Source organism: Streptomyces sp. NPDC047043 (assembly GCF_040644055.1).
In the GTDB taxonomy this organism is placed as follows: Bacteria; Actinomycetota; Actinomycetes; order Streptomycetales; family Streptomycetaceae; genus Streptomyces.
On sequence record NZ_JBEYVO010000048.1, the window covers coordinates 1 to 55082 of the forward strand.

A 55082-nucleotide genomic window follows, 5' to 3' on the forward strand; every position below is an offset into this window, starting at 1 on the left:
ACCTGGTCGACTACGGCGTGGTCGGCGACCTCTTCGACGTCGTCCCCCAGCTCACCGAGGAGATCAACACCCGCAAGGGCTGATCACCCCGCACCGGACCGAGGCCCCCGCGACTGCACGAACAGTCACGGGGGCCTCAACTGTGTGTCGCCCGGCGCCGGAATGCCGTGCCGCAGCGTGCTGTTGCCCCAGACGGATCACGAGCCGCCGGGACAGCCTCGGCACGGTGAGGGGGCGGGGTCGCGTGCTGCATCTGACGATCGAGGTTCCGACGCGGGCCGGTTTCCCGCTGCGCGGGTTGCACTGGGCTCCCGAGCCGGAGCGTGCGGCCCCGGTGGTGCTCGTGGTCACCCCGTACGGTGCCGATCGCTACCACCCGGACGGCACCGCCTTCGCTTCGGCCGGATTCCACTTCGTCAGCCTGGACTCGCGGGGCCGCGGTGACTCGGAAGGGCGCTTCCACCCCTTCGTCCACGACGGCGACGACGGGTACGACGCGGTGCAGTGGCTGGCCGCGCAGGAATGGTGCAGCGGCGAGGTCGTGACGTACGGCGGCTCCTACAGCGGCTTCGTGCAGTGGGCCACCGCCGCGACCCGTCCGCCCGGGCTGCGGGCCATCGCCCCGGTCGCCTCGGTGTACCCGGGTGTCGACTTCCCCATGGCCCACAACATTCCCACGTCGTACGCCGCCCGCTGGCTGGCGTTCGTGGAGGGGCGCAGGATGAATAACGGCCCTTTCGATGACGCCGAGTTGTGGGCGTCCGCGGGCAGCGACCTGATCGGCAGCGGGCGGCCGTTCCGGGACCTGGACGTCACGACGGTCGGCAAGCGGCTTCCCGCCTTCCAGGAATGGCTCGACCACCCCTCGCTCGACGAGTACTGGGCGCGGCTGACCCCCAGCCGCCACCAGTACGAGCAGATCACCCTGCCGGTGCTCACCATCACCGGCCAGTACGACGACGACCAGCTCGGCGCGCTCACCTACCACGAACGCCACACCGAGGCGGCATCGGCCGAAGTCGCCGCCCGCCACCTGCTGGTGGTCGGCCCGTGGGATCACGGCGGCACCCGGTCGGCTGCCCGCAGCTTCGGCGGTCTGACGTTCGCCGAGAGCAGCGCGATCGATCTCAGGGCACTGCATGTGGCCTGGTACCGCTGGGTGTTGGGGCTGGGCGGCAGGCCGGACTTCCTGCGCGAGCGTGTGACGTACTTCCATGTCGGCGAGGATCGCTGGCACGGTGCGGCACATCTGCCTCGCGCCGATCGAGAACTGCGCTTCCATCCGATGGCTGACGCCATATCAACAGGGCGGGCTGATCGGCGACTTGATGTGAAGCCCGCTGCGGTGGACCAGTTCGTCTCCCTCTTCCTGGACCCGGGCGCGGCCGGCGGGCCGGAGCGCGACGAACCGTCCGACGACCGCACCTTCACCGACGACCGCCCATTGACCGGCGTCGACCCGGGAACGGCCGTCCACGTCAGCGAGCCGCTCACCGAGTCCCTGGACCTGTCAGGCCGACCGCATGCCACGTTGACCCTTTCCAGCGAACTGCCGGACTTCGACCTGCTGTTGGGGATCTATCTGCTGCCCGGCGACGGCACGCCGCGCCTGCTCGGCGAGAGAGCCGTGCGGGCCCGCTACCACGCCGACCTGCACCGACCCGAGCCCTGGCCGCCCGGCCGCGCGGTTCCCGTCGAGCTGAACGGGTTCCCCTTCGTCTCGCTGCGCGTCGGCCCGGGCGATCGCTTCGCCCTGGTGATCCGGCCTCCGCACCGGCGCTGGCAGCCCAACCACCAGGCAGGCGGCCCGACCGCCGACGAGACGTCCCGGGACGCGGTCGGCGGTGTCGTCCGCCTGCACCAGGGACCGGCCCACTCTTTCGCCCTCGTCCTGCCGGTCGCCGTATCGATCGAGTCAGTAGGACCTGGGCAGCCCCAGCACGTGCTGGGAGACGTAGTTGAGGACCATCTCCTGGCTGATCGGAGCGAGCCGCAGCAGCCGTGACTCCCGGAAGTACCGCTCCACGTGGTACTCGCGGGCGTACCCCATGCCGCCGAGTGTCTGCACCGCCCGGTCCGCGGCCTGGAAGCCAGCGTCGGCGCACAGGAACTTGGCCATGTTGGCCTCGCGGCCGCACTCCAGGCCGTTGTCGTAGCGCCAGGCCGCGTTGCGGGCCATGAGGCGGGCGGCGTCGAGGCGGGTCAGGGCCTCGGCGAGGGGGAAGGCGATGCCCTGGTTCTGGCCGATGGGGCGGCCGAAGACGACGCGGTCGCGGGCGTAGCGGGTGGCCGCGTCGAGGGCGGCCCGGCCCAGGCCGAGGGCTTCGTGGGCGAGCAGGATGCGTTCGGGGTTGAGGCCGTCGAGGAGGTAGCGGAAGCCCTCGCCCTCCTCGCCGATGCGGGCGCTCGCCGGGACGCGCAGGCCGTCGATGAAGATCTCGTTGGAGGCGACGGCGTTGCGGCCCATCTTGGGGATCGGCCGGATGTCCATCGCCGTGCGGTCGACGTCGACGAGGAAGACCGAGATGCCCTTGGTGGGCTTGTCGACGTCGTCGCGCGGGGTCGTGCGCGCCAGGAGAACCATCTTCTGCGAGTCGCCCGCCTTCGTGATCCAGATCTTGCGGCCGTCGATCACATAGTGGTCGCCGTCGCGGCGGGCGAAGGTGGAGATGCTGGTGGTGTCGGTGCCGGCGTCGGGTTCGGTGACGCCGAAGCAGACGTGCAGGTCGCCGGAGGCGGCGTGCGGGAGGATCTCGCGGCGCAGTTGTTCGCTGCCGTGCCGGGCAAGGACGTTGAGGCCGAAGATGGTCAGGTGCATGGTGCTGCAGCCGTTCATGCCGGCCCCCGAGGCGGCCACCTCCTCCAGCAGGAGTGAGGCCTCCAGGACGCCGAGTCCTCCGCCGCCGTACTCCTCGGGGACGGCGATGCCCAGCCAGCCGGCCTTGGCGAAGGCGTCGTAGAAGCTCCAGGGGAACTCGGCCTTCTCGTCCTGCTCGGCCCAGTACTCGGGGCCGAAGGAGGCCGCCAGCTCGCGGACGCCTGCGCGGATGTCCTCCTGCTGCTCGGTCAGCTCGAAATCCACGAAGCCTCCTGGAACCCGACTATGGAGAATGAAGTTTCCCTATACGTAGAATATCGTTCGCGCTCGACGGGTGGAAGGAACCCACCGGACGGAAGGAAGGGGCCGGCGTGAACATCGCGATGCTGCTCGACATGGCCACGGCGGGCAATCCCGACCGGGTGGCGATCGGGTCCCGGGCCTCCGGTACGACCTCTGCGCAGCTTCGTCGCACCGCCGGGGGCGTAGCGGCCGTCGTCCATCGCGCCGGGGCGCGGGAGTTGGTGTTCGCCGGTGTCAACGGGTCGGCGTTTCCGGTCCTGCTCTTCGGTGCGGCTCTAGCGGGCGTGCCGCTGGTTCCGGTCAACTACCGCCTTTCGGCCGAGGCGTTGACCGGACTGCTGGGGCACACGGAGAAGCCTCTGGTGGTCGCGGACGAGGCGTTCGCGGGTGTCTTCGCCGACGCCGGGCTCGATGTCCGCACTCCTACGTCACTGCTGGCGGAGGCCCACGCCGCAACGCCGGCCGAGGGTCTTGAGGGGTCCGCGGACGACCCGGCGGTGCTGCTGTTCACCAGTGGCACGACCGCGGCGCCGAAGGCCGCCGTCCTGCGCCACCGGCACCTGACCAGCTACGTCCTGCAGACAGTGGAGTTCGCCTCCGCCGCACCGGACGACACCGTCCTGGCCAGTGTTCCGCCGTACCACATCGCGGGCGTGGGCTCGGTGCTGAGCAACCTCTACGCGGGGCGCCGCATGGTGCACCTGGGCGCGTTCGAGCCGGGGAGCTGGCTGCGGCTGGTGCGCTCCGAGGGCGTCACCTCGGCGATGGTCGTGCCGACCATGCTGGCCCGCATCGTGGAGCACCTCGACGGCCGCCCGGCCGAGGTGCCGACGCTGCGTTCGCTGGCGTACGGCGGGGCCCGTATGCCGCACACGGTGTTGGAGGCGGCCCTGCGCGCCTTCCCCGGTACCGGTTTCACCAACGCCTACGGGCTCACCGAGACCAGCTCGACCATCGCCCTGCTGGGGCCCGACGACCACCGCGCGGCCCTCGCCTCCGACGATCCGGCGGTGCGCGCCCGGCTGGGCTCGGCCGGGCGGATGGTGCCGGGCGTGGAGGCGCAGATCCGGGATGCTTCCGGCAACGTCCAACTCCCGGGAGTTCCAGGTGAGTTGTGGGTACGGGGGCCGCAGGTGTCCGGCGAGTACAAGGGGGCCGCGGCACAGCTCGACGCGGACGGCTGGTTCCACACCCGCGACCTCGCCCACTTCGACGAGGACGGCTATCTGTTCATCGCGGGGCGCGCCGACGACACCATCATCCGCGGCGGCGAGAACATCGCTCCCGCCGAGGTGGAGGACGTTCTGCTGCGCCACCCCGCCGTGCGTGAGGCGGCCGTGGTGGGGGTGCCGGACGAGGAGTGGGGCGAGCGCATAGCCGCCTTCGTCGTCACTCACGAGGGCAGCGCCGTCGACGCCGAGTCGCTGCGGGCCTGGGTTCGCAACCGTCTGCGCGGCTCCAAGACCCCCGACGTGGTCGTCTTCCGCGAGGAACTCCCCTACACACCCACGGGCAAGTTGCTACGGCGGCGGCTGGTGGCGGCGGCGCAGGACGACTGACGGGTGCTGCGATCGACGTACCCGCCGAGGAGGCTCCGGTACCGGGAACTGCCGCACCCGAGAACTGCCGTATCCAAGAATTGCCGTATCCGAGAAGGAGATTCCGGTGACGTCCTTCGCAGAGCTTCACGACCTGACGGGCAAGGTGGCCGTGGTCACCGGCGGATCGCGCGGTATCGGCAGGGCCATCGTGCAGACGCTGGCGGAGGCCGGTGCCGATGTCGTCGTCGCCTCGCGCAAGGTCGAGGCGTGCCGGGCGGCGGCCGAGGAGGTACGGGCGTCGACCGGGCGCCGGGCGGTCGGCATCGCCTGCCATGTGGGCCGCTGGGACGACTGCGACCGGCTGGTCGCCGAGACGGTACGGCAGCTCGGCGGGCTCGATGTGCTGGTCAACAACGCCGGTATGTCGCCCCCTTACGAGAGTCTGGACGCGGTCGGCGAGGAGCTCTACGACAAGACCCTTGCGGTGAATCTGAAGGGGCCGTTCCGCCTGGCGGTCCTCGCCGCGACGCACATGGCGGACCACGTGGGCGGGTCCGTCATCAACATCGGTACGGCGGGGTCGCTGATGGCGAGCGTGCATGAACTGCCGTACGCCTGCGCCAAGGCGGGTCTCAACGCGCTGACCGTCGGCCTGGCGGAGGCGTACGCCCCGAAGGTGCGCGTCAACGCGATTCTGCCGGGGCCGGTCCTCACCGATGCGCACCGGGCGTGGGCGGCGGAGGACTTCGACACGTCGTTCGTGCCGCTGGGCCGGCTGGGACAGCCGGACGACGTGGCACCGCTGGCCCTGCACTTCGCCAGTGCCGCGTCCAGCTTCACGACCGGGGCGATCGTGCGGGTGGATGGGGGAATCACGCGGAAGGTGTAGCGGGGCCGACAGATGTCGCGGCGCCCGCCGGTTCGAGTGCCTCCAGCCCGGCCTCCTCCCCTGCCTCGGGCGTCGCGGCCAGCTCCCACAGGTACTCCTCCGGGCCTCGCGGTCGGGCGTCGGGAGAGCGGGACAGCATCCGGCCGAGCAGAGCACGCAGTTCCTCGGACACCCCCAGGGCGTCCACGGGTACGTCACTGTGGACGATCTCGTAGATGACCTGGTAGTCCGAGGAGGCGTGCCAGGGCAACGACCCGGTCAGGCACTGGTACATGAGGATGCCCAGTGTGTAGAGGTCGGTCCTGATGTCCGAGGGGTTGCCCAGCGCCTGTTCGGGAGCCATGTATCCCGGTGTCCCGATCACCATCCCCGTGACCGTCAGTTCGTCGTCCGAGGCCGAGGGACGAGCGATGCCCAGGTCGATGATGACCGCGCCTCGCTCCGGGTGGAGCAGGACGTTGCTCGGCTTCAGATCGATGCGCGAGACACCCATGGTGTCGATGAACGCGAGCGCTTCACCGAGTTGTCGCCCGATGCGCGCGACCAGGCCCTTGGGCAGCGGGCCGTGATCGTCCAGCACCTCGCGCAGCGAGGGGCCCTCCACCAGTTCCATGATCAGCGCGGGTTCCGTGTCCGGTCCGTCCAGGGCATCGAGGGTCCGGACGATCTGCGGATGGTTCAGCTGTCGGCAGACCTCGACCTCTCGGCGGAACCGGCTGAGCATCCGCTCGTCCTCGCGCAGCCGGTGGTGCAGCACCTTGACGGCGATCTGTTGGCCGGTGAGCAGGTCCCGTCCCCGGTAGACCGCGCCCATCCCGCCCTGCCCGAGCAGGCTGCTCATCTCGTACCGTTCGGCCAGTACGGCGACTGCGGGCGTGTCCGCCGCCACGGCCGGGGCGGGTGCACCGTCAGCCATGGGTGGTGGTTCGGCGGGCGTGCTCCTGGCGCCGACCATGGTGGAGCCGTACAGATCGGGGCCCGGTGGCGGGGCGACGATCCCCAGGTCCGCTCGTTCGCTCTCACTGCTGCGGACGAAACCGGCCAACTGCCGCTTGTAGGCGTCGGACAGCTTGTAGTAGGCCAGTGCGGACTCGGCGCCGCCGTATCGGGTGGCGTCCGGCCGGCCGGGCTCGCTGACCAGGTCCAGGACGCCGGCCCGCACCAGGTGCCGAAGCAGCCGCTCCACCGCGGGCGGGGTCATGCGCAGCAGCGGATCGAGCCCCTGAGCGCCCGTCACATCGGTGGACGTGAACGGTCTGCCCTCGCTGCGCAGGGTCCAGTCCACTACGTGGTAGCCGCCAAGGAGTCGCCGGTCGTCGTCGATCAGCACGCCCGCGGATCCGTCGGGCGTGTTCGCCCCCATCGTCTCGGACACCACCTCTTCCAGGCGTGCGTAGAAGTCGATGCGTGCCCACGCCTCCTCGGTCACGCTCAACGAGGGCAGCCCGTCCTCCCACACCACGAGGGAGTTGAACTCCTGCAGCAGCCGTCGCGGAACGCCACGCGCCTTGAAACGGAGGTAGGCGATGAACCGGGCCAGCCGCAGCTGGTCCGGGGACGACCGGGGGATGAGGTATGTGGATTCGGGCGTGTAGGTGATGTACGTGCCGGGTCCGAGGGCGTTCGTGCCGTACGGTCCGGGCGTTCCGTACGGGGTGGCAGGTGGGCCCCAGCCGGGTGGTGGCGTGTGCGGCTGCGGCCGGCCGGTCTCCACGAGCCCGTGCACCAGGCGACCGGGCGCGTCCCACAGGCACGGCACGTACATCCGCCAGCCGAAGACGCTTTCGTACACGCCGTTGCCCCGGTCGGAGTCCTGGAGCGCGCGGTCGTACAGATCGGGGCCGGCGACGACGATGAAGTGGGCGCCACGCGCGGTGAGCACGTTCTTGATCCGGCCCAGCAGCGCCTCGAAGAGGGCGATCGCCTCTGCCTTGTTGTCCGTGAGCTTGTCGACCTCGTCGAGGACGATCACCGGATGCACCCGGATCCGTGCGGCGTCCCGCCGGTGCCGCCTGCGCAGGAGCCGGCGGGAACGCCGTACCGGTTCGGGGCGGCCTTCGCTGCCGTTGAGCAGATGGACGATGCGCACCAGGTCGTGCTCGACGTCCGTCTCGGAGTACGCGAGGAATGCCGCCTCGGTGGCCTGCGAGCGGGTTCTGCGACCGCTGAAGCTCATGGTGGGCGACAGCCGGTGCTGCGGGGCGAGCCCCAGCGTGGTTCCCCGCTCGGTGCTCTCGGACTGGGTCTGGGTGAACGACAGCGACGTCCGCGAGTAGGCCAGCAGCAGCGCACGCTGCACCTCGCGCGGCAGACGCGCCAGCAGGTCACGGTCGTCGAGGCTCTCGAAAATCCGCCGGACCACGGCGAACAGCAGCTGATCCGTCGTCATGGAGCGGGCCACGTTCAGATGCACGACCAGCATGACGTCCCGGTCCCCCCACAGGGCGGATGTCTCGGCCAACGCCCGCAGCACCAGTGTCGACTTGCCCACCCCGCGAAAGCCGCTCACCAGGAAGGCCCCGCCGTGGGAGTACGTCAGCCGCTCCTTGAGCGTGTCGACCAGCGCTTCGTGACCGAGCACCGGAATGGCCCTGTCACCGGCCGGCAAGGGTTCGTGGATATACCGGAACTGCCGGTGAAGCGGCATGTGCAGCACGACATCGTCCCCCAACGGCTCTGTGCCCGTGCTGCCAGCGTACGGCTGCGCCGCAGCCCGGAGGCATACTCGGGCCGACTCGCCGCGCGCGGGGTGCCGTCGACGAACTCCCGGAGCGGCTCGTCAGTTGCCGGCGCCCTCGTGCCGGATCACCCGCCCGCCCTTCATCACGAACCGCACGTCCTCGGTCACCCCGATGTCCGTGAGCGGGTCGCCGGGTACGGCGATGACGTCGGCGAGCAGGCCGGGCTCCAGGCGGCCGCGGTCGTCGGCGTCGACGAGTTCGGCGGCGACCGTCGTGGCGGCGCGCAGGGCGGCGAGCGGGGCCATGCCGCGGTCGACGAGGGCGAGGAGTTCGCGGGCGTTGCGGCCGTGCGGGATGGCGGGGGCGTCGGTGCCGCAGGCGACCCGGACGCCGCGCTCGATGGCCCGTCTGGTCGTCGCCTTGGCCCGGGGGAACACGTCGGCGGCCTTGGCTTGCAGTTCGGGGGCCGCCTTCGACACGTCCATGCCGTCGGCGATGTAGGTGGTGGCCACCAGGAACGTGCCGCGCTCGATCATCAGGTCGAGGGTCTCGTCGCTCGCCAGGAAGCCGTGTTCGATGCAGTCGATGCCCGCGCCGAGCGCGGCCCGGATCGCCCGGTCGCCCATGCAGTGGGCGGCCACCTTGAGGCCGGCTCGGTGCGCCTCGTCGGCGATCGCGCGCAGCTCCTCGTCGGAGTACTGCTGGGCGCCGGCCGGTCCGGTATGTGACATCACACCGTTCGACGCGCACACCTTGATGACCCGCGCGCCGTGCTTGATCTGGTGGCGGACCGCCTTGCGCACCTCGTCGACGCCGTTGGCGATCCCCTCCTCGACGGTCAGGGGCATGATGTGCGGGGCGAACGCCTGGAACATGGTCGGGTCGAGATGCCCGCCGGTGGGTGTGATGGCGTGTCCGGCCGGGACAACCCTCGGCCCGTCGATCCAGCCGAGGTCGATGGCCTTCTTCAGTGCCACGTCGAGGAGCAGTCCGCCGGTCTGCACGAAGAGACCGAGGTTGCGCACGGTGGTGAATCCGGCTCTCAGCGTGCGGCGGGCGTTGGCGACGGCGCGCAGGGTGCGTACGGCGGGGTCGTCCTGCACGGGGTTGAGGGGGCTGCGGTGGTCGGGCCCGCCGAGCAGCAGGTTGACCTCCATGTCCATCAGGCCGGGCAGGAGGGTGAGGTCGCCGAGGTCGATGACGACGGCGTCCGGCGGGACGGAGGCCGGAGCGACGGCGGTGATGTGCTCGCCCTCGATCAACAGGTCGCCCGGCTCGACCAGTTCGCCCTTGTCGATGTCGAGCATGCGGGCGGCGCGCAGGTGGACGGGCGGCTGCGGGGTGCGCGGGCGCGGCATCAGATGGCCCCTACGGCGGCAGGGGCTTCCACGCCGCTCACACCGCCGGTTCCACGACGGCGTCGATGCTGGCCGCCCCGGTGTCGGGGACCTTCGGCTGGCGCCAGGCCTCCACCGAGAAGGCGACCGTCACCAGCGCGCAGAACAGCCACAGCAGGTGCTTCTCCTCTTCGGAGATGTCCTGCATGGAGACCTGCTGGAGGTACTCCGTGCCGGACTGGAGGAAGGGGAACGCCGCGTTGTAGAAGGCGTCCAGCTCGTCCATCGTGCTGGCGATGCGCTTGGCGTAACGGGCCTTTTCGGTCGGCAGCGCCCAGTCGGCGAAGGGCTCCAGCGCGGCGTACTCGGGCGGAAAGACGAATGCCATGGGTGCTGTCTCCTCGGATCCTCGGGTCAGGACGCGGCCGGGGCGCCGGAGGTGCGCTGCTGGTGATCGCGCACGTACTGACGGGCGGTGCCGTGCAGATGACGCAGGAGAACCTCCTGGTCGTTGAGCGGGAACTCCCCTACCGCGCGCGACTCGAGCATGGTCTGCGTCGCCTCGAGGGTGTTGCCGTCCTGGAGGCCGTACTCCTTGAAGGACACGACGGCCAGCTCCTGCTGCAGACGCTGGAAGGCGTTCTCCGGCGGGACGAAGTAGCAGGTCGCCTCGAAGATGTGGGTGTTGTACGAGGTCGGCCAGTAGTGGTACGTCAGCACCCAGTTGGGCCGCCAGATCAGCAGCATGAAGTTGGGGAAGAAGACGAACGAGTCCATGCCCCAGCGCGGGTCCCGGGTGGGGTTGACGGCCGGCGGCAGCTCCTCGGTCGCAAGGCCGATGTCGGGCGCCTCCCAGGGGCCGAACAGGCCGCTGCGCAGGGCCCCTTCGATGGGTTTGACCATCTTGCGGTCGTGCGGCGGGGCGATGCCGCCCCAGGAGGACACCATGCTGTGCGGGCCGTCGATGTCGTAGTGCAGCGCCTCGTAGCCGTACTTCTGGATCTTGCGGGCCTCGTCGGAGACGTACTGGCCGGCGTGCAGGATCGGGGCGTGGTAGAACTCGGCGAACGCGTCGATGAACAGCTTCCAGTTGGAGCCGATCTCGGCGCGGTACTTGTGCGCCTGGGTCATCTTGTGGAACGGGTAGCCCTCGATGCCCTGGGCGAACTCGCCGAGGAACTCCCTCAGCGGCGTGGTGTTTTCGGGGTCGAGGTTGACGAAGACGAACCCCTCCCACACGTCGGTCTGGACGCCCTTGAGTCCGTACTGGGACTTGTCGAGGTCGAAGAACTCCTGTTCCTGCTGGACGAAGGTGAGCTTGCCCTCGAGGTCGTAGCGCCAGGCGTGGTACTTGCAGGTGAACTGGCGGCAGACCCCGCCGGTCTCCTCGCGCGGGAAGTCGTTCCACACGAGCTTGTTGCCGCGGTGCCGGCACACGTTGTGGAAGGCGCGCACCTCGTCGTCCATGCCCCGCACGACGACGACCGACGCGCCCGCCGCGTCCAGCTCCTTGGTGAAGTAGCTGCCCCGCTTGGGGAGTTGCTCGATGCGGCCGACGTTCAGCCAGGTGCGCTTGAAGATGGCGTCCCGTTCGAGCTCGTAGTGCTCGGGCGAGATGGAGTCCTCGTACGACACCGGCTCCGTGTCGATCTTGAGATGTGCGGTCCAGCTGCCCTCATCGGGCTTCTTGAAGTGCGCCATGGGGTCTGGTCCTCCAGTCGCGGTACGGAGGGGACTCACGATAATCTCAGTCTCTCCGAATGAGAATGCTATTCTCGCATCCGAACGACCGTCAAGTCAGCCGTTCGTCAGGAAGCGGAAGGCCGGGGCGGGCGAGCGGCCGCGGAGGACAGGTGGGGGAAGATCCGCGTGAAGTCCGCCCCGGGCTCGGCCACGGCGAAGCGCCGCCACACGGCCGCGATCGCCTCCCCGACCGACACCGGCCCGCCCTGCCCGGCCGCGGCGTCCAGGTACAGCCGTACGTCCTTGTCCATCAGGGAGTTGGCGAAGCCGGCGGCGTAGCGGCCGGTCAGGACGTGCCGGGGGAACTTGTCGTCGCTCGCCGCGCTGCGGCCGCTGGAGGCGTTGAGCACGTCGAGCATCGTGGCCATGTCGAGTCCGGCGGCGAGCCCGAAGGCGACGGCCTCGCTGGTGGCGGCAAGCGTGGTCGCGGACAGGAAGTTGTTGGCGAGCTTGAGGGCCTGGGCCATGCCGGGGCGGTCGCCGACCCGCCGGCGGCGGTCGCTCAGCCCGGCCAGTAGGGGCTCGACGCGGGAGCATGCCCCGTCGTCCCCGGCGTACATGACGGTGAGGGTGCGGGCGCGGGCCCCGGCGACACCGCCGGACACGGGCGCGTCGACGTAGCCGATCTTCTCCTCGGCGAGCAGTGCGGCGACGGCACGGGCGGCGCCCACGCCGATGGTCGAGGTGTCGACGATGCAGCGGGCGCGGCGGCCGGAGGCGTCCAGGACGGCGCGGGCCACCTGCTCGGACGCCGTACCGTCGGGGAGGCTGAGCACCAACACCTCGGCCCTGTGGGCGACTTCGGCCACGGAGGGGACGTGTGCGGCGCCCTCGGGTGATCGCTGCGGGCCGAGGGCGTCATGTGCGACGACCGCATGCCCGGCCTCCACGAGGTTCGCGGCCAGGACGCTGCCCATGTTGCCGAGCCCGATGAAGCCGACGACTTCCCGGCTCACTCCCCCGCCTCCCGCTTCTCCCGTACGTCCGTCACGATGCGTCGGGCGGCGCTGCCGGCGGGCACGCCGCAGTAGGCGGCGATCTGGAAGAGCAGTTCGTCGACCTCGGCGTCGGTGACACCGGTGCGGGGTGTGGTGCCGGCGTGGATGCGGAACTCCTCCATGCGGCCGAGTGCGGCGGTCATCGCCAGCACCAGGAGGCTGCGGTCCCGCGGGCTGAGGGGGCCGCCGCGGCTCCACACGCCCCAGGCCGTCGCGGTGAGGTAGTCCTGGAACTCGACGGCGGCGCGGGCGGGTTCGGCGGTCGCCGCGTCGACGTAGGCGTCTCCGAGGATCTTTCGGCGCATGCCGCGTGCGGCGCGCAGTTCGTCCGTCTCTTCCATGGCTTTCCTTCCGCGGAATACCGGCGAGAATGAGCCTCTCCAATACGAGCAATAACAATTCCACCAGATGGAGAATTGTGCTACCGTCCCTCGTCGTCGAGGTGCTGGCCGTGACCGAGAGGGAGCCGAGCTGACCGTGGACGACTTCGAGGCGATCGACTTCTTCCGGGACGAGGCGCTCGTCGCGGACCCCTATCCCTACTTCGACGCCCTGCGCGGACGGTGCCCGGTGCACCGCGAGAACCACCACGACGTGATGATGGTGACGGGCTACGACGAGGCGGTGCAGGTCTACAACGACACCGACACCTTCTCGTCGTGCATCTCGGTCACCGGCCCCTTCCCCGGCTTCCCGGTCCCACTGGAGGGCCTTGCGGGCGAGGACGTCGGCGAGCTCATCGAGCGGCACCGGAGCGAGCTGCCGATGAGCGACCAGTTGCCGACCATGGATCCGCCGGTGCACACGGATCACCGCGCACTGCTGATGCGGCTGATCACGCCGAAGCGGCTCAAGGAGAACGAGGCGTCGATGTGGCACCTCGCCGACGGGCTGCTGGACGCCTATCTCGCCCCGGGCGAAGGGGAGTTCATCGGCGGGTTCGCCGGGCCGTTCACTCTCCTCGTCATCGCCGACCTGCTCGGCGTGCCCGAGGAGGACCGCGAGGAGTTCATGCACGCGCTCCAGCGCCGCCCACAGACCGAGGCCGGGGTCGGCAGCACCGGCGACGACACGCTGCACCACTCCCCGCTGGAGTATCTGTACGCCCGCTTCACGACGTACATCGAGGAGCGGCGCCGCGAGCCGCGCGAGGACGTGCTGACGGGCCTGGCCACGGCGACCTTCCCGGACGGGTCGACACCCGAGGCCATCGATGTCGTACGCGTCGCCGCCAACCTGTTCGCGGCGGGCCAGGAGACCACCGTCCGCCTGCTGAGCTCCGCACTGCGCCTCATCGCCGAACGCCCGGAACTGCAGCGGCTGTTGCGCGCCGAGCGGGACCGCATCCCGCACTTCATCGAGGAGACCCTACGGGCGGAGAGCCCGGTCAAGGGCGACTTCCGGCTCGCGAAGGTGCCGACCACGGTGGGCGGTGTCGACATCCCGGCGGGGACCACGCTGATGGTGCTGAACGGCGCGGCCAACCGCGATCCGCGCCAGTTCGAGGAGCCGGGGACCTTCGACGTGGGCCGGGCGAACGTCCGGCGTCACCTCGCCTTCGGTCGCGGCGTACACACCTGTCCCGGGGCGCCGCTGGCCCGCGCCGAGGCCCGGGTGACCCTGGAACGGCTCCTGGAGCGCACGTCCGACATCAGGATCGCGGAGTCCGTGCACGGCCCCGCGGGCGCCCGCCGCTACCAGTACGTCCCGACGTTCATCCTGCGCGGACTCACCCATCTCAACCTGGAGTTCACGCTCACCGGGGGCGAGGCCCGGTGAAGGTCTCCGTCGACGACGACCGCTGCCGCGGGCACGGCGTGTGCTGCACGCTCTGCCCCGAGGTCTTCGACCTGAGCGACGACGGCTACGCCGTGGTGGACATGCCCGACGTCCCCGCCGAGCACGAGGAGACGGTGCGCTCGGCCGCCGCGATGTGTCCCGAGCGGGCCATCACCGTGAGCTGACGACGAGGAGAGTCATGCCGAAGGGGTACGTCATCTTCACCGAGGCCGTCAACGACCGGGCCGGCATGGCCGCTTACGGCCGGGCCGCCGCGCCGTCGATGGCCGAGGGCGGCGCCGCGGTCCTGGCCGTCGACCCGGCGCCGCAGGTCCTGGAGGGCGAGTGGCACGGTGACCGGACCGTCGTCCTCGAGTTCGAGTCGGTGGAGGCGGCCCGGGCGTGGTACGAGTCGGCCGCGTACGACAAGGCGAAGCCGCTGCGGCAGGCGGCGGCCGTCACGAACGCCGTGATCGTGTCGGGGTTCGTGCTGCCGTCCGCGGGTGGCTGAGCACGTCGAACTGCCTTGGTTCTACGAGGACTTCGGTATCGCCCGGCACTGCTCAGGAGCGTCCCGCCAGCCCCGCCCGCACTCCCCCGTCCACGAGGACGTCGACGCCGGTGAGGAAGGACGCCTCGTCCGACAGCAGGAAGGCGACGACGGCTGCGAGTTCCTCGGGGCGGCCCTCCCGGCCGAGCGCCGACTGCTCCACGAGCGCCCGCATGGACGGGTGCTGCTCCGCCTCCTGCCGCCCCTGCGGGGTCGCGACGATCCCCGGTGACACCGAGCAGACCCGCGCCCCGACCGGCCCGACGCGCACCGCCTCCCGCTGCACGAACCGGTGGACCCCGCGCTTGGCCCAGGTGTACGCCACGCCCGTGTCCTCGATGTCCGCCCCGACGGCTGCGCGCATACGGTCGAGGAAGTGCTCGTCGAGCGGGTCGGCCAGGGTGGCCTCGACCGCGGGCTGCGGCTCGGTCTTCCCGAACAGCGCGGCCATCGAGGCGAAGCACACCATCGCCGTGCCCGTGGTGGCCAGCGGGCGCAGGGCCTCGGCCAGCAGTGCCGTACCGACGAGGTCGACGGTGAGGATGCGGCGCCAGTCGGCCATGGTCGGCGAGATACCGGCGGCGTGGGCGACGGCGCGGAGGGTACCGAGTTCACGGGCGCGGGCGGCGAGCCCGGCCAGGCCGTCGCGGTCGGTGACGTCGAGGGCGTACGGCTCAACGACCGTTGTCCGTGCGGCCGTTGAGAGGTCTTCGGCCGCCGCGGTCGCCGTCTTCTCGTCCAGGTCCACCAACAGCAGCCGGTCCACCGCGCCGACGAGCCGGCGTGCGCACTCCAGGCCCATCCCCCGGCCGGCCCCCGTCACGATTCCGACTGTCCCGATTCCCACTGTCACGATGTCGCCCCTCCGTTTGCCCAGAACTGCTCCAGCACCGGCTGGAGTTGACGGCTCACGAGCTCGACCCGCGGCCCGGTGCCGCTGCAGTGGAAGGCCCAGTACGGCGTTCCGTCGGGCCGGGTGCCGACGGCCTCGGCCTCGTAGCCGTGCCGTGCGAGGTCGGCGGAGTCGGCGGCCACGTCGTCGGACCAGTAGCCGAGGTGGTGGACGCCCGAGTCTGCGGCCGGCTGCCACAGGCTGCCCGGGATGCTCTGCACGAGCTCGAGGCGGGGTGTGGTCGTCGAGTAGACGTTCCGGAGGTCGAGCACGGTGTCGCCGGTCGGCAGGGTGACCTTCGCGGCCGCTCCCGTCTCGGCGCACCACTCGTATCCGAACACGGCCGACAGCTCGGCCGCCGCGGCGGCGAGGTCGTCGACGACGATCCCGACGTGGAACTGGTCGGCGGCCTTCATGGCCCCACCTCCTGATCGACGGTGCGGAGAACGAACCGTGTGATGTGGTCGACGTCGGCCGCGGTGGGCCGTTCCCGCCGCCACAGGTGGTCCGCGAGCCTGCCCACGGTCGCGTGAGCGGCCAGGGACGCATCCAACTCGGGGTCCTGGCTGCCGAGTTGGGCGTACGGGGTGTGCAGCAGTGTCGCCAGCACTCCGGCGGCGGTGGGCGGGCCCGCAAGGAAGCCCTCGGTCACGCTGCCCGCGTTCCACATCACGGCCAGCGTCGTCGCGGCGGTCTCCTCGTCAACGGCCTGGGCGAGGATCCCCTCGACCCAGCGGCGCACCTTTGCCTCGGGCGTGGGCTCCTTCGCCATCTGGTGGGCGAGGTAGCCGCACAGCCGCTCGGCGCCGTCCTCCATCAGCGCGGCGACCAGGGCGTCCTTCGAGCGGAAATGCCGGTAGAAGGCCTCGTTCGACAGTCCGGCCGCCGCCACGACGTCGGCGACGCGCGGCCGCGAGGCGGTGCCGCAGCGCCGCATGACCCCCAACGCCGCGTCCAGCAGCGCGCGCACCTCGCTCGTGTAGTGGGCGCCGCGCCTGGCCAGGGCCCGCTGCGCGATGCGCTCGGCGACGTCGTCGGACCGGCCGCCCTCAAGAGCCTCATTCCGTGGATTGGTAATTGTGTTCTCCTTCATGAGAACGCTATTCTGACAGCCGCCGGAAGGAGACACAATGCCGTGGGACTTCGAGACCGAGCCGGACTACCAGGCGCAGCTGGACTGGGCGGACCAGTTCGTGCGGGAGGAGGTCGAGCCCCTCGATCTCCTGTGGGACGGCCTGCAGTTCACCCCGCCCGACGAGAATCTGCGCCGAGTCCTCGACCCGCTGAAGAAGGAGGTACGGGCGCGCGGGCTGTGGGCCACCCACCTCGGCCCCGAGCTGGGCGGCGAGGGGCACGGTCAGGTCAAGCTGTGCCTGCTCAACGAGATCCTCGGCCGCTCGTCCTGGGCGCCGATCGTCTTCGGCTGCCAGGCCCCGGACACGGGCAATGCCGAGATCCTCGCCCACTACGGCACGCCTGCACAGAAGGACCGCTATCTGCGCCCGCTCCTCGACGGCGAGATCTTCTCCTGCTACTCGATGACCGAGCCCCAGGCCGGCGCCGACCCGAAGGAGTTCACCACCCGGGCGGTGCGGGAGGGCGACCAGTGGGTCGTCAACGGCTGGAAGTACTTCTCCTCCAACGCCAAGACGGCTGCCTTCTTCATCGTGATGGCCGTGACGGACCCCGACGGGGACCCGTACAAGAGCATGTCGATGTTCCTGATCCCGGCCGAGACCCCAGGCATCCGCATCGAGCGCAATGTCGCCCTGGCCGGCGAGCCGGAAGAACGCGGTTCTCACGCGCTGGTGCACTACGAGGACGTACGGGTGCCGGTCGACGCGTTGCTCGGCGGCGAGGGGCAGGCGTTCGTGATCGCGCAGACCCGGCTGGGCGGTGGGCGGATCCACCATGCCATGCGGACGATCGGGCTGGCGGGCAAGGCGTTCGACATGATGTGCGAGCGGGCCCTGAGCCGGCACACACAGGGCACGGCCCTCGCCGACAAGCAGTTCGTGCAGGGCCACATAGCCGACTCGTGGGCTCAGTTGACGCAGTTCCGGCTGGCCGTGCTGCACACCGCGTGGAAGATCGACAAGTACAACGACTACCGGAAGGTCCGCAAGGACATCGCGATGGTCAAGGTGCTGCTGCCGGGTGTGCTGCATGACATAGCGCACCGCGCGATCCAGGTGCACGGCGCGCTCGGCGTCAGCGGCGACATGCCGCTGTTCCGCATGCTGCTGGGCGCGAGCGTGCTCGGTATCGCCGACGGGCCGACCGAGGTGCACAAGGTGACGGTGGCCCGGCAGGTACTGCGCGACCACAAACCGAGCGACGACCTGTGGCCGACGGGCTATCTCCCCAAGCGGGTTGCGGCCGCGCGCGCCAAATACGCGGAGTTCCTTCAGCCCGAGAGCGGAGCGGACGTCCGATGATCGACGTCGAGCGGCTGGCGGGCTGGCTGGACGAGTCAGCACTCCCCGGCAAGGGCGAGCCGATCGAGCACCGTTTCGTGTCGGGCGGCGCGCAGAACGAGATCTACGAGGTCCGGCGCGGCGCGCTCCACTGCGCGCTGCGCATCCCGCCGCCCACCGCGCCGGCGGCCCGCGACGAGGGCATCCTCCGGGAGTGGCGCATCACCGAGGCGCTGAACGGCACGGACGTCCCGCACACCGAGGCGATCGCCGTCTGCACCGACACGGCCGTACTGGGCCGGACGTTCTACCTGATGGAGTTCGTCGACGGCTGGTCGCCCATGTCGGCCACCGGTGGGCGCGGCTGGCCGGCGCCCTTCGACACGGATCTCGCCGCGCGGGCCGGGCTGGCGTACCAACTGACCGAGGGAGTGGCCCTGTTGGGCCGGGTGGACTGGAAGGCGAAGGGCCTGCACGATCTCGGCCGCCCCGACGGCTTCCACGAGCGCCAGGTCGACCGCTGGACCCGCTACCTGGACCGCGTCAAGGGCCGCGAGCTGCCCGGCTTCGACGTAGCGGCCGCCTGGCTGCGCACCCACAGGCCGCTCGACTACCTCCCGGGCCTGATGCACGGCGACTACCAGTTCGCGAACGTCATGTTCCGCCACGGCGCCCCGGCGCGCCTCGCGGCCGTCGTCGACTGGGAGATGGGCACGGTCGGCGACCCCAAGCTGGACCTCGCCTGGATGCTGCGCGGCTGGCCGGCGGACACCAGCGCCCCTGAGGCGGCCACGGCGTCGTACGTCGACCTCACCGGCATGCCCTCGCGCGAGGCACTGATCCACCACTACGCCGAGGTGTCGGGCCGCCAGGTCGACGACATGGACTACTACGACGTCCTCGCCCAGTGGAAACTCGGCGTCGTCCTCGAGCAGGGCTTCCAACGGGCCGATAACAACGAGAAGTTGCAGGCCTTCGGGCCGATGGTGGTGCAACTGATGAAGAGCGCCGCCGAGTTGGCGGAGACGACCCGCTACGGGACGTAACCGCTGGGCTACGTGCATGATCTTGGACGAGGACGGGGTGCCGGTGCCGCGCCTGCGGCTGTGGGACGTGGTGCGGCGCGGTGCCCTCTACGGAGTGGGCGCCGCTGCCGCGCCGTGCGTCGGGTCACTGTTCATCAGCGGCCACAGCGAGCGCCAGGAGTTCCTGGCGGTCTCCGGCGGCCTCTGCCTGATCATGGGCGGCGGCCTCCTGGCCATCGGGCTCTTCTTCTGGATGTGCTGCGGGGGCGACATCAGACGGTGGCGGGACTGGCGGACCGTCAAAGGCCAGAACGACGCGCCGACCGTCGTCGCCCCGGGCCGTGTACGCCTGGGCACGGCCGCGGTCGTCGCCTCCCCTGCCGCGATCGGCATGTACCACCTGGTCGACCGGGCATCCTTCGACAGTTGGCTGTACTGAGCCTGACTCCGGCGCCTCACAGCCCCAGCGACTTCGCGACGATGACCTTCATGACCTCGCTCGTGCCGGCGTAGATGCGGGTGATGCGGGCGTCCGCATACAGGCGGGAGATCGGGTACTCCGTCATATAGCCGTAGCCGCCGAAGAGTTGGAGGCAGCGGTCGACGGCGCGGGCCTGCATCTCGGTGCAGAAGAGCTTGACCTTCGCCGCGTCGGCGCCGGTGAGTTCGCCGTCGACGAGGGCGAGGATCGCGCGGTCCAGCAGCGCCTGTGCGGCTTCGATCTCGGTTGCGACGGCGGCGAGTTCGAACTTGGTGTTCTGAAAGGACGCCACCGTCCTGCCGAAGGCCTCGCGCTCCTTGACGTACGCGATCGTCGTGTCGAGCGCGGCCCGTGCCTGCGCGACCGAGCCGACCGCCACCGTCATCCGCTCCTGCGGGAGATTGCGGCCCAGGTAGCCGAAGGCGGCGCCCTCCTCCCCCAGCCGGTTCGCCGCCGGTACGCGCACGTCGTCGAAGGCCAGCTCGACGGTGTCCTGCACCTTGATGCCCATCTTGTCGAGGACCCGGCCGCGGGTGAAGCCGGGCATGCCGTCCTCGACGACCAGCAGGGTCAGGCCTGCGCGCCGGTCGACGGGGTCGGTCGACGTGCGCGCGACCACGATCACCAGGTCGGCGAGCAGGCCGCCGGTGATGAAGGTCTTGGCGCCGTTGAGGATGTACGTGTCGCCGTCGCGTACGGCAGTGCTGCGGATGCCGGCGAGGTCGGAACCGGTGCCCGGTTCGGTCATGGCGATCGCGGTCAGCAGCCTGCCGGCGGCCAGCCCGGGGAACCAGCGCCGACGCTGCGAGTCGTCGGCGAAGGCGAGGAAGTACGGGAGGACGACGTCGAGTTGGGTGCGTACGGTGCCCAGCGTGACCAGCGCCCGGGCCGCCTCCTCCTGCAGAACGACGTTGTAGCGGTAGTCGTCCAGGCCGGTCCCGCCGTACTCCTCAGGGATCGCCGTACCCAACAGGCCGAGTGAGCCCAGCTGTTGGAAGAGCTCACGGGGCAGGCGGCCCGCCTGCTCCCAGGCGGCGTAGTTCGGGACGACCTCCTTGGCCACGAACTCCCTCACCAGTGTGCGGAATTCCTCGTGATCGGCGGTGAAGATCTCTCGGCGCACGGTGGCCCCCGGTCAGGAAGTGAGTTCGACGAGCGTGGCGTTGGCGGTGCCTCCGCCCTCGCACATGGCCTGCAGGCCGTAGCGGATCCCGTGGTCACGCATGTGGTGGATCATGCGGGTCGTCAGGATCGCGCCGGACGCCCCGAGCGGGTGGCCGAGCGCGATGGCGCCGCCGAGGGGGTTGAGGAGCGCCGGGTCGGCTCCGGTCTCGGCGAGCCAGGCGAGCGGGATCGGGGCGAAGGCCTCGTTCACCTCGAACACGCCGACCTCGGAGAGGGCGACGCCGGCCTTCCGGAGCACCTTCTCGGTCGCCGGGATCGGGCCGGTCAGCATCAGCACGGGGTCGGCGCCCACGACCGCGCCCGCCCGGTAGCGCGCGATAGGCCTCAGCCCCAACTCCCGTGCCTTTCCAGGTGTGGTGACAAGGATGGCGGCCGCACCGTCGGAGATCTGGGAGGAGTTGCCCGCGTGGATCACGCCGTCGTCGAGGAACGCGGGCTTCAGCCCGGCCAGCCTCTCCACGGTGGTCCCGCGCCGTACGCCCTCGTCGGCCGTCACCGCGCCCACCGGCACGATCTGCGCGTCGAAGGCACCGCCGTCCTGCGCGGCGGCGGCCCGCTCGTGCGAGAGCGTCGCGAACTCGTCCACCTGCGTGCGCGTGAAGCCCCACTTCTGCGCGATCTTCTCGGCGGAGATGCCCTGGTTGAAGGAGAACCCCTGGTAGCGGGCGAGGACTTGGGGCCCGTACGGCACTCCGGTGGCCCGCGCCGAGCCGAGCGGCACCCGGCTCATGACCTCGACGCCGCCCGCCACCACGACGTCCTGCTGGCCGGACATGACCGCCTGCGCGGCGAAGTCGAGGGCCTGCTGGCTCGACCCGCACGCCCGGTTCACCGTGATGCCGGGGATCGTTTCGGGCCAGCCGGCGGCGAGCACGGCATAGCGGCCGATGTTGCTCGACTGGTCGCCGACCTGCGAGACGCAGCCCCACACGACGTCGTCGACGACCGTCGGGTCGATGCCGGTCCGCTCGGCGAGCGCGGTGAGGACGACGGCGGAGAGGTCGGCGGCGTGCATGCCGGACAGGCCGCCGTTGCGCTTGCCGACCGGTGTGCGGACGGCCTCGACGATCACTGCTTCGCGCATGACGTGTCCTCCGAAGGGGGCTGTCGGTACCAGCGGCCGGTGAAGTGCGGCTCGCGTTTCTCGGCGAACGCGGCGTACGCCTCCGCTACGTCCGTCGTCGCGAAGTTCACCGCCTGGGCGCGGGCCTCGGCGCAGAGCGCGTCACGCAGAGAGCGAACCGGGTTCTCGTGCAGGAGCGCCTTCGTCTGCGCGAGGGCGACGGGCGGGCCGGCTGCCAGGCGGGCGGCGAGCTCGGCGACGTACGCGTCGATCTTCTCCGCGTCCACCACCCACGTCACGAGGCCCAGCGACCGCGCCTCCTCTGCGTCGATCGTCTCGGCGAGCAGCGCGAGCCGTTTCGCCTGCTGCAGTCCCACGAGCCGGGGCAGCAGCCAGGTGCCGCCGCAGTCCGGGGAGAGTCCACGGCGAGTGAAGATCTGCGAGAACCGGGTTTCCGGGGTGGCCACGACCAGGTCGCAGCCGAGTGCCAGGTTCCAGCCCGCCCCGACCGCCACACCGGTCACCTTGGCGACGGTCGGGACCGGCAACTCGTGCAGGAGCAGGGCGACTTCGTTGAGGTCGCGCAGCTTCTCCAGGGGATGGCGGGCGTCGGTGGCGGCACTGGTGAGGTCGGCACCGGAGCAGAAGGCTCCCCCGGCGCCGGTCAGGACGAGGGCTCGTACGGCGTGCTCGTGGGCCGCCTCGGTGAGCGCGTCACGCAGCGCGGTCCACAGTGCCGGGTCGATGGCGTTCTTGCGGTGCGGGCGGTTCAGGGTCAGGGTCCGTACGCCGTCGCTGTCGTCGGTCAGCAGCACGGATTCGCCGGTCATGTGCCGCCCCGCAGTACCGCCAACTCCGCGTCGGAGAGACCGAGTTCGGCAAGGACCTGCGCGGTGTGCTCGCCGAGGGCGGGGACGGCGCCCATCGGAGGGTCGTAGCCCGAGATGACCGGCGGCGGCAGCAGCGCCGGTACCGGCCCGCCCGGGGTGTCGACCCTGCGCCAGCGGTCACGGGCCGCCAGGTGCGGGTGGGTGAGGACCTCGCCGGGCGTGTTGTAGCGGGAGTTGCCGATGCCGGCCTCGTCCGCGCGTCGCTGGACGTACGCCAGGTCGTGCCCGGCGCACCACTCGCCGACCGCCGCGTCGAGGAGTTCACGGTGTTCGACCCGGCCGGGGTTGGTGCGCAGCCGCTCGTCGTCCGCCAGGTCGGGCCGGTGCAACAGGTCGCGGGCGAACCGCTGCCATTCGCGGTCGTTCGTCGTGCCGAGAACGACGGTCTGCCCGTCCGCCGTGCGGTGGGCGCCGTACGGGGCGACGGCGGGCGAGCCCATGCCGATCGGCTGCTGCTCCACGCCCGAGTGGCGGGTGTAGGTGAGCGGGTACCCCATGAGCTCGGTCATGGTGTCGAACAGGCTGACCGCGACGGCGCCGCCCCGGCTGCCCCTGCGCTCGCCCCCGTACAGCAGCGCCACGATGGACAGCGCCGTGTACAGGCCCGTGCTCGCGTCCGCGATGGGCGGGCCGGGCTTGGCCGGAGCGCCGGGGTGGCCGGTGATCGCGCAGACGCCGGACTCGGCCTGGACGAGAAGGTCATAGGCGCGTTTGTGAGAGAGGGGTCCTCCCTGCCCGTAACCGTCGATCTCGACGGCGATCAGGTCGGGGTGGCGGGTGGCCAGGTCGTCGGGGGCGATGCCGAGTTTGGCGGTGGTGCCCGGGGTGAGGTTGGAGACGAGGACGTCGGCGCGCTGGAGCAGTCGGTGCAGGATCGCCATCCCCGCCCGGGACTTGAGGTCGAGGGTGACCGACTCCTTGCCGCGGTTGACCCACACGAAGTGCGCGGCCAGGCCGTTCACCACGTCGTCGATGTGCCGTGCGGAGTCGCCGCCCTCGGGGTTTTCCACCTTGATGACCCGGGCTCCGAAGTCGCAGAGAACCCGGGTGCACATCGGTGCGGACACGGCCTGTTCCAGGGCCACCACCGTCACGCCCGACAGCGGGCCGCGCTTGTCGGAAGGCGGCGTCGGAGAAGGCGGCATCAGATCACCAGACCGCCGTCGACCGGCAGGACCTGCCCGGTGACGAAGGAGGCCGCGTCCGAGGCGAGGAACACGAAGGCGCCGGCGACCTCCTCGGGTTCGGCCCAGCGGCCGAGGGGGATACGGGCGAGCATGGTGGCGGCGAACTTCTCGTTGGTACGGATGGTTTCGGTCATGGGGGTCGCGGCCAGGGGCGCGAGGGCGTTGACCTTGATCTGTCTGCGGGCGAGTTCCCGGGCCAGGGACTTGGTCATGCCGATGATCGCGGCCTTGGCGGCGGAGTAGTTGACCTGGCCGAGGGTGCCGGTCAGGCCCGCCGAGGACGTGACGTTGATGATGCGTCCGGTGCCGTCCGTCGGCAGGTACGGGAGTGCGGCCTGGGAGCAGGTGAAGGTGCCCAGTACGTGGATGTCGAGCAGCCGGCGGAAGGTGTCCTCGTCGAGGTCGGAGAACATGGCCGGCGCGGTGACGCCGGCGTTGTTCACGAGGACGTGCAGGGTCCCGTCGGCGAGGGCGGCCGCCCTGGACACGGCGGCCTCGGCGGCGCCCCGGTCGCGAACGTCGAGTTCGGCGCTGTCGGCCGCGCCGCCCGCCGCGGCGATCTTCCCAGCTACTGCGGCCGCTGCCGTACCGTCGACGTCGGTGACGAGGACGGCGGCGCCGGCACCCGCGAGCGCGTGGGCGACGGCGGCGCCGATGCCGCCCGCGGCTCCGGTGACCAGCGCCGAGCGTCCGGTCAGGTCGAACAGCCCGTTGCCGTACGACTCGTGTGCCACTGCTTGTGCCTCGTACGCCACTACTTGCTCGCCGCCGCCACGGCCGCGCGTGCCCGGGCGCGGAACTCCGCCAACTTGTCGACCGGCTCCTTGAGTTGGCGACTGCGCGCCCGGATGCTCACGTCGTGGCCCTCGGCGGCCTTGCGCAGGGCGCCCACGGTGGCCTGCTCGCGCGGGATGTGCGAGAAGGGGTCGAAGGAGTACCAGCGCATGGCGTTCTCGTGTGTGATCTTCACGGTGTCCGCGTCCGGGACATCGCATTCTTCGAGTACGTCATGCAGCTGCTCGGGGGCGTCGGGCCACAGGGAGTCGCTGTGCGGGTAGTCGCCCTCCCAGCAGATGTTGTCGATGCCGATCTCGTGCCGCAGCTTCACGCCCAGCCGGTCGGTGATGAAGCAGGTCAGGAAGTGCTCGCGGAAGACCTCGGAGGGCAGCTTGCCGCCGAAGTCCTGCAGGGTCCAGGCGGCGTGCATCTCGAAGGTGCGGTCGACCCGCTCCAGGAAGTACGGGATCCACCCGGTTCCGCCTTCCGAGAGCGCGATCTTCAGATCGGGGAAGTCCTTGAGCGTGCGCGACCAGAGCAGGTCGGCGGCGGCCTGGACGAGGTTGATGGGCTGGAGCGTGATCATCACGTCCGGCGGCGAGTCGACGGCCGGGATGGCGAGGCGGCCCGACGAGCCGATGTGCACCGACAGGACGGTGTCGGTGTCGCAGGCGGCCTGCCACACCGGGTTCCAGTACGGGTCGTGGAAGCTCGGGTAACCCAGGGCAGCAGGGTTCTCCGGGAAGGTCATCGAGTGACAGCCCTTGGCGGCGACCCGCCGTATCTCGCCCGCGCACAGCTCGGCGTCCCAGATCGCGGGCAGGGCCATCGGGATGAAGCGGCCCGGGTAGGAGCCGCACCACTCGTCGATGTGCCAGTCGTTGTACGCCCGCACCAGCGCGAGCGAGAAGTCCGAGTCCTCGGTGGCGAACATCCGCGCCGAAAAGCCGGGGAAGGAGGGGAAGTTCATCTGCGCGAGCACGCCGCCCGCGTTCATGTCCTTGATGCGTTCGTGGACGTCGTAGCAGCCGGGGCGGATCTCGTCCATGCCCTGCGGGTCGAGGCCGTACTCCTCCTTGGGCCGTCCCGCGACCGCGTTGAGAGCGGCGTTTCCGACGCTGTTGTCCCGGAACTGCCACCGGTCGCTGCCGTCCTCGCGGTGGACGAGCTTGGGAGCGTCGTCCAGGTACCGCTTGGGCAGGTGGTTCACGAAGATGTCCGGCGGCTCGATGATGTGGTCGTCGACGCTGATGAGGATCAGCTCGTCCTTGTTCATGCGCGGTCCCTTTCGCTGGTGAGGCCGGTGCGGGGATGGGGCGGTGGGAGGTCGGTGGCGGGCCGGTGGGGGGTCGGTTCAGTCGGAGGCCGGGAGGGGTTTGGCGGCCTTGAGGGTCATGGGGGCGCCGTCGCAGGCGAGTTCACCGGCTCCGGGGCTGGTGCACAGCAGCTCGAGGGTGCCGTGGGCGTCGACGTAGCGCTTGCCGAGGAGGGTGACCGGCTCGGCGTTCGCGGCGGGCGGAGGCGGTGCGGTGGCGGCGGGTACGAGGGGGGCGCCGCCGCAGGTCAGGGTCGGCTGCCGGTCGGCGGGGGCGCGGATCACGACCACGCGGGTGGTGCACACCGTGCTGGCGAGCTGGTCACCGGGGCGCAGCGTCGGTGCTGGTGAGGTCATGGTGCGGGTCCCCTTCACAGAGACGGTCGGCGAGCACGGCGAGGTCGTGGGACTGGCGGGCCATCCAGAACCGCAGGAAGCCGGTGAGCGAGTAGCGCAGGAACAGTGCCGCGCCGACGACGGTGCCGGCGATGCCGCCGAGGCCGAGGGCGAGGGCGTCGCGCTGGTCGAGGGGGTTCTGGGTGTTGTGCGAGACGAAGTAGGCCGACACCGCGAGCACGAGGCCCACGACCATCAGCGTGGCGCCGAGGCGCAGCCAGAGGCCGGTCCGGGCGGCGGCCGGGTCGGGGATCTTGAGGTCGGCGAGTTCGCGGACGAAGCGGTCCGCCCGTGAGGGGCCGGTCCGGGTGAGCGGCTCGGGGACGTCGGTGTGTGGCTCTCGGGAGTCTGTATCGGGCTCGGCGGGTGTCATGCGGAACTCCCCAGGTAGAGGGCGGACAGTTCGTCGCGCAGCCCGCCGTCGGGGCGGCCCTGGCGTTCGATGCGGCCGCGCACGAGGACGGCCGCGTGGTCGGCGATGCCGAGGACGGCGGCCGCGAACTGCTCGACGACGAGCACCGCGACGCCCTGCCGGGCGATCTCGGCGACCTGTTCGTAGAGCCGGGAGACGACCAACGGGGCCAGTCCCATGGACAGTTCGTCGAGGAGGAGCACGGCGGGGTCGGTGGCCAGGCCCCGGGCGAGGGCGAGCATCTGCTGCTCGCCTCCGGAGAGGGTGCCTGCCGCCTGGTTCGCGCGCTTGCCGAGGGCGGGGAAGCGTGCGAAGGCGATCTCCTCGATCTCTTCCCGGGTGCGGCCCGTGAAGGTCATCATCAGGAGGTTGTCGCGGACCGAGAGGTTGGGGAACACGCCGCGTCCCTCGGGGATCAGGCAGACGCCGGCGCGGGCGAGGTCGCGGGGCTCGGCGCCGGTCATGTCCCGTCCGCCGAGCAGGAGTTGACCGGACCGGGCCGGGTGGAGGCCGGCCGCGACATGCAACGCCGTCGTCTTTCCGGCGCCGTTGGGGCCGAGCAGCGCGACGACCTGTCCGGCGCCGACGCTCAGGTCGACGCCGTGCAGGACGGTGATGCCCTCGTGGGCGGCGCGGACGGCGCGCAGTTCGAGAAGAGCGTTCACACGTCCCCCAGATAGGCCGCCAGCACCGTCTCGTCGTTCCGGATCACCTCGGGCGGTCCCACGGCGATGATTTTGCCGAGATCGAGCACGTGCACCTCGTCGCACACGCCCATGACCAGGCCCATGTCGTGCTCGACCAGGACCACCGCGGTGCCGTCCTTCGCCAGGGAGCGCAGCAGGGTGGCGAACCGTTCGGTCTCCTCGCCGTCCTGTCCGGCGGCGGGCTCGTCGAGGAGCAGGAGTTCGGGTCGTACGGCCATGGCCCGGCCGACCTCGACGAGGCGGGCGACTCCGGTGGGGAGGTTGTCGGCGCAGGTGTCGGCGAGGCCGGTCAGACCGAGCCGTTCGAGGAGGACGTCGGCCGTGCGCCCGGCGTGCCGTCGCTCGGGGCCGAGTTCCGCGGCGACGAGGAGGTTGTCGCGGACGCTCAACCGGCCGAAGAGTTCCAGGCGTTGGAAGGTGCGGGCCAGTCCGTGTCGGCAGCGGCGCGCGGGCCCGAGCCGGGTGACGTCACGGCCGCCGAGAACGACCTTTCCGGACTGGGGCCGCCGCAGTCCGGACACGACGTCGAACAGGGTGCTCTTTCCGGCCCCGTTGGGCCCGATGAGCCCGGTGATCCGGCCGCGTTCGGCGCTCATGGCGACGCCGTCCAGCGCGCGGTTGCCGCCGAAGGCGACGGTCACGCCGCTAACTTCCAGCAGTGGCACGGGCCAGCACCTCCCCGTCCTGCGCACGCCAGGGACGTCGTACGCCCCACCACTCGACCGGGACGTCCGGTTCGGTTTTCGGGGCCTGGCGAGCGGCGGCCCAGGCGCGCAGGGCGAAGCCCGCCACCAGCGAACCGATCAGCAATGTCCAGCCGTTGATCACGTCGGTCAGCCGCAGCGTCCAGCCCAGGGCCAGTGCACCGAGCAGCACCGGGAGCGCGACCAGGTCGCGGCCCAACGGCTCCCACTCGTGCCGGAAGCGGGCCACGATCCCTTCGGGGCTGTGGCCGAGACCCATCCCGGCGAGGGCGGGCAGGACGGTGACGATGTTCTGGGTCCAGGAGGCCACGCCGACCAGGACGTTCGGTCCGATGTAGGCGGTCCCGGCGAACAGGCCGTTGCCGACCGCGCCGAGGCCGCCGATGACGGCGACGAGGAAGATCGGTAGTCCGGCGACGAGGTTGAACTGCTCGGCGGTGATGGAGCGTTGCTGCATGCCGTAGAGCGCGCCGCCGAGTCCGGCGATGCCGGCCGACAGTGCGAACACGAGCACCTTGGTCACCAGCAGGTTGCCGCCGAGGGTCGCGTACGCCGCCTCGCTGTCCCGCAGGGCGATCAGCCGCCGCCCGAAGCCGCTGCGCCGCAGCCATGCGACCGCGAGCGAGGCGAGGCCGAGGCAGACGGCGGCGGCGACCGTCAACTCGGCGGCGGAGTCCAGTCGTTGGCCGAACAGGTCGGGTCCGCTCATCTCGACCGAGCCCTGGTCGAACAGGGCGATGCGCGCCCCGAACAGGTGGAAGGACGGCAGGGTGAAGATCCACCGGTCGAGGATCACCGCGAACGCGGCCGTCCCCAGGGCCAGATACACGCCGGAGAACCGCAGCGCGGGCACCGCGATCAGTGCCCCGGCGGCCCCGGACACGGCGATCGCGGCGGCCAGTGCCCACAGCTCCCCGTGCGCGCCGAGGTGTCCCCAGACGACGGCGCCGATGCCGGCCATGCTCAGCTGGCACAGGGAGATCTGGCCGGCGTACCCGGCGAGGGGAACGTAGGAGAGGGCGACGATGCCGAGCGAGAAGATCGGCCCGTAGGTGACGAGGTCGGCCTCGTCGAGCACCGTCGCCAGGACGACCCCGAAGGCGATCGTCGACGCGGCGAAGACGGCGGTGCCGCGCAAACTCGGCGCCGGGACCTGCACCAGGCGTCGGTCGCGGCCGCGCAGGCGTGGGTGGCGGAAGAGCAGCAGGGCGAGGAAGAGGAGCAGGGCGGGGGCCGCCAGGCGAAGGCCGGGCAGGTACTGGTTCTGCGGGAGATAGCCGGTGAGGTAGCTCTCCAGGCAGCCGACGACGACCGCGCCGGCGAAGGTGTACGGCAGGCTGCGCAGCCGTCCGAAGACGGCGGCGGTGTAGGCGCTGACGATCAGCAGGGAGAGCTGGGAGGCGTCGAGGGCGACGGTCGGGGCGATCAAAATGCCGCCGATCGCAGCGAGTTGGGTGCCGAGGATCCAGGCGACGCGGCTGGCGCGGATGGGGTCGGCGCCGGTGAGCCGGACGAGGGCGCGGTCGTCGACGGTGGCGCGCATCTCGGCGCCGGTGCGGGTGCGGTTGAGCAGGAACCACAGTCCGGCGGCGACCGCGACGGCGACGGTCATGGTGAGGGCCTGGTGCCAGGTGAGGGTGGCCGGTCCGATGTGAAGGGGCTTCTCGTCGGCGAAGAACACCGACAGCGGGCGCGGGACATCGGGGTCCCAGATCCAGCGGGCGGCGGCGATGGCGCCGCTGAGCAGCGCCACCGTCATCACCAGCCGTTCGGCCTCGCCGAGTTGCTGCACGGGCCGCATCAGGACCCGTTCGACGGCGAGGCCGAAGGCGGGGGCGAGCACCAGCAGCACCAACGCCAGGGCCACCGGGACCGGCCAGCCCCAGCCGACGGTGAACTGCCAGTAGCAGAACGCCGCCAGCATGCCCGCCGCCCCGTGCGCGAAGTTGAACACGCCGGTGGTGACGTAGGTGAGCACCAGTCCGCTGCCGATCACCGCGTAGACGGCGGCGGTGCTCAGGCCGACGATCCCGAAGGTGAGGAACTGCTCCATCAGGTCACGTCACTTCACTTCACGTCGGCCATGCTCTTGCCGACGTCGGCGAGGGTGAGCGGTTTGCCGTAGTCGCCCTTGAACTTGTAGGTGGGCGCGTTGCAGCGGTAGGCGCCCTCGTCGGGCTTGAAGTCGGCGGGCGCCCAGCCCTTGGAAGTCGCCTTCTCGATGTTGAAGCAGTTGAGCGGGGCGTCGTTCTTGGACAGGTCGACGGGGGCGAGCAGGCCGCCGCCGGTCCACGAGGTCTCCTTGCGGGCCGCCTCGTAGACGCACTTGCGGGTCAGGTCGTCGCCGCAGGAGGAGGCCGCCTTGGCGAACAGCAGCCAGGCGGCGAAGCCGCGGACACCCGGCAGGGTCGGTTGTGCCTTGGGCGCGTACTTCTTGAACAGCTGGACCAGTTGCTCGGTCGCCGGGTTGTCGGCGGCCTTCTCCAGCGGGTGGACGCCGCTGAGGTCGGCGAAGTTGTTCTGGAAGTCCAGGGACTTGCCTGCCAGTTGGAGGAAGGCGGGGCCGTAGGCGTTGTTGTTGGCGTCGATCCAGTCCAGCTTGTAGTTCATGCCGGTGAGGATCTGTTCCAGCTTGGACAGGCTCGCGAAGTCCCCCAGGAAGACGAGGCCCTTGACGCCCTTGCTCTTGAGGGCCTGCGCGTAGGGCGTCCAGTCGGAGACGCCGGCGGCCGGGTAGAGGTCGTGGTAGGTGACCTTCGCGCCGGCGGCCTTGAGGCTCTCTTCGGCGCGGGCGGCGATGACCTTGCTGACCGCGGCGTCGCCGGCGATGGTGCCGACGGCTGAGGCGGACTTGGGGTAGGCGGTCTTGAGCAGCCACTGGTAGTAGCCGGGGTAGCGGTCGTAGGAGGCGCCGCCGGACTCGTTGAGCTGGAGGTCCGAGCCCTGGTTCTGGATCTGGCTGACCTGGGCGGGGAAGTCGGGCAGCAGGCAGTCGAGGCGGTCCTTGACGCCGAGGGCGTCCAGGGCGGAGCCGCCGCCGACGAGCGCGAAGTCCTCCTTGCAGGCCTCCAGCATCCGCTGGCGGACCTCCATCAGCTTGGAGTCGCGGGTGGTGGCGACGAGTTTGCGGCCGTTGATGCCGCCGGCCGCGTTGCACCAGGAGGTGAACACCTTTGCGGTGTCCACGAATTCGGAGTTCTTGCTGAAGCCGACGTCGGAGAAGACACCGAGCTCGATGGCGTCGGCGGTGACGCCCTGGGCGGGCGAGCTCTTCGCGTCGCCCGGCCCGCACACCTTCTTCAGGTCGCCGAAGTCGCCCGCGGTGGCCTGCTGTGCCGCCTTGGTGGCGCTCGCGTCGCCGTCGCCCGCGTCGCCGGCGCTGTCGTGGCCGCCGCATCCGGCGACGGCGAGCAGTGCGGCCGCCGCAAGGGCGGCGGGGATTGCCTGGACTCTCACGGGGTGCCTCCTCGGTGGTGTCCCCGAACTGCTGGCCAGCAGCGGTTACTTGACCGCCACGGCAAAGGTCTTGAGCTCGAGGAACTCCTCCAGCCCCGCCACACCCATCTCCCGGCCGATGCCGGACTGCTTGAACCCGCCGAACGGGGCGTCGGCGGCGAAGTAGTTGCCGCCGTTGATGCTGAAGGTGCCGCTGCGGATCCGCCGGGCCACCGCGGTCGCCCGCTCGTCGTCGGCGCCGAGCACCGCACCGGACAGCCCGTACACCGAGTCGTTGGCGATGCGGACGGCGTCGTCCTCGTCGTCGTAGGAGATGACGGCGAGGACGGGCCCGAAGACCTCTTCCTGGGCGATCTCGGCGCGCGGGTCGACGTCGGCGAGCAGTGTCGGCTCGTAGAAGAAGCCTTCGCGCTCGGCGGGCCTGCCGCCGGTGACCAGGCGGGCTCCGGCGGCGACGGCGCGCTCGACCATGCCGTGCACCTTGGTGCGCTGCTTCTCGCTGATCAGCGGTCCCATGTGGGTCGCCGGGTCGGCCGGGTCGCCGCACCTGACCCGGCCGAGCATGGCCGCGACCAGGGCGACGATCTCGTCGTGCTTCTCGCGCGGGACGAGGAGCCGGGAGGTGAGCGCGCACCCCTGGCCGGAGTGCGAGCAGATGGTGAAGGCGGCGAACATCGCGGCGCCCCCGAGGTCGGCGTCGTCCAGGACGATCATCGCGGACTTGCCGCCGAGCTCCAGGAACACCCGCTTCAGGGAGGTCGAGGCGGCCGCCATGATGGCCTTGCCGACCGGGGTCGACCCGGTGAAGGTGATCATGTCGATGCCGGGGTGGGTGGTCAGCAGCTCGCCGGTCGCGGGGCCGGAGGAAGCGAGAACGTTGACCACGCCCGCGGGAATGTCGGTCTCCTCGGCGATGATCCGGCCGAGCGCGAGCGTCGTCCACGGGGTGTCCGGGGCACCCTTGAGTACGACGGTGCAGCCGGCCGCCAGCGACGGGGCGAGCTTGGCGAGGGCCAGTTGGTTGGGGAAGTTGTAGGGCAGGATCGCCGCGACGACCCCGGCGGCCTCCTTCTCCACCCAGCGGCGGTGCCGACTCCCCCGGCTCTGCACGGTGGGGAGCTCCTCGCGGAACTCGTAGCGTTCGAGCAGGTCGGCGTAGTACTTGACCATCTCGATGGGCTCGTCGAGCTGCGGCCCGTGGGTGAGTGCGCGCGGTGCGCCCACCTCGGCGATGGTCAACTCCCTCAGCTCCTCGCGGTGTTCGCGCAGGGCGCCGTGGAGCTGGCGCAGGCAGCGCAGCCGCAGGTCGCGGTCGCGCATCCAGTCGGTGGTGTCGAACGCCCGGCGGGCGGCCGCGACGGCCGCCTCGACATGGCTGGCCTCCGCGTCGGATGCCGTCCCCAGCACCTTCCCGGTGGACGGATCGACGGTCTCGAAGGAGCCCTCGGCCCGCACGAGTTCCCCGTCGATCAACAGCCGGTCCTCATGGAAAAGACTCACGGCTCCCCATCTCTTCTGGGTGTCACGGGTCCTGCTTGCCACGGCCCCGCCTGCGGTGGAAAGTAGCTTCTCGCTAGAGGAGAAGCAACCTGTCGCGCAGGAGAATTAGGCATTCACACGAGAGCGGGAGGAATCATGCCCGGTCAACGCAGGGGAACCGCGATCACCATGACCGAGGAGGAGCGGGACGCCTTTCTGCGCTCGCAGCCCGTGTGCCGGGTGGCGACCGTCGGCCCGGGCGGACGCCCGCACGCCGGGGCACTCTGGTTCGTCTGGGACGGAACAGCGCTCTGGCTCAACTCGCTGACACGCAGCCAGCGTTGGACCGATCTGGGCCGCGACCCACGGCTCAGCGTGCTCGTCGACGACGGCGGCTTCGACTTCCTGCGACTGCGCGGTGTCGAACTGCTGGGCACCGCCGAGATCGTCGGCGAGGTACCGCGCAAGGGCGGGGCGGTGGCCGAACTGGCCGGGCCCGAGCATCTCTTCGCGGGCAAGTACATGGGCGGCGGGGAGTTCCGGCACGACGGCAGGCACGCCTGGCTCCGGCTGCGCCCGGAGAAGATCGTCAGCTGGGACTTCGGCAAGCTGCGCGCCTGACGATTGACGTGGCGGCACACCGGGTGAAAACCTGACACTCGAATATGAGAACATCATTCTCAACATGGTTCACGAGGGAGTCTGCATGCCGCCTCGCCTGCCTCCGCTGCCGGACGACCAGTGGGACGACCGGGCCCGCGAGGTGCTCGCCCCCCTGCTCCCCCGGAGCATGCGCAACGCCGAAGCGGCCGGCAACCTGCTCTCCACACTCGTCCGCCACCCCGAGCTGACCGGGGCCTTCCTCCCCTACAGCACTTACGTCCTGGCCCGCTCGACGCTGCCGGACCGGCTGCGCGAGCTGGTCATCCTGCGCATCGCCAAGCGCCGCGACTGCGCGTACGAGTGGACGCATCACTTCTACGCCGCCCGGCAACTCGGTCTCACCGAGGCCGAGATCGAGGCCGCCGGGCGGGGCAAGGCGGCCGATCCGCTCGAGAGCGCGGTTCTCGGCGCCGTCGACGAGCTCGAGGACGGCTCCGACGTCTCCGATCGCACCTGGGCCGCGCTCGCCGACCACCTCGACGAACACCAGCTGATGGACCTGGTGTTCACCGTGGGCACGTACGCCCTGATGGCCATGGCCTTCAACACCTTCGGCATCCGGCCCGAACACGACGCGCGCGAGCGTGCGGAAAGGAGGGGAGCCCGTGGCCACTGACGACACGACCACCGACCTCGTGGAGATCCAGCAGCTCCTCGCCCGTTACGCGGTGACCATCACCCAAGGGGACATGGACGGACTGCTGGCGGTCTTCACGTCCGACGGCACCTACAGCGCCTTCGGCGACACCTATCCCCTGGCCGACTTCCCCGCCTTGGTCGCGGCCGCCCCCAAGGGGCTGTTCCTCACCGGCACACCCGTGATCGACCTCGACGGCGACACCGCGACCGGCACCCAGCCGCTGTGCTTCGTCGACCACGCCACGCACGACATGCGCATCGGCTACTACAACGACACCTACGTCCGCACCGCCGAGGGCTGGCGGCTGCGTACCCGCGCCATGACCTTCATCCGCCGCAGCGGAGCACACGACTCGGGACGCCCGCACGCCTTCGAACGCCCGACGGTATGAGCGCCTTCACGACCACGACGGAGTTCCGCACCGCCCTGCGTTCCTGGCTCGACGAGCACGACCTCTCCCCCGGCCCCGAGCACTCCCTCGACGCACAGGTCGCCCAACTGGGGCGGGTACGCCGGGCCTTGTTCGACGCGGGCTGGATGCGCCACGGCTGGCCGGAGCAGGTCGGCGGGCTCGGCGGACCCGCGGTCCTCCGGGCGGTGCTCGGCGAGGAGGTCGCCACCCGCGGCCTCGCGCAACCCGGCATCTACTCGATGGTCGAGGTCCTGACCCCGACCCTCATCTCGCACGCCCGCCCCGAACTGGCCGCCGAAATGGTCCCGTTGCTCCTGAGCGGCCGGGAACAGTGGTGCCAGGGATTCTCCGAACCGGGCTCGGGCAGCGACCTGGCCTCCCTGACCACCAAGGCCGTACGGCAGGGCGACTCGTGGGCGATCAACGGCCAGAAGGTCTGGACGAGCCTCGCCCAGTACGCGGCCCGCTGCGTCCTGCTCGCCCGCACCTCCCCCGGCCACGACGGCATCACCGCGTTCTTCGTCGACATGGACACCCCGGGCATCACCGTGCGGCCGTTGCGCACGATGCACGGCGTCGACGAGTTCGCCGAGGTCTTCTACGACGACGTGGTCGTCCCCGCCGACCGGATGCTCGGCCGCCCCGGCGACGGCTGGCGCCTGGCCATGGACCTGCTCCCGCACGAGCGCTCCACCTGCTTCTGGCACCGCGTCGCCCACCTCTACACCCGGCTCGACCGGCTGCTCACCGAGAGCGACGTTCTCGACGACGCCGCCCTGGGCTCCGCCTACCTCGCCCTGCACACGGTGCGCTGCCGCTCGTACGCGACGCAGCGCCGCCTCGCGGAGGGGGCCCGGCTCGGCCCGGAGACCTCGGTCGACAAGGTGCTGCTGGCCTCCGCCGAGCAGCAACTCTTCGAGACCGTACGGGACTTGCTGCCCGGGGTGCTGGAGCTGACCGAGTCTGCGTGGCGGTCGGAGTACCTGTACGCACGGGCGGCCACCATCTACGGCGGCACCGCCGAGATCCAGCGGAACATCATCGCCCGCCGGCTGCTCGGCCTGGGGAAGGACTGACCGTGGACACCGCCGAGCTGGAGCTGCTGTCCCAGACACTCCGCAAGACGATGACGGCCACGGCATCGGGCCCGGCCCTGGACACGGCCCTTGTCGAGCTGGGCTGGCCCGAGCTGCTGGCCGAGTTTCCCGAGGTGGCGATCCCGACCGTCTTCCGGTTGCTGGGCGAGACGGGCGCACACGCCTCGATACTGGCCGATGTGGTGGGTGCGGTGGCATTGCCGTATGCCGGTGGCAGATGGGTCGTGTGGGAACGCGGTTCTACGGCGGTGAGCACGGGGTTGGACGAGGAGTTGCCCCTGCGTGAGCTGCCCACGGGTGACCCGGTGCCGCTCGACGCCGGCCGCCGTGCGGTCGGCTGGTGGCTGGTCGGTACCGGGCGGGCCATGCTGGCGCTCGCGCGGGCGCATGTCCTGGACCGCGTCCAGTTCGGTCGGCCACTCGCCTCCTTCCAGGCCGTACGGCACCGGCTGGCGGAGACCCTGGTGGCGCTGGAGGGCGCCGAGGCCGCCCTCGCCGTCGCCGAGGACGAACTGGGCTCGCTGCTGGCCAAGGCGGCGGCCGGTCAGGCGGCGCTGACGGCGGCCCGGCACTGCCAGCAGGTGCTCGGCGGGATCGGATTCACCGCCGAGCACCCGTTGCACCGGCATGTGCGCCGGGCCGTCGTCCTGGACGGACTGCTGGGCAGCGCACGGGAGTTGACCCGTCAGGCCGGGGCGCTGCTGCGTGCGGAGGGCTCGGCGCCCCGGCTTGCTCAGCTGTGAATCACGTTCTCCTGTGACTCACCTGCGGCTCAGACTCACCAGGGCAGCGGACCGTTGACGTCGAAGAAGCCGCCGGTCGGGCCGTCGGACGCAACCTGCGCCATGCGCACGATGATCTGGGCCGCCTGCTCGACGGTCTGGGTGCCCGTGTTGCCGTTCAGGTCCGTCTTGGTGAAGCCGGGCTCGACGGAGTTGATCCGCATGTTCGGGAACGCCTTCGCGTACTGCACGGTGAGCATGTTGACCGCCGTCTTCGAGGTCGGGTAGGCGACGCCCGGGTAGAAGTGCGCGGGGTGGTCGGGGTCGGAGAGATGGGTCAGCGAGGCCAGGCCGCTGCTGACGTTGACCACGACCGGGGCTGCCGAGCGCTGCAGCAGCGGCAGGAATGCGTGGATGACGCGGACGACCCCGAAGACGTTCGTCTCGAAGGTGTTGCGCATCTGGTCGGCGGTCACGGTCTGGGCGGTGGGCACGCTGTTGCCCTCGCCCCTGGTCTCGATGCCGGCGTTGTTGATCAGCACGTCGAGTCCGCCGTCGGCCTCGATCGTCTTGGCCGCGGCCTCGACCGTGGTGTCGTCGGTGACGTCGAGGAGCACGAACCGCGCTCCCAGCACCTCTGCGGCCCGGCGTCCACGCTCGGCGTCGCGGGCCCCCACGTACACGGTGTGACCTGCGGCGATGAGCTGGCGGGCGGTCTCGTGGCCGATGCCCTTGTTGGCTCCGGTGATCAGTGTTGTCGTCATGCGTCCAGGCTGCGCCGCAACGCAGCGGTCAGCCAGAAGACCCTCTTTCCTGGGACTGCCGGTACCAGGCACATGCGCGGCCGAGGGTGTTCACTGGGGGCATGACGGCGACGGAACTCGGACAGGCGCTGCGTCGCTGGCGCGACCGGGCCTCCCCGGACGCGGCGGGGCTGCCCTCTGGCGGGCACCGGCGCGCGGCCGGTCTGCGGCGCGAGGAACTGGCCCTGCTGGCCGGGATCTCGGTGGACTACATCACGCGCCTGGAACAGGGCCGGGCGGCCAACCCCTCCGCTCAGATCGTCGAGGCGCTGGCCCGGGCGCTGCGGCTGTCGGGGGACGAGCGGACGTATCTCTTCGGGCTGGCCGGGCTGGTGCCGCCGGGCCCCGACTTCGTCCCCGGCTACATCACGCCCAGCATCCAGCGGCTGCTGGACCGGCTGGTGGACACGCCCGTCGCGGTCTCGGACGCGGCCATGACGCTGCTGCTCGCAAACCCGATGTATGCGGCGCTGATGGGCGACCCGTCGGGCCTGCGCGGCTTCGAACGCAACGGTGTATGGCGCAACTTCACGGGCGTGCCGACCCGGGTGCGGCACTCGGCGGAGGAACGGCGTTCCTTCGAGGTCGGCATGGTCGCGGAGCTGCGTTCGACCGCCGCGCGCTACCCGGCGGATCGCCAACTGCAGCGACTGATCGTTGAGTTGCGGGCCAAGAGCGAGCGGTTCTCCGAGCTGTGGGACGCGGGTGTCGTCGGCCGGCTCGAGGCCTCGCGCAAGACGATCGAGCACCCGCAGGTGGGCCTGCTCACGCTGGACTGCGATCTGCTCCGGGTGGAGGAGAACGACCTTCACATCCTCGTCTACTCGGCCGAACCGGGCACCGAGGCCGCCGAGAAGCTGGCGCTCCTCTCGGTGGTCGGCACCCAGAGCCTGGTCTAACGCAGGTATTGCGCTGCTTGTACGTCTCGCGGTCGAGGACCGGTGGTCCGCCGCCTCGGCTCCCGCGTCGCAGTTGGTTGCCGCGTTGGTCCGCCGGGACCGGGATCACGGCACGGATGCCGCGTCGGCGCAGGTGCTCGCGGATCGCGCGGGACGCATACGCCTTGTCCGCCAGGACCACGTCCGCTCTGGTGCGCGGCCGGCCCCGTCGGCAGGGAACACGTGGGCGGGCCATGACCTCGGTGAAGGCGGGTGCATCGCCTGCCTGTCCGGCGGTGAGGACGAAAGCCAGAGGCCGACAGCGGGCATCGGCAGCCAGGTGGATCTTCGTGGTGAGTCCGCCGCGGAACCGTCCGATGGCATGGTCGTCGGGTTCGCCGGCCGGGGCCCCTTTTTGCGGGCCCCGGCCGCATGCTGGTGGGCTCGCACGATCGTGGAGTCCACCGAAACCGCCCAGTCGAGGTCCTCATCGGCGTCGGCCTGGGCCATCAGCGCGGTGAACACCCGCAGGGTCGTCGGTGTCCCGGGCCTTCTCTGATCATGAAGATCTGCAGCAGTTTCTGCGTGTCACTGCGAGCCTGCGGCCACCAGGGTCGCGGTGATGGGTTCGAGCTCGGTGATCAGTTCGTCGAGTTCGGCGGGGGACAGGGCGTCGTAGGGCGGGGCGGCGAGTTCGTCGGTGAGGGATTCAATGCGTTGTTTGGTCGCGCGGCCGGCCTCGGTGAAGTGGCCGTCGGTGTCGACGAGTCCGCGTTCGCGCATGCCGTCCATGACCGCGGCCAGACGCTCTTTCGGCAGGTGATGGATGCGTCCGAACGACTCTGGGGGGTGGATGCCCTGTTCCAGGGCGGAGAGCACGTGGGCCTCCGTGCCGCCGATGCGCGCGCCGACGAGAGCGGCGATGTGCCCGTCGCCGCGGTGCTCGCGCAGCATGGTCGCGGAATGCCACAGCCGGGCGACGGGGTCGCTGGGTACCTCAAGGGTGCGCATGCCGGCGTACATCACCCGGCCTTCGGTGGGGGCGCTCGTCGCGGCCTTGGTGGTCAGGTCTGCGGCGCGCACCAGGCCCGGGGAGTCGGCCAGCTCGTCGCCGAGGATGCGCCGTAGGGAGGCCGCGCTGCCCCTCTCCCGCGCGGCGACGGAGGCCTCGGGCGGGATCGTCTCCCAGGCGCTGGGGATGTGCCGTGCGGCTTCCCCGTCGGCGAAGTTGTAGAAGGCTGCGTGCACGACTTGGGCCGGCACCCGTCCCAGTGGTGCGGCGCGGCTGGCGAAGTAGCCGTCCCAGTAGGTGCGGTGGCCGAGTGCGGCCAGTTCCTCGTTGCACTCGTCGGCCATGAAGGTGATCAGGCAGATCGGCTCCAGGAGCTCGAACATGCGACGGGCGATGTGAGTCATCGGATGCAAGCGCGTCTTGCCCATCGGGTTCTCCCTTTGTTGGGTGTGCCGACTTGGACCGTCCGGCACACCGAAACTCATCGGCGACCGATGGGAAGCAGTGCAGATGGGTTGGCGCCTGCGTGGCTGTGTATGCGAGAGCGGGTTCTGGTCCAACTTACGGGCTCTGTCGCGGATTTGGTGGTGCGTGACGATGACGAGCAGGTGGGCATGGTCGTCGGGTTCGCCGGCCGCCCCCCTTTTGCGGCCCGGCCGCATGCTGGTGGGCTAGGCTCGATCCCTGCCCACTGCGCATCAGTCAACGACACACCAGACCAACGATCCGATGATCTGAACGAAACGCCTAGCGCAGCTTCTCCTTCATCTCGTCGAGCTTGGCGAGAATCGGGTATCCGCTGACGCTGAGCGCGTTGCCGTGTCCGGTCTGGTGGATGTCGAAGACGGACTGGATCGCGGCGTAGAAGCCCTGTACGTCGAGGGTCTGGTTGACGGCGCGCTTGGCCTGGCGGAGCCCGAAGGCCGGCATCTCGGCTATCTGCTCGGCCAGTTCGCGGGTGGCGTCGTCCAACTCCTCTCGCGGGACGATCCTGTTGACCATGCCGACCCTCTCGGCCTCGCCGGCGGTCAGCGGCCGGCCGGTGAAGAGGATCTCCTTGGCCTTGCGCGGGCCCAACTCCCAGGTGTGGCCGTGGTATTCGACGCCGCCGATGCCCATCTGCGCGACCGGGTCGGAGAACAGGGCGTCCTCGGCGGCCACGATCAGGTCGCACGGCCAGCACAGCATCAACCCGCCCGCGATACAGCGCCCTTGGACGGCGGCGATGGACGGCTTGGGCACGTTGCGCCAGCGCAGCGTGTACTCCAGGTACCGGCGGTTCTCGGCCCGGTAGATCCACTCCAGGGTGATCTGGTCCGGGGCGGGCCAGCGGTCCTTGAGGTCGTGCCCGGCGGAGAAGTGCTTGCCCTCGGCGCGCAGCACGATCACCTTGACGTCCTCGTCCTCGGCGGCCCGCGTCCAGGCGGCGTCGAGTGCGTCGAGGAGAGCCATGTTCTGCGCGTTGGCGACCTCGGGCCGGTTCAGGGTGAGAGTGGCGATCCGGTCCTTCACCTCGTACAGGATGTGCACGGACGTCTCCTCAGCGTCGGGGCAGACCGAGCACCCGCTCGGCGATGATCGTGCGCTGGATCTCGGACGTACCGCCGGCGATGGTGCCGCCGAAGCTGCGGGCGAAGCGGTTGAACCAGCTGGCGGAGTCGTCGTCGAAGCTCATGTGGTAGTACGGCGCCGTCGCCGCCGGATGGTCCAGGCCGTCCGGGCCGCAGGCCTCCAGGACGTGTTCCAGGGCGTGTTGCGCGGACTCGGAGCCGAACACCTTCAGGACGGACAGTGCGGGTACGTCCTGTTCGCCGCGGGCGGCGCGCGCGAGTGCGGCCGAGCCGAGCAGCCGTAGCGCCTGGAGGTCCATGACGAGGGTGGCGTACCAGTCCTTCTCCAGGGGCGTGGCGGGCGTGAAGTCCCGCAGGATGGCGTCCATCCGCTCGGCCTCCCCGAGCCACATCAGTGTGCGCTCGTGTCCGAGCGAGCCGTTCGCGACCCGCCAGCCCTGGTGGAGAGGGCCGACCAGGTTTTCGGCGGGGACCCGCACGTTCTCGAAGAAGACCTCGTTGAAGTCCTTGTCCTCGGGGGCGGTGTAGGAGGCGAAGGGGCGGCGGGTCAGGCCGGGGGTGTCGGTGGGGATGAGCAGGACGCTGATGCCTCGGTGTTTGGGGGCGTCCGGGTCGGTGCGCACGAAGGTGAGAAGCACGTCGGCGTCGTGGGCGCCGGAGGTCCACACCTTCTGGCCGTTGACGGTGAAGTGTTCGCCGTCGAGTTCGGCGCGGGTGCGCAGCGAGGCGAGGTCGGAGCCGGCGCCCGGTTCGCTCATGCCGAGGGCGGCGGTGATCTCCGCGCGCAGGATGGGTACGGCCCAGCGCCGTTTCTGTTCCTCGGTGCCGAAGGACAACAGGGAGGCGGCGATGATGCCGACGCCCTGGGGGTTGAAGCTGTGGCAGATGCGCCGCCGGGACAGCTCCTCCCGGTGGACGTACTGCTGCAGGACGGTCGCGTTGCGCCCGCCGAACTCGGGCGGGTTGCCGGGCAACAGCCAGCCCTCGTCGAACTGCAGGCGCTGCCAGCGTCCGGCCCACTCGGGGAGGTGTCCGGTGGAGCGGGACCGCTCGCCGGCTTCGGCCTCCGTCGGCAGGTGGGAGTCGAGGAAGGCCGTGAACTCGGCGCGGAAGGCCTCGATTTCGGCGTCGAAGGTGAGTCTCATGACACCGCCTCGGAAATCCGCTTCTCGGTCACGAACCCCTCGGCTATCAGCGCCCGGTGCTCGGCGGCGCCGCCCAGCATCAGCTCGCCCGCCTTCGCTCGCTTGATGGCGAACTGCAGGTCGTTCTCCCAGGTGTGGCCCATCGCGCCGAACAGCTGGACGGCGTTGCGGAACACCAGGGCCTGGCACTCGCCGGCCGCCGCCTTGGCCATGGCGGCGGCAAGGCTGCGGCACGGGTCGTCGGCGGCGATGGTCAGCGCCGCGTAGTAGGCGAGGGCGCGGGCCCGCTCGACGGCGACGTGCATGTCGGCCGCCTTGTGCTGGACGGCTTGGAAGGAGCCGATGGGGGCGTCGAACTGGTGCCGGGTGCGGACGTGGTCGAGGACCAGGTCGAGGGCGCGCCGGCAGGCGCCGACCATGGTCAGGGCCATGCCGGTGAGGGCCAGGTGGCGGGCGCGTTCCGGGTCGGCGGCGCTACGGCTGCTCCCGGCCACCCGGACCTGCGGGAAGGTGACTTCGGCGAGGTGCAGGACGGGGTCGAAGACCGGTGTGCGCACGGCGGTCACCTCGGCGGCGGGCACCACGAAGACGCCCGCGTCGGTCACGACGGCAAGCTGGTCCGCGCGGTCGCCGTCCAGTACGTGGCGTGCGGTGCCCTCCAGTACCCAGCCACCGCTGTCGGGGCGCGCGGTGACTCCGGAGTGGACGGCGGTTCCGGGCCGGTCCGGGGCGCCGAACTCCGGTGCCAGCGGGGCGAATTGGGTCAGCGTCGCGAGGTAGGGCGTGGGATCGGTGGCGCGGCCGAGCTCCTCCAGGACGATCGCCAGCTCGACCGTATCGGCCGGGTCGGTCAGTTCGGTCCAGCCCAGGCTGGCGTAGACGCGCCACAGGGGAGCCGGATCGGCACCGTCGTCGGCGACGGCACGGACCAGCGCCGGCGGGCACTCCTTGACGACGGCCTTGTGCACGGTGTCCTGCCACAGCCGCTGCTCGGCGTCGAACTCAAACAGCAACGAACGCCCTCCTTGCCGCGGTGTCGGTGCCCACCGGGCGGGTGCCGGGTGATGCACCGTAGAGAATGGTATTCTCTCTATTGGGAATTCGCAGTCTCCTCCACATCGCCGAAGGTGTCCAGCCTGGCCGCAGGATGCTTGCCGCTAGACTGCAGTAATGTTCTCCCCATGGCACAGAAGGCGGACCACCAGGTGAGCAGCCCGAGCGAGGAACCGGCCTGGAAGCAGCGCGCGGTCGAGCGTTCCACCCAGGCGGCGAAACGTCGGGCCGAGCAGAGGGTCGAGCGGTTCCTCGACGCGGCGCAGGCGATCATGGCGGAGAAGGGCACGACGGACTTCACCGTGCAGGAGGTCGTCGACCGGTCGAAGCAGTCGCTGCGGAGCTTCTACCAGCACTTCGACGGCAAGCACGAGCTGCTGCTCGCGCTGTTCGAGGACGCGATGGGCAAGTCGGCCGACGAGCTGCGCGCCCTCGCCGCCGAGCAGGCCGACCCCCTGGACCGGCTCAGGGTCGTCGTCCAGGAGCTGTTCGAGAGCTCGCGTCCCGACCTGAGCGGCAAGCAGCGCCCGCTGTTCACGGACTTCGCCATGCGCCTGCTCGTCTCACACCCGGCCGAGATGCGAGTGGCGAACGCACCGCTGCTCACCCTGTTCACCGAGCTGATGACGGAGCTGGAGGACGCCGACCTCCTGCGCTCGGGCTTCAAGGCCAAGCGGGTTGCGGCGCTGACCATGCAGACCGTCATGTTCAACGCCCAGTCCAGCGGCCAGGAGGGCGCCCACCCGTTCACCGCGGAGGAGATCTGGGACTACTGCGCGAACGGGATCACGCGCGACTGAGGCGATTCCGGCGGCCTCGCCGCCGCCGGACGACCGACCACACCGCCGGTGAACGGCCAGACCGGCAGGCCGTACAGGAGATCCGTCACGAGAGCGAGCTTCTCACGGCGGAGATGTCCCGAATCGGGGACGAGGTCCCGGCGGTCGGAGGTGCGCCAGTTGAGGCGCGGCACACCCAACTTCGCGGGGTCACCGGCGAGTTGGTCCAGCGGGGCGATGACCGCCTGCCGGACCGGGATCACGGGATCGCCGAGCCGGGCGGCGCAGCACGCCACCGCCGACGCCCGCGGCGGCCCGACGCCCTCGACGCCCTCGACGCCCTCGACGCCCGATCATGACCCTGCCCATCCGACCGACGGTGCACATCCGAACCCCAGGGGTCGCATCGTCCACATTCGAGAATGGCATTCTCACCAGAAGAAATATCCCTTACGATCCCTGCCATGCCGCTTGCCTCGATGGAACTCTGGGACGACCTGCTCGCGTGCCTCGATCTGCACGCCCGTCCAGCGGATGATGCACGCTTCGTGTACGAGGGCCGCAGCCAACGGCTGGGCTACCACCGGCTGTTCGGGGGGCAGTTGCTGGCCCAGTTCGTCCGGGCGGCTCATCTGGCCTGCCCGGGCAAGACCGTCAAGTCGCTGCACGCCCTGTTCGCGCGTGCGGGCCTGCCCGAGGAACCGGTGCGCTACGAGGTGGACCGCCACCACGACGGTGGTTCCTTCGCCGCGCTGACGATCGTCGCCCGGCAGGCGAAGGGCGTGGTGGCCACCGCGTCGGTGTCCCTGCACACTCCCGAGGAGGGGCCCGCCCACCAGGCGATCACCGCATTGCCCGCCGTGCCGGGGCCCGAGCACCGCACGGAGTTCCATCCCCTGCCCTGGGAGACGCGGGCGACCGCCGACCTGGACTGCCCCACCGCCGAGCCGCCCGAGTTCGACCTGTGGATGCGCACCCCGTCGCCCGAGGCGGAACTGGCCCCCGCGCTCACCGCCTACGCCACCGATCTCACCCTGATCGGCACGGCGCTGCGTCCGCTGGCGGGGGTCACCCAGCATGACGCCGGAACGGCGTTCTCATCCGCCGTCACCTCGCACACCGTCTGGTTCCATCGCCCGTTCCACGCCGACAAGTGGCTGCTGCTGCGCCAGCACAGCCCGGTTCTCGCCCACGGCCGCTGCTTCGGCCGGGGCGATGTCTTCACCGAGAACGGCTCTCTCGTGGCGTCCTACGCCCAGGAGGCCCTGCTGCGCTTCACTGATGGGCACTTCACGGCGGGACGCTTCACGGCGGGCGCCCGATGACGACGTACCGCGTCGTCCAGTGGGCCACCGGCACCATCGGCGCCCGCTCACTGCGCGGCGTCGTCGAGCACCCCGGCCTGACCTTGGCGGGCGTGTACGTCCATACGCCGGACAAGGCCGGCCGGGACGCGGGTGAACTGTGCGGGCTCGGCGGTGCCACCGGCGTCACGGCCACCCGCGACATCGAGCACATCCTCGGCCTGCGCCCGAACTGCGTGCTGTACATGCCGCTCGTGTGTGACGTCGACGAGGTGTGCCGTCTGCTGGAGTCGGGGGCGAACGTGGTGACGACCCGGGGCGAGTTCCATCATCCGGGGAGCATGGATCCCGTCGTACGCAAGCGAGTCGAGGACGCGTGTGAACGTGGCGGGACGTCGATCCACAGCACGGGCAGCAGTCCCGGCTTCATCTCCGAGGCGGTGCCGCTCGTGCTGACGTCGATCGCGCGCCGGCTCGACGGGCTGACCATCGACGAGTTCGCCGATCTCTCCCAACGCCCGTCGCCAGAGCTGCTGTTCGGCGTGATGGGCTTCGGTGTCGCGCCCACCGATTTCGAGGAACGCCGACTCTCGCGGGCGCGCACCAGCTTCGGCCCGTCACTGCGCCTGATCGCCGACGCACTGTCGCTGCCGCTCGACTCCCTCGAGGCGAGCGGTGAGTTGGCGACCGCGCGGCATCATGTCCGGATCGCGGCGGGTGAGTTGGCTCCGGGCACGGTCGCCGCGCAGCGCCTCACGGTCACCGGCCTGCACGCGGGCCGCCCACTGCTGCGCTTCCGCGCCACCTGGTACTGCACCACCGACCTCGAACCGGCCTGGAACCTGCACGCCACCGGCTGGCATCTCTCGGTCGAGGGCGACGCACCGCTCGACGTCACGGTCCGGCTGCCGGTGCCGCTCGACCGCATGGCGGAGGTGTCCCCGTCGTACACGGCGAACCGCGCGGTCAACGCGGTGCCGTTCGTGTGCGCGGCGGCTCCCGGGATCCGTACGACGCTCGATCTGCCGCAGGTTACGGCGGCGCTGCCACAGAGACCCCCAACGAGCCGTACTACAGGGTGTCCAGGCGCTGGCGCAAAGGTCCTCTGAGGCTAGGCAGACCTCAGCAACCGCTGTGCCCCGTCATCATGGGGCTGTGGTTGTTCGGTACCGAGTGGCACCGCCGGCGGATCGGAAGCCGGTAGAGCGCGGCACGCTGCTACTCCATCAAGGCGATTGGAGGCCGCGTGGTCAGGCCGTCAGTCGAGCCAGACAAGCAAGGCGTCATCCGCTGCGGAGGTGGCCTCGAAGAACTCTGTCAGGGCGTTGTACCAGTGACGCCCCCACTCAAGCGCTCCGGGCTCCTCCCATCCCAGGGGATACACCTCGGCCCTGGTGACTTCGGCAGGATTCACGCCGTCGATGAGCTGGTCGTACGTGATGGTGCGAAGAGCTTGCGCCGCGAGCCGAACACGTTCAGACCTCAGGTAACGCGGGGGCCACGTCCCAGGCTTTGTACGTGCTGAAGTGGCGCGCCTCGGCCGGCACGGGTTCTGACTCCTCCTCGGCGTCCTGGACCGGCGTGTCTCTCTGATGGGCTCATCAGTTGTTCGGGGGCGCCTGTCCGACGGGCAAGCCCGCAGGTCAGCCGAGCGACACGCAGCACCGCCGGACTGCAGACGCTCCGCGCCGACCCGCCCGTGCCAGGGATGCTTCCGGCGGGGAACTACGGCACCGGGATGGCCAAGACGATGCACTTGTGTCCGGTAGATCGTGGTTGAGGTGGGATCTGTCGTCCCGCCCGCCGACGTCCAAAGCGAAGCCGAGCAGACCCACCCCCACGAAAAGGCTTCCGCTGACCAGGGCTCTCGTCCTATCGTCTCAGCCCGTGATCAGAAACGGCGTTCCACTGCCTCCGACGGTCTACCCGCTCGCCAAGGGACGTGTGTGGGCCATGCTGGCCGGCTCTCTGCTCTTCGTCGCTCTGGGCATAGTTTTCCTGGTCGCCCACAGCACCATGAAGATGACCGTGGCAGGGGCGCTGGCCGTGCCCTTCTTCGGGTTCTGCTCGGTGATCATCATCCAGCGTCTGCTCCGCGATCGACCGGAGTTGGTGCTGGACGACGCGGGAGTGGACCACGTGAGGCTGGGCCGGTTCGGCTGGGACGAGATAGCCGCCGTGCGGTTACGCGAGCAGCGGGTACGTAACACCTCGCAGTGGTTCATCGAGCTGGTGCTGCATGATCCGGACGCCTATCTGGCCCGAGCGCCCAAGCTCGTCCGCAGCACCGCGTCCATGAACGCACGACTCGGCTTTGGTCCGGCCAACATGCCCACAAACACCTTGCCGGTGCCACCTCAGGCGGTGCTGGACGCGATGCGGCGTCACCGCCCCGGACTTGCAGTACAGCACTGAGCGCACTCGTTGGCCGACCGGCTGGTTCTGTCTCTTTGGTCAGCGTCGGGTCCGCATGAGGATGCCGGCATGAGGATGCCGGTCTGAGGATGCCGGCGATGTGGAGTGCGGCCTGGCAGGCGATGGCGGGTTGGTCGGTTCGCTTGGCCGGGCCGCGCCACTACGCCGTGGGCGGTGGCCGATCTGGTCGGAGGGCTGCGGGACGACCGCGCGGATTCCCCGGCTCGCAGGTGCCTGCGGATGGCGCCGGACGAGTAAGCCCGGTCGGCCAGGGGATGAATAGGCCCGGTTGGCCAGGACAGCGAAGGGCCGGGTTCTCGGCCTGACCGGGCCGCTTCGGGGCGCCACGCGGCCTGAAACGACCACAACTGATCCACGGGGCATGACTCCCGCCCTCCCAGCCCGGCAGCAGGCCGGCGCGTCGGGCCTATGAGTTTGCCGGTTGTCTGAAGTCTTCCGTGTGACAAGCCCGCCCCGTCGGCGGATCAGGAAATGCCGGATCCCGGTGTCATGGAGGAGAGATGGGGGCCAGGATGAACAGTCCGATTCGGCTGTACATGTCGATGTCGCTCGACGGCTATATCGCCGGCCCGGACGATCGGCCGGGGCAGGAGCTCGGACGCGACGGTGGACGGCTCTTCAACTGGCTCGACGACCGGGAGTCCGACGGTCCGAGCGGCCAGGTCTACCGCGAGGCGCTGGCGACCGGCGCGGTGATCTCCGGCCGTCGCACCTTCGAATTCGCCGGGCGCTGGCAGGGCGATCACCACGACGGCGTGCCGATCTTCGTCCTCACCCACCAGGTGGACGACGGGGACGTGCCACCCGGCCACGCACGTTTCGTCACCGATGTCGAGGACTGCGCCCGTCAGGCGCGCGCAGCCGCAGGCGACCGGCCGGTCATGGTCCACGGGGCGGGGGCGGCCCAAGCACTTCTTCGAGCCGGTCAGGTGGACGAGATGGAGATCCACCTGGTTCCGGTCCTCCTCGGGGACGGCCGACGGCTGTTCGACCACCTGGGTAGCGATCACATCGAGCTCGACCTCGTCCGACGGCTCGAGGATCGAGACGTCACGCATCTCCGCTACCGGGTGCATCGCCCCGAGGAGGCCGCGTGAAGACGCTCTTCGTCGGCTACCGCGTCACCGACCTGGACCGCTCGCTCGGTTTCTACACCGCCTTGGGCTATGCCGAACTGGGCAGGGTCGAGGTCGGCGACGGGGCTCGCCTCGTGATCCTCAAGTTCCCCGACGAACCGGCGGCCTCGCTCGAACTGGTCCACCGCCCTGGCGACGGACCGGTCGACGTGGGCAGCGGTTTCGACCACCTCGCGATCCAGGTGGAGAGGCTCGCCACCACCCTGGAGACGCTGACCGAAGCCGGCCTGAGTCCCGAACCCCTTCAGTACCCTGGCGGCCCTCACGGCCCGAAGACGTCGTGGCTCACGGACCCGGACGGTTACCGGATCGAGTTGGTGGAGTGGCCGTCCGGACATCCCGACGGCATCACCGCAGCGGACTTCGCCTGAGGCGGCCACGGTCGCTCTCTCGGCTGGGAAGGTGTCAGCCGCTTGGATCCGGGCCCCAGCGCTCCGGCCCCACTCCGCGCCAGTCGATCCATGGCGCCCCCGCCACCTCGGAAGGGTCGATCTCCAGGCCGGCTCGGCGCAGGAACTCGGCGACGTCGGCCACGTTGTGGGCCAGGCCGAGGATCTCGCCGTCCACGCGCACGCGTCGGCCACCCGTGGGCGACGGCGGGTGCACGATCACGCGAATCGGTCCGGACACGCCTTCAGGATCATCCGGGAGGTACGCCCCCGCATTCCAGCTCGTCATTGGAGGACCCTCAGTGTCCGGACGGCAGCGCGCGTCGCGTTGAAGCCGCAGGTAGATCCGTTGATGAAGCCACTCACCTCACGTCCCGGTCCGACCGTCCAAGCTCGCGCAGTTCCCACCACTCCGCAGGGCTTGGCCGCCGTTGCCGCCAGTAGGGGTGGAAGAACAGCCGAGCCGACAGCCGGTACAAGCGCCGGCGCAACTCGGTACGGCCGGGCTGCTCCGCAAGCTGCCGGTAGGTGGCACTCCACTCCTGCTGCGCCCGGGTGAGGTCGGCGGGAAACGGTCGCATGCACAAATTCAATCACGTGTTCGAATTATGAGTCCAACGAGGCGGAGGATCTCGCCTGCGATGATGCGTGACCAGGGTTGTTGATCAACACGTGGCGACGCTCAGCCCTCGTCGGCCGGCAGTCGAGGAGTGGGGCCGAGGCGGGACCGGGGAGGGCGTCGTAGGCGCCGTGGCCCACGTTCCCTCGCACCCGAACCAGGTCGGGAATCATTGATCGGGATGCGTTGTCAGAGCCTGGTGAGATCGTTCGCCCATGGACACGCTCTTCGATCTCCCCGAACCGCAGGCACCGGAACAAGCCGTCATCGCCCACTACCGACTGAGTGACGACCAGTACGGCTCGCCTGCCGAGCGTGCAGCGATCTTCGACGCCGAGCGGGCCATGACTGCCACAGTCGAAGCGGCGGGGGTCGGTGAGGTCGACGGGAACGAGTTCGGTGGAGGGGAGGCCGTGTTGTACGCCTATGGGGCGGACGCCGAAGCGCTCTTCAAGGTCATGGAGCCGACCCTGCGCGGCCTGCCCTTCAGACCGGCATACGTCGTACTGCGACCGGGGAGCCGTCAGACGGAGTACCGAGTGGATCTGTGATGCGGCACCGCAGCGAAGTACTGCAGTCTCAGCAACCGGCAGCGCCCGACACCGTCCGGCACAGCCCTCACGAGGGCGTGTGCGACCTTCGACGACCGATCTCTGCAGAGCTACGGATCAGAAGATCACCCCGTGTCGCGAAGCAGAAGCCGGCGTCCAGGCCTCTCTCACGACACCTCGATCACCATCGCCGACCCCATCCCACCCCCCGCACACATCGACGCAACCCCAACTCCCCCGCCCCTGCGCCGCAGTTCATGCACCAGCGTCACCAGCATGCGCGCGCCGGTCGCGGCGACAGGATGGCCCAGGGAGCAGCCGCTGCCGTTCACGTTGACGTGGTCCGGGTCGAGGTCGAGGAGGCGCACGACGGCGACCGCGACCGAGGCGAACGCCTCGTTGACCTCGTACAGGTCGACATCGGCCGGTGAAAGGCCCGCGCGGGCCAGTGCCTTGGGGATCGCCTTGACCGGCGAGAGTCCGGTTTCCGCGGGGTCGACGCCGACGGACGCCCAGGACCGTACGGTGGCGAGCACGGGCAGGCCCTCGGCGGTGGCCGCACCATCGCTCGCGACGACCAGCGCGGCCGCGCCGTCGTTGCCGCCGCAGGCGTTGCCCGCGGTGATGCTGAAGCCCTCGATCTCGGGGTGCAGCGGCTTGAGCGCGGCAAGTTTCTCCAACGACGTGCCGCGGCGCGGGTGTTCGTCCACGGAGAAGAGGCCGTGAGCGGTCTCGATCGGGACGATCTCGGCGTCGAAGCGGCCCTCGTCGATGGCGCGTACGGCGTTCCGGTGCGAGCGCAGCGCCCAGGCGTCCATGTCGGCCCGGGTGATGTCCGCGCGTTGGGCGACGTTCCAGCCGATGGTGATCGACATGTCGTTGTTGGGGGCGTCGGGGCGGTCGGGGTGGGTGGGCGGCATCCAGGGCTCGGTCCATTCGCCGTCGACCCGGAAGGCTGATTTCGGTGCGGTGGAGGCCGAGTTGACGCCTCCGGCGATGACGAGGTCGTCCATGCCGGCCCGGATGCCCGCGGCCGCGCCGGCGACGGCGGACAGGCCGGCGGCGCAGTGCCGGTTGAGGGCGAGCCCGGGGATGGCGGGGAGTCCCGCCGTCAGGGCCGCGTGCCGGGCGAGGACGCCGCCGCCGTAGAGGCCCTCGCCGAGGATCACGTCGTCGACGCGGTCCGGATCCAGTCCGTCGGCCGCGGCGCCGACGATGTGGCGGGCCAGATCGAAGGCCGTGGTGTCGCGCAGAGTCCCCTTGAAGGCGGTGCCGACAGGGGTGCGCAGGGCGGACACGATGACTGCCTCGGGCATGGCGGTCTCCAACTCGGCAACTCGACGACTCGGCACTCGACGACCCCTTACTCGACGCTCGGTAACTGGGCACTTGGCTCGGCAACTCGGCGGGCCGGGCAGGGATCACATCACGTTTCGAGAATGCTACTCTCGCAATACTAGAACCATGTATCCCTGGGAGGGGAGCCGCGATGCAGGTTCAGGGGACGTCCGCGGTGGTGGTGGGTGGCGCCGGCGGTCTGGGCGAGGCCACGGTCCGCCGGCTGCACGCGGCGGGTGCGGCCGTGGTCGTCGCCGACCTCGCCGACGACAAGGGCAAGGCCCTGGAGGAGGAGTTGGGCGTCCGGTACGTACGCACCGATGCCACCGACGAGGACGATGTGCGCGCGGCCGTCGACACGGCGCAGGCGCTCGGCCCGCTGCGGATCTCGGTGGACGCGCACGGCGGTCCCGCGAGCGGCGGGCGGCTGGTCGGCCGGGACGGGGAGCCGCTGGACCTCGCCGGGTTCCGGCGGACCGTCGACATCTATCTGACCGGCGTCTTCAACGTGATGCGTCTGGCCGCCGCCGCGATGGCCCGGCAGGAGCCGATGGACGCGGACGGCGGCCGGGGCGTCATCGTCAACACCGCCTCGATCGCGGGCTACGAGGGCCAGATCGGGCAGCTCCCCTACGCCGCCGCCAAGGGCGGGGTCGTAGGCATGACCCTGGTGGCCGCGCGCGACCTCTCGCCCCTCGGCATCCGTGTCGTCACGATCGCACCCGGCACGTTCCTCACTCCCGCCTACGGCAGGGCGGGTGACCAACTCGAGGCGTACTGGGGGCCGCAGGTCCCGCACCCGAGGCGTATGGGCCGGTCCCCCGAGTACGCCGCCCTCGTCCAGCACATCTGCGAGAACGACTATCTCAACGGCGAGATCATCCGTCTCGACGGGGCACTGCGCTTTCCGCCCAAGTGAGGCCGCTGCTCGACGCGGCCCGGACGCCTAGCCGCCGTTATCGGGCGTCCGGGAAGCCGTCCCCGGCGTCGGCCGGGCGACCCGACTCCCACACGCGCTCGAACTCGGCCTGGAAGTGCTCGTACCAGGGGCCGTCGCGCCCCGGCTTCAGCGCGAAAACAGCGTCGCCGCTGGCGGAGCTGTGCGAGTACAGGTCGACGTAGATGATTCCGTTCGATCTCCCGGGGTCCAGGAGTATCACCCCGTGGGCGGGCACGAAGGGCAGGAATCTGACCTCGACCCTGCCGTCCACGCCCGGCCGCTCCACGAGTTCCTTGAGGAGGTCGATCGAGGGGCGCAGCCGGTTCTCGTACACCTCGGGGCGGTTGGCGATGGTGCTGCGCCGGGCAGCCTCCGCAGGCGCTGTGGACAGGGGGTCGATGAGTGCGACCTTGACGACCGCTCCGGCCAGGGCGCGGTGCTCCAGTTCGTCGACGAGGTTGCGCAGGGTCCGGGCGAGGGTGATGCCGACGATCCTGATGTCCCGTGCGGTGCGGACCTGTTCGCGCACCTCCGGCTTGTCCGCGGTGAAGAACTCCGCCGCGGAGGGCGCCCCGGAGCGGCTCTCGCGGATCTGTGCGGCGAGGGTGGCGATCTGGCGTCGGCTGCCCAGCAGGCTTCCCGCCAGCAGGGCGAGCGTCGCCAGGGTGGCGGCAGCAAGAACCTTGCCGTCTGCCACGTCGAACACGCCGAGTACGGCGAGGGTCAGCGAGAGGAGTGCCGTGACGTAGAGCTCGAGGTTCTCCCCGGTGGAGAGGTCGTCGCGTACTCGCCGCAGGAAGCGCATGGCGGCCATCGTCCGGATCCGGGCGGCCATCCGTCAACGCCGCGGCGCAGGCGCTCAGGTGGACTCCCGCACCACCAGCCGGCACGGCACCGTGTGCACCCCCGCCACCGGCCCCGAGTCGATCGCCTCCAGCAGCTGCAGCGCGGCGATCCGCCCGATCTCGGTGAGGTCCATGTCGATCGTGGTGAGCGGCGGGCGGCAGGCCAGTGCCATGGTGTCCCAGTTGTCGTAGCCGACGACGGCGATCCGGCCGGGCACGTCCAGGCCCCGTTCGCGCAGCGCGTCGGCCACTCCGCGGGCGATCTGGTCGTTGCCGCAGAAGAAGGCGTCCGTGTCGGGTGCCGTGCGCAGCACCGCGTCGACGGCGCGGCGTCCCCAGGCCTCGCTCCACTCCCCGAAGTGGACGCGTCCGGTGGCGAGTTGGAGTGAGGAGCGCTCGAGCAGGTCGACCGCGTGGCGGGCGCGGTCGCGGGCGGCCGCGTGGTGTTCGGGGCCGGTGACGTGGGCGATCCGGGTGCGGCCGGTGGCCAGCAGGTGTTCGACGGCGAGGTGGGCGCCGCCCCGGTCGTCGGAGACCACCGAGATGTCGGACGGGTCGGTGGACGGGGAGAGGGCGTAGACGACGGGGATCCCGTCGAGGCCCTTCAGGGGCGGGCGCGGGTCCGTGCGGCGGCCGGTGACGATGATGCCGTCCACGCGCCGGTCCGTGAGGTTGCGCAGGTGGTGCTGCTCGCGGATGGTGTCGCCGCGGGTGTCGCACAGCAGCACCGAGATCTTTCCGGCGCCGAGCGCGTCCTCGGCGCCCAGCAGCACGGGTGTGCTGAAGCGGCCGATGCCGTCCGTCGTCATCAGCCCGACCGTCCAGCTGCGGCCGGTGTGCAGGCTCTGCGCGTGCTGGTTGGGCCGGAAGCCGAGCCTCTCCACGGCGTCCAGGACCCGCTGGCGGGTCTCCGGGCGCATCCGGCCACTGCCGCTGAGCGCCTTGGAGGCCGTGCCCACGCTGACGCCGGCGAGTGCGGCGACATCGGCGAGCTTGGCCCGGCCGGCGGAGGGGGATCGCGGAGCAGCTTCGGTCACGGGCAATCCTTTTCTCACTCGTGGTGTTCGACGGGTCGGCTCCAGTCATGGTCGCAGGCGGCTGCGTCGAGCACCAGTCCTTGAGCAAACAGAGAAACCTTACGCAGCACTCTTGACCGCGATTCCCCGTTTCCCCTCTACTTTGCGGCGAGGAAAACGGTTGCTCATCTTGTTGCTCATTCGTCGTTTTCGCATCGCCGTCACGCCCCCGCCTTCCACCTCCCGGAGAGCCATGCCGCACACCCGCTCCACCCAGCCCTCCCCCATCGGCCCGGTCCGTCTCGGCCCCGACGCGCGTGCCGCCCTGCGCCCCGCCGGTGCCGAGGTGGGCGGCGGCTTCTGGCACACCCGCCGCGAGGTCAACGCGCGCACCTCCATCCCGCAGGGCCCCCAACTGCTGGACTCCGCGGGCAACTTGCACAATCTGCAGCTGGCGGCGGGGCTCGTCGAGGGTGAGTTCCAGGGCGCGTACCCGTTCGTGGACACGGACGTCTACAAGTGGCTGGAGGCTGCGGCCTGGCAGCTGGCCCAGGGCCCGTCGGGCGAGCTGGAGTCCGAGGTCGAGAGGATCATTTCCCTGGTCGCCGCCGCGCAGCAGCCGGACGGCTATCTCAACACCTGGTTCCAGCTGGTCAAGGGCGGCGAGCGCTACCAGGACCTGCGCTGGGGCCACGAGCTGTACTGCGC

At 70.4% G+C, this 55082-nt stretch carries 59 protein-coding genes and 1 pseudogene (1 of these 60 running past the window's edge); 24 read left to right on the forward strand and 36 right to left on the reverse strand.

Annotation, left to right across the window (positions count from 1 at the left end; all coding sequences use genetic code 11):
• Positions 1-244: 244 nt before the first annotated feature.
• Positions 245-2005, forward strand: a complete 1761-nt coding sequence (locus ABZ880_RS48665; RefSeq protein WP_361277497.1) for a CocE/NonD family hydrolase — start codon at positions 245-247, stop codon at positions 2003-2005.
• Here ABZ880_RS48665 and ABZ880_RS48670 read toward each other — a convergent pair.
• The gene (locus ABZ880_RS48670) at positions 1916-3082 is read right to left on the reverse strand and encodes an acyl-CoA dehydrogenase family protein (protein ID WP_361277498.1); all 1167 of its coding nucleotides are present in this window, start codon (positions 3080-3082) and stop codon (positions 1916-1918) included. The two genes, ABZ880_RS48665 and ABZ880_RS48670, sit on opposite strands and share 90 nt — an antisense overlap.
• 107 nt (positions 3083-3189) lie before the next feature.
• Between ABZ880_RS48670 and ABZ880_RS48675 the strand changes: the two genes are divergently transcribed.
• Positions 3190-4680 (forward strand): class I adenylate-forming enzyme family protein, encoded by a 1491-nt coding sequence (locus ABZ880_RS48675; RefSeq protein ID WP_361277499.1) that lies wholly within the window; start codon positions 3190-3192, stop codon positions 4678-4680.
• Between the two features lie 106 nt (positions 4681-4786).
• Positions 4787-5551, forward strand: a complete 765-nt coding sequence (locus ABZ880_RS48680; RefSeq protein WP_361277500.1) for a glucose 1-dehydrogenase — start codon at positions 4787-4789, stop codon at positions 5549-5551.
• Here the strand turns inward: ABZ880_RS48680 and ABZ880_RS48685 are convergent.
• From ABZ880_RS48685 to ABZ880_RS48710, 6 genes are all read right to left on the reverse strand, one after another.
• Entirely contained in the window at positions 5535-8132 is a 2598-nt protein-coding gene (locus ABZ880_RS48685; RefSeq protein WP_361277501.1) for a protein kinase, read from the reverse strand. The two genes, ABZ880_RS48680 and ABZ880_RS48685, sit on opposite strands and share 17 nt — an antisense overlap.
• Positions 8133-8330: 198 nt before the next feature.
• Complete coding sequence (locus tag ABZ880_RS48690) at positions 8331-9590, reverse strand: amidohydrolase family protein (RefSeq protein WP_361277502.1); 1260 nt, start codon at positions 9588-9590, stop codon at positions 8331-8333.
• A gap of 37 nt (positions 9591-9627) precedes the next feature.
• The gene (locus ABZ880_RS48695; RefSeq protein WP_361277503.1) at positions 9628-9957 is read right to left on the reverse strand and encodes a hypothetical protein; all 330 of its coding nucleotides are present in this window, start codon (positions 9955-9957) and stop codon (positions 9628-9630) included.
• Positions 9958-9983: 26 nt separating this feature from the next.
• Positions 9984-11270 carry an aromatic ring-hydroxylating dioxygenase subunit alpha gene (locus tag ABZ880_RS48700; RefSeq protein ID WP_361277504.1) on the reverse strand — a complete coding sequence of 429 codons (1287 nt, stop codon included), beginning with the start codon at positions 11268-11270 and terminating at the stop codon, positions 9984-9986.
• Between the two features lie 107 nt (positions 11271-11377).
• Positions 11378-12268, reverse strand: coding sequence for an NAD(P)-dependent oxidoreductase (locus ABZ880_RS48705; RefSeq protein ID WP_361277505.1), 891 nt, complete (start codon positions 12266-12268; stop codon positions 11378-11380).
• Positions 12265-12651: a carboxymuconolactone decarboxylase family protein gene (locus ABZ880_RS48710; protein WP_361277506.1), complete on the reverse strand. Its 387-nt coding sequence runs from the start codon at positions 12649-12651 to the stop codon at positions 12265-12267. The genes ABZ880_RS48705 and ABZ880_RS48710 overlap by 4 nt, the downstream gene beginning before the upstream one ends.
• A 136-nt stretch (positions 12652-12787) precedes the next feature.
• Here ABZ880_RS48710 and ABZ880_RS48715 point away from each other — a divergent pair, with 136 nt between their 5' ends.
• Genes ABZ880_RS48715 through ABZ880_RS48725 form a run of 3 tightly spaced genes read left to right on the forward strand, consistent with a single transcriptional unit; the run spans position 12788 to position 14600 of the window.
• Entirely contained in the window at positions 12788-14089 is a 1302-nt protein-coding gene (locus ABZ880_RS48715) for a cytochrome P450 (RefSeq protein WP_361277507.1), read from the forward strand.
• A complete protein-coding gene (locus tag ABZ880_RS48720; protein WP_361277508.1) occupies positions 14086-14274 on the forward strand; it encodes a ferredoxin in 189 nt (62 codons plus the stop codon). Before ABZ880_RS48715 ends, ABZ880_RS48720 begins: the two co-directional genes overlap by 4 nt.
• 14 nt (positions 14275-14288) lie before the next feature.
• On the forward strand, positions 14289-14600 hold the full coding sequence (locus ABZ880_RS48725) for a DUF1330 domain-containing protein (RefSeq protein ID WP_361277509.1): 312 nt from the start codon (positions 14289-14291) through the stop codon (positions 14598-14600).
• Between the two features lie 52 nt (positions 14601-14652).
• On the opposite strand, the gene ABZ880_RS48730 is transcribed toward ABZ880_RS48725, so the two are convergent.
• Genes ABZ880_RS48730 through ABZ880_RS48740 form a run of 3 tightly spaced genes read right to left on the reverse strand, consistent with a single transcriptional unit; the run spans position 14653 to position 16624 of the window.
• Positions 14653-15462 carry an SDR family oxidoreductase gene (locus ABZ880_RS48730; RefSeq protein ID WP_361277510.1) on the reverse strand — a complete coding sequence of 270 codons (810 nt, stop codon included), beginning with the start codon at positions 15460-15462 and terminating at the stop codon, positions 14653-14655.
• A 26-nt stretch (positions 15463-15488) separates the two neighbouring features.
• Entirely contained in the window at positions 15489-15947 is a 459-nt protein-coding gene (locus ABZ880_RS48735; protein ID WP_361277511.1) for a VOC family protein, read from the reverse strand.
• Entirely contained in the window at positions 15944-16624 is a 681-nt protein-coding gene (locus ABZ880_RS48740; protein ID WP_361277512.1) for a TetR/AcrR family transcriptional regulator, read from the reverse strand. The genes ABZ880_RS48735 and ABZ880_RS48740 overlap by 4 nt, the downstream gene beginning before the upstream one ends.
• Positions 16625-16661: 37 nt before the next feature.
• On the opposite strand from ABZ880_RS48740, the gene ABZ880_RS48745 reads away from it, so the two are divergent.
• From ABZ880_RS48745 to ABZ880_RS48755, 3 genes are read left to right on the forward strand one after another with little or no spacing between them, the layout of a single operon-like run.
• Positions 16662-17969 carry an acyl-CoA dehydrogenase family protein gene (locus ABZ880_RS48745; protein ID WP_361277513.1) on the forward strand — a complete coding sequence of 436 codons (1308 nt, stop codon included), beginning with the start codon at positions 16662-16664 and terminating at the stop codon, positions 17967-17969.
• Positions 17966-18994, forward strand: a complete 1029-nt coding sequence (locus ABZ880_RS48750) for a phosphotransferase family protein (protein ID WP_361277514.1) — start codon at positions 17966-17968, stop codon at positions 18992-18994. The genes ABZ880_RS48745 and ABZ880_RS48750 overlap by 4 nt, the downstream gene beginning before the upstream one ends.
• A 16-nt stretch (positions 18995-19010) precedes the next feature.
• A complete protein-coding gene (locus tag ABZ880_RS48755; protein WP_361277515.1) occupies positions 19011-19412 on the forward strand; it encodes a DUF6336 family protein in 402 nt (133 codons plus the stop codon).
• Positions 19413-19428: 16 nt separating this feature from the next.
• Here the strand turns inward: ABZ880_RS48755 and ABZ880_RS48760 are convergent, their stop codons facing one another.
• The 13 genes from ABZ880_RS48760 to ABZ880_RS48820 all read right to left on the reverse strand — a co-directional run bounded on the left by ABZ880_RS48760 (position 19429) and on the right by ABZ880_RS48820 (position 33046).
• Positions 19429-20577: an acyl-CoA dehydrogenase family protein gene (locus ABZ880_RS48760; protein ID WP_361277516.1), complete on the reverse strand. Its 1149-nt coding sequence runs from the start codon at positions 20575-20577 to the stop codon at positions 19429-19431.
• A gap of 12 nt (positions 20578-20589) precedes the next feature.
• Positions 20590-21723 carry a thiolase family protein gene (locus tag ABZ880_RS48765; protein ID WP_361277517.1) on the reverse strand — a complete coding sequence of 378 codons (1134 nt, stop codon included), beginning with the start codon at positions 21721-21723 and terminating at the stop codon, positions 20590-20592.
• Positions 21708-22532 carry an enoyl-CoA hydratase gene (locus tag ABZ880_RS48770; protein WP_361277518.1) on the reverse strand — a complete coding sequence of 275 codons (825 nt, stop codon included), beginning with the start codon at positions 22530-22532 and terminating at the stop codon, positions 21708-21710. The genes ABZ880_RS48765 and ABZ880_RS48770 overlap by 16 nt, the downstream gene beginning before the upstream one ends.
• The gene (locus ABZ880_RS48775; protein ID WP_361277519.1) at positions 22529-23737 is read right to left on the reverse strand and encodes a CaiB/BaiF CoA-transferase family protein; all 1209 of its coding nucleotides are present in this window, start codon (positions 23735-23737) and stop codon (positions 22529-22531) included. Before ABZ880_RS48775 ends, ABZ880_RS48770 begins: the two co-directional genes overlap by 4 nt.
• Positions 23737-24513: a 3-oxoacyl-ACP reductase FabG gene (gene fabG / locus ABZ880_RS48780; protein WP_361277520.1), complete on the reverse strand. Its 777-nt coding sequence runs from the start codon at positions 24511-24513 to the stop codon at positions 23737-23739. Before fabG ends, ABZ880_RS48775 begins: the two co-directional genes overlap by 1 nt.
• A gap of 20 nt (positions 24514-24533) precedes the next feature.
• Positions 24534-25832 (reverse strand): amidohydrolase family protein, encoded by a 1299-nt coding sequence (locus ABZ880_RS48785; RefSeq protein WP_361277521.1) that lies wholly within the window; start codon positions 25830-25832, stop codon positions 24534-24536.
• Between the two features lie 78 nt (positions 25833-25910).
• Complete coding sequence (locus ABZ880_RS48790) at positions 25911-26228, reverse strand: hypothetical protein (protein ID WP_361277522.1); 318 nt, start codon at positions 26226-26228, stop codon at positions 25911-25913.
• Positions 26194-26640: a hypothetical protein gene (locus ABZ880_RS48795; protein WP_361277523.1), complete on the reverse strand. Its 447-nt coding sequence runs from the start codon at positions 26638-26640 to the stop codon at positions 26194-26196. The genes ABZ880_RS48790 and ABZ880_RS48795 overlap by 35 nt, the downstream gene beginning before the upstream one ends.
• Complete coding sequence (locus ABZ880_RS48800; protein ID WP_361277524.1) at positions 26637-27344, reverse strand: ABC transporter ATP-binding protein; 708 nt, start codon at positions 27342-27344, stop codon at positions 26637-26639. Before ABZ880_RS48800 ends, ABZ880_RS48795 begins: the two co-directional genes overlap by 4 nt.
• Complete coding sequence (locus ABZ880_RS48805; RefSeq protein ID WP_361277525.1) at positions 27341-28051, reverse strand: ABC transporter ATP-binding protein; 711 nt, start codon at positions 28049-28051, stop codon at positions 27341-27343. The genes ABZ880_RS48800 and ABZ880_RS48805 overlap by 4 nt, the downstream gene beginning before the upstream one ends.
• Entirely contained in the window at positions 28032-30143 is a 2112-nt protein-coding gene (locus tag ABZ880_RS48810; RefSeq protein ID WP_361277526.1) for an ABC transporter permease, read from the reverse strand. Before ABZ880_RS48810 ends, ABZ880_RS48805 begins: the two co-directional genes overlap by 20 nt.
• 14 nt (positions 30144-30157) lie before the next feature.
• Positions 30158-31546, reverse strand: coding sequence for an ABC transporter substrate-binding protein (locus ABZ880_RS48815; RefSeq protein ID WP_361277527.1), 1389 nt, complete (start codon positions 31544-31546; stop codon positions 30158-30160).
• Between the two features lie 45 nt (positions 31547-31591).
• Positions 31592-33046, reverse strand: a complete 1455-nt coding sequence (locus ABZ880_RS48820) for an aldehyde dehydrogenase family protein (RefSeq protein ID WP_361277528.1) — start codon at positions 33044-33046, stop codon at positions 31592-31594.
• 135 nt (positions 33047-33181) lie between these two features.
• On the opposite strand from ABZ880_RS48820, the gene ABZ880_RS48825 reads away from it, so the two are divergent.
• From ABZ880_RS48825 to ABZ880_RS48845, 5 genes are all read left to right on the forward strand, one after another.
• The gene (locus ABZ880_RS48825) at positions 33182-33646 is read left to right on the forward strand and encodes a pyridoxamine 5'-phosphate oxidase family protein (RefSeq protein ID WP_361277529.1); all 465 of its coding nucleotides are present in this window, start codon (positions 33182-33184) and stop codon (positions 33644-33646) included.
• A gap of 85 nt (positions 33647-33731) precedes the next feature.
• On the forward strand, positions 33732-34304 hold the full coding sequence (locus ABZ880_RS48830) for a carboxymuconolactone decarboxylase family protein (RefSeq protein WP_361277530.1): 573 nt from the start codon (positions 33732-33734) through the stop codon (positions 34302-34304).
• A complete protein-coding gene (locus ABZ880_RS48835; RefSeq protein WP_361277531.1) occupies positions 34294-34719 on the forward strand; it encodes a nuclear transport factor 2 family protein in 426 nt (141 codons plus the stop codon). Before ABZ880_RS48830 ends, ABZ880_RS48835 begins: the two co-directional genes overlap by 11 nt.
• Complete coding sequence (locus tag ABZ880_RS48840) at positions 34716-35816, forward strand: acyl-CoA dehydrogenase family protein (RefSeq protein ID WP_361277532.1); 1101 nt, start codon at positions 34716-34718, stop codon at positions 35814-35816. Before ABZ880_RS48835 ends, ABZ880_RS48840 begins: the two co-directional genes overlap by 4 nt.
• A 2-nt stretch (positions 35817-35818) precedes the next feature.
• Positions 35819-36580: an acyl-CoA dehydrogenase family protein gene (locus ABZ880_RS48845; RefSeq protein ID WP_361277533.1), complete on the forward strand. Its 762-nt coding sequence runs from the start codon at positions 35819-35821 to the stop codon at positions 36578-36580.
• Positions 36581-36615: 35 nt separating this feature from the next.
• Here the strand turns inward: ABZ880_RS48845 and ABZ880_RS48850 are convergent, their stop codons facing one another.
• Positions 36616-37323, reverse strand: a complete 708-nt coding sequence (locus ABZ880_RS48850) for an SDR family NAD(P)-dependent oxidoreductase (RefSeq protein ID WP_361277534.1) — start codon at positions 37321-37323, stop codon at positions 36616-36618.
• Positions 37324-37424: 101 nt separating this feature from the next.
• Between ABZ880_RS48850 and ABZ880_RS48855 the strand changes: the two genes are divergently transcribed.
• Positions 37425-38261 carry a helix-turn-helix transcriptional regulator gene (locus ABZ880_RS48855; RefSeq protein WP_361277535.1) on the forward strand — a complete coding sequence of 279 codons (837 nt, stop codon included), beginning with the start codon at positions 37425-37427 and terminating at the stop codon, positions 38259-38261.
• A gap of 4 nt (positions 38262-38265) precedes the next feature.
• On the opposite strand, the pseudogene ABZ880_RS48860 reads toward ABZ880_RS48855, so the two are convergent.
• The 5 genes and pseudogenes from ABZ880_RS48860 to ABZ880_RS48880 form a co-directional block, all read right to left on the reverse strand.
• Positions 38266-38723, reverse strand: a pseudogene (locus ABZ880_RS48860) (IS5 family transposase); the annotation flags it as partial.
• Positions 38724-38828: 105 nt separating this feature from the next.
• The gene (locus ABZ880_RS48865) at positions 38829-39680 is read right to left on the reverse strand and encodes a MarR family transcriptional regulator (protein ID WP_361277536.1); all 852 of its coding nucleotides are present in this window, start codon (positions 39678-39680) and stop codon (positions 38829-38831) included.
• Positions 39681-39999: 319 nt separating this feature from the next.
• Positions 40000-40782, reverse strand: a complete 783-nt coding sequence (locus tag ABZ880_RS48870; protein ID WP_361277537.1) for an enoyl-CoA hydratase — start codon at positions 40780-40782, stop codon at positions 40000-40002.
• A 10-nt stretch (positions 40783-40792) separates the two neighbouring features.
• Positions 40793-41968 (reverse strand): acyl-CoA dehydrogenase family protein, encoded by a 1176-nt coding sequence (locus tag ABZ880_RS48875; protein ID WP_361277538.1) that lies wholly within the window; start codon positions 41966-41968, stop codon positions 40793-40795.
• A complete protein-coding gene (locus ABZ880_RS48880) occupies positions 41965-42981 on the reverse strand; it encodes an acyl-CoA dehydrogenase family protein (protein WP_361277539.1) in 1017 nt (338 codons plus the stop codon). Before ABZ880_RS48880 ends, ABZ880_RS48875 begins: the two co-directional genes overlap by 4 nt.
• 168 nt (positions 42982-43149) lie before the next feature.
• Between ABZ880_RS48880 and ABZ880_RS48885 the strand changes: the two genes are divergently transcribed.
• Complete coding sequence (locus ABZ880_RS48885; protein ID WP_361277540.1) at positions 43150-43821, forward strand: TetR/AcrR family transcriptional regulator; 672 nt, start codon at positions 43150-43152, stop codon at positions 43819-43821.
• Here the strand turns inward: ABZ880_RS48885 and ABZ880_RS48890 are convergent.
• Positions 43791-44096, reverse strand: a complete 306-nt coding sequence (locus ABZ880_RS48890) for a hypothetical protein (protein WP_361277541.1) — start codon at positions 44094-44096, stop codon at positions 43791-43793. The two genes, ABZ880_RS48885 and ABZ880_RS48890, sit on opposite strands and share 31 nt — an antisense overlap.
• A gap of 168 nt (positions 44097-44264) precedes the next feature.
• Between ABZ880_RS48890 and ABZ880_RS48895 the strand changes: the two genes are divergently transcribed.
• Both ABZ880_RS48895 and ABZ880_RS48900 read left to right on the forward strand, forming a co-directional pair.
• Positions 44265-45125 (forward strand): acyl-CoA thioesterase domain-containing protein, encoded by an 861-nt coding sequence (locus tag ABZ880_RS48895; protein ID WP_361277542.1) that lies wholly within the window; start codon positions 44265-44267, stop codon positions 45123-45125.
• Positions 45122-46213 carry a dihydrodipicolinate reductase gene (locus ABZ880_RS48900; RefSeq protein WP_361277543.1) on the forward strand — a complete coding sequence of 364 codons (1092 nt, stop codon included), beginning with the start codon at positions 45122-45124 and terminating at the stop codon, positions 46211-46213. The genes ABZ880_RS48895 and ABZ880_RS48900 overlap by 4 nt, the downstream gene beginning before the upstream one ends.
• 149 nt (positions 46214-46362) lie before the next feature.
• Here ABZ880_RS48900 and ABZ880_RS48905 read toward each other — a convergent pair whose 3' ends face one another.
• A complete protein-coding gene (locus tag ABZ880_RS48905) occupies positions 46363-46860 on the reverse strand; it encodes a DUF1877 family protein (RefSeq protein WP_361277544.1) in 498 nt (165 codons plus the stop codon).
• 131 nt (positions 46861-46991) lie between these two features.
• Here ABZ880_RS48905 and ABZ880_RS48910 point away from each other — a divergent pair, with 131 nt between their 5' ends.
• From ABZ880_RS48910 to ABZ880_RS48920, 3 genes are all read left to right on the forward strand, one after another.
• On the forward strand, positions 46992-47519 hold the full coding sequence (locus ABZ880_RS48910) for an STM3941 family protein (RefSeq protein ID WP_361277545.1): 528 nt from the start codon (positions 46992-46994) through the stop codon (positions 47517-47519).
• A gap of 533 nt (positions 47520-48052) precedes the next feature.
• Entirely contained in the window at positions 48053-48637 is a 585-nt protein-coding gene (locus ABZ880_RS48915) for a dihydrofolate reductase family protein (RefSeq protein ID WP_361277546.1), read from the forward strand.
• Entirely contained in the window at positions 48634-49047 is a 414-nt protein-coding gene (locus ABZ880_RS48920) for a VOC family protein (RefSeq protein ID WP_361277547.1), read from the forward strand. Before ABZ880_RS48915 ends, ABZ880_RS48920 begins: the two co-directional genes overlap by 4 nt.
• Positions 49048-49081: 34 nt before the next feature.
• Here the strand turns inward: ABZ880_RS48920 and ABZ880_RS48925 are convergent, their stop codons facing one another.
• The gene (locus ABZ880_RS48925) at positions 49082-49306 is read right to left on the reverse strand and encodes a hypothetical protein (RefSeq protein WP_361277548.1); all 225 of its coding nucleotides are present in this window, start codon (positions 49304-49306) and stop codon (positions 49082-49084) included.
• Between the two features lie 121 nt (positions 49307-49427).
• Complete coding sequence (locus tag ABZ880_RS48930) at positions 49428-49646, reverse strand: hypothetical protein (protein ID WP_361277549.1); 219 nt, start codon at positions 49644-49646, stop codon at positions 49428-49430.
• A 253-nt stretch (positions 49647-49899) separates the two neighbouring features.
• Here ABZ880_RS48930 and ABZ880_RS48935 point away from each other — a divergent pair, with 253 nt between their 5' ends.
• Positions 49900-50235 (forward strand): hypothetical protein, encoded by a 336-nt coding sequence (locus tag ABZ880_RS48935; protein WP_361277550.1) that lies wholly within the window; start codon positions 49900-49902, stop codon positions 50233-50235.
• Between the two features lie 167 nt (positions 50236-50402).
• Here ABZ880_RS48935 and ABZ880_RS48940 read toward each other — a convergent pair whose 3' ends face one another.
• Positions 50403-51551: a thiolase family protein gene (locus ABZ880_RS48940; RefSeq protein WP_361277551.1), complete on the reverse strand. Its 1149-nt coding sequence runs from the start codon at positions 51549-51551 to the stop codon at positions 50403-50405.
• Positions 51552-51724: 173 nt separating this feature from the next.
• On the opposite strand from ABZ880_RS48940, the gene ABZ880_RS48945 reads away from it, so the two are divergent.
• Positions 51725-52492, forward strand: coding sequence for an SDR family NAD(P)-dependent oxidoreductase (locus ABZ880_RS48945; protein WP_361277552.1), 768 nt, complete (start codon positions 51725-51727; stop codon positions 52490-52492).
• A gap of 37 nt (positions 52493-52529) precedes the next feature.
• On the opposite strand, the gene ABZ880_RS48950 is transcribed toward ABZ880_RS48945, so the two are convergent.
• Positions 52530-53348 (reverse strand): hypothetical protein, encoded by an 819-nt coding sequence (locus ABZ880_RS48950; protein ID WP_361277553.1) that lies wholly within the window; start codon positions 53346-53348, stop codon positions 52530-52532.
• Between the two features lie 24 nt (positions 53349-53372).
• Positions 53373-54395 (reverse strand): LacI family DNA-binding transcriptional regulator, encoded by a 1023-nt coding sequence (locus tag ABZ880_RS48955; protein ID WP_361277554.1) that lies wholly within the window; start codon positions 54393-54395, stop codon positions 53373-53375.
• 232 nt (positions 54396-54627) lie between these two features.
• On the opposite strand from ABZ880_RS48955, the gene ABZ880_RS48960 reads away from it, so the two are divergent.
• Positions 54628-55082, forward strand: partial view of a beta-L-arabinofuranosidase domain-containing protein gene (locus tag ABZ880_RS48960; protein WP_361277555.1) — the 5' end (the start) only. Its footprint extends 1465 nt past the window's final position; only the first 455 of its 1920 coding nucleotides appear in the window; the start codon lies at positions 54628-54630; its stop codon lies beyond the right edge, outside the window.

Bases quoted from the DNA above. Each gene is read 5' to 3' on its own strand.
- ABZ880_RS48690 (WP_361277502.1), bottom strand. From the start codon at position 9,590: ATGCCGCGCCCGCGCACCCCGCAGCCGCCCGTCCACCTGCGCGCCGCC.
- ABZ880_RS48695 (WP_361277503.1), bottom strand. From the start codon at position 9,957: ATGGCATTCGTCTTTCCGCCCGAGTACGCCGCGCTGGAGCCCTTCGCC.
- ABZ880_RS48700 (WP_361277504.1), bottom strand. From the start codon at position 11,270: ATGGCGCACTTCAAGAAGCCCGATGAGGGCAGCTGGACCGCACATCTC.
- ABZ880_RS48710 (WP_361277506.1), bottom strand. From the start codon at position 12,651: ATGGAAGAGACGGACGAACTGCGCGCCGCACGCGGCATGCGCCGAAAG.
- ABZ880_RS48725 (WP_361277509.1), top strand. From the start codon at position 14,289: ATGCCGAAGGGGTACGTCATCTTCACCGAGGCCGTCAACGACCGGGCC.
- ABZ880_RS48735 (WP_361277511.1), bottom strand. From the start codon at position 15,947: ATGAAGGCCGCCGACCAGTTCCACGTCGGGATCGTCGTCGACGACCTC.
- ABZ880_RS48740 (WP_361277512.1), bottom strand. From the start codon at position 16,624: ATGAAGGAGAACACAATTACCAATCCACGGAATGAGGCTCTTGAGGGC.
- ABZ880_RS48745 (WP_361277513.1), top strand. From the start codon at position 16,662: ATGCCGTGGGACTTCGAGACCGAGCCGGACTACCAGGCGCAGCTGGAC.
- ABZ880_RS48750 (WP_361277514.1), top strand. From the start codon at position 17,966: ATGATCGACGTCGAGCGGCTGGCGGGCTGGCTGGACGAGTCAGCACTC.
- ABZ880_RS48755 (WP_361277515.1), top strand. From the start codon at position 19,011: ATGATCTTGGACGAGGACGGGGTGCCGGTGCCGCGCCTGCGGCTGTGG.
- ABZ880_RS48765 (WP_361277517.1), bottom strand. From the start codon at position 21,723: ATGCGCGAAGCAGTGATCGTCGAGGCCGTCCGCACACCGGTCGGCAAG.
- ABZ880_RS48770 (WP_361277518.1), bottom strand. From the start codon at position 22,532: ATGACCGGCGAATCCGTGCTGCTGACCGACGACAGCGACGGCGTACGG.
- ABZ880_RS48775 (WP_361277519.1), bottom strand. From the start codon at position 23,737: ATGCCGCCTTCTCCGACGCCGCCTTCCGACAAGCGCGGCCCGCTGTCG.
- ABZ880_RS48785 (WP_361277521.1), bottom strand. From the start codon at position 25,832: ATGAACAAGGACGAGCTGATCCTCATCAGCGTCGACGACCACATCATC.
- ABZ880_RS48790 (WP_361277522.1), bottom strand. From the start codon at position 26,228: ATGACCTCACCAGCACCGACGCTGCGCCCCGGTGACCAGCTCGCCAGC.
- ABZ880_RS48795 (WP_361277523.1), bottom strand. From the start codon at position 26,640: ATGACACCCGCCGAGCCCGATACAGACTCCCGAGAGCCACACACCGAC.
- ABZ880_RS48810 (WP_361277526.1), bottom strand. From the start codon at position 30,143: ATGGAGCAGTTCCTCACCTTCGGGATCGTCGGCCTGAGCACCGCCGCC.
- ABZ880_RS48825 (WP_361277529.1), top strand. From the start codon at position 33,182: ATGCCCGGTCAACGCAGGGGAACCGCGATCACCATGACCGAGGAGGAG.
- ABZ880_RS48830 (WP_361277530.1), top strand. From the start codon at position 33,732: ATGCCGCCTCGCCTGCCTCCGCTGCCGGACGACCAGTGGGACGACCGG.
- ABZ880_RS48840 (WP_361277532.1), top strand. From the start codon at position 34,716: ATGAGCGCCTTCACGACCACGACGGAGTTCCGCACCGCCCTGCGTTCC.
- ABZ880_RS48850 (WP_361277534.1), bottom strand. From the start codon at position 37,323: ATGACGACAACACTGATCACCGGAGCCAACAAGGGCATCGGCCACGAG.
- ABZ880_RS48855 (WP_361277535.1), top strand. From the start codon at position 37,425: ATGACGGCGACGGAACTCGGACAGGCGCTGCGTCGCTGGCGCGACCGG.
- ABZ880_RS48865 (WP_361277536.1), bottom strand. From the start codon at position 39,680: ATGGGCAAGACGCGCTTGCATCCGATGACTCACATCGCCCGTCGCATG.
- ABZ880_RS48875 (WP_361277538.1), bottom strand. From the start codon at position 41,968: ATGAGACTCACCTTCGACGCCGAAATCGAGGCCTTCCGCGCCGAGTTC.
- ABZ880_RS48885 (WP_361277540.1), top strand. From the start codon at position 43,150: ATGGCACAGAAGGCGGACCACCAGGTGAGCAGCCCGAGCGAGGAACCG.
- ABZ880_RS48895 (WP_361277542.1), top strand. From the start codon at position 44,265: ATGCCGCTTGCCTCGATGGAACTCTGGGACGACCTGCTCGCGTGCCTC.
- ABZ880_RS48900 (WP_361277543.1), top strand. From the start codon at position 45,122: ATGACGACGTACCGCGTCGTCCAGTGGGCCACCGGCACCATCGGCGCC.
- ABZ880_RS48915 (WP_361277546.1), top strand. From the start codon at position 48,053: ATGAACAGTCCGATTCGGCTGTACATGTCGATGTCGCTCGACGGCTAT.
- ABZ880_RS48930 (WP_361277549.1), bottom strand. From the start codon at position 49,646: ATGCGACCGTTTCCCGCCGACCTCACCCGGGCGCAGCAGGAGTGGAGT.
- ABZ880_RS48935 (WP_361277550.1), top strand. From the start codon at position 49,900: ATGGACACGCTCTTCGATCTCCCCGAACCGCAGGCACCGGAACAAGCC.
- ABZ880_RS48940 (WP_361277551.1), bottom strand. From the start codon at position 51,551: ATGCCCGAGGCAGTCATCGTGTCCGCCCTGCGCACCCCTGTCGGCACC.
- ABZ880_RS48945 (WP_361277552.1), top strand. From the start codon at position 51,725: ATGCAGGTTCAGGGGACGTCCGCGGTGGTGGTGGGTGGCGCCGGCGGT.
- ABZ880_RS48950 (WP_361277553.1), bottom strand. From the start codon at position 53,348: ATGGCCGCCCGGATCCGGACGATGGCCGCCATGCGCTTCCTGCGGCGA.